The 57,671-nt window shown below is 49.3% G+C and carries 39 protein-coding genes and 1 pseudogene (1 of these 40 running past the window's edge); 17 read left to right on the forward strand and 23 right to left on the reverse strand.

Features of this window, described 5'->3' with window-relative positions:
• Window positions 1-453 (forward strand): hypothetical protein (locus tag RG807_RS15210; RefSeq protein WP_309045651.1); only part of this gene is annotated, 453 nt, incomplete at its 5' end.
• A gap of 365 nt (window positions 454-818) precedes the next feature.
• On the opposite strand, the gene mobV is transcribed toward RG807_RS15210, so the two are convergent.
• From mobV to RG807_RS15265, 11 genes are all read right to left on the reverse strand, one after another.
• Window positions 819-1,985 (reverse strand): MobV family relaxase, encoded by a 1,167-nt coding sequence (gene mobV, locus RG807_RS15215; RefSeq protein ID WP_200371528.1) that lies wholly within the window; start codon window positions 1,983-1,985, stop codon window positions 819-821.
• Between the two features lie 329 nt (window positions 1,986-2,314).
• Window positions 2,315-3,760 (reverse strand): YfjI family protein, encoded by a 1,446-nt coding sequence (locus tag RG807_RS15220; RefSeq protein WP_309045652.1) that lies wholly within the window; start codon window positions 3,758-3,760, stop codon window positions 2,315-2,317.
• 56 nt (window positions 3,761-3,816) lie between these two features.
• A complete protein-coding gene (locus tag RG807_RS15225; RefSeq protein ID WP_227714970.1) occupies window positions 3,817-4,029 on the reverse strand; it encodes a helix-turn-helix transcriptional regulator in 213 nt (70 codons plus the stop codon).
• 299 nt (window positions 4,030-4,328) lie between these two features.
• Entirely contained in the window at window positions 4,329-5,582 is a 1,254-nt protein-coding gene (locus tag RG807_RS15230) for a tyrosine-type recombinase/integrase (RefSeq protein WP_200371524.1), read from the reverse strand.
• 371 nt (window positions 5,583-5,953) lie between these two features.
• Window positions 5,954-8,977 carry a type I restriction endonuclease subunit R gene (locus tag RG807_RS15235; protein ID WP_309045653.1) on the reverse strand — a complete coding sequence of 1,008 codons (3,024 nt, stop codon included), beginning with the start codon at window positions 8,975-8,977 and terminating at the stop codon, window positions 5,954-5,956.
• Window positions 8,978-9,152: 175 nt separating this feature from the next.
• Entirely contained in the window at window positions 9,153-10,796 is a 1,644-nt protein-coding gene (locus tag RG807_RS15240; protein WP_309045654.1) for a DUF8451 domain-containing protein, read from the reverse strand.
• A complete protein-coding gene (locus RG807_RS15245; protein WP_309045655.1) occupies window positions 10,793-12,148 on the reverse strand; it encodes a restriction endonuclease subunit S in 1,356 nt (451 codons plus the stop codon). The genes RG807_RS15240 and RG807_RS15245 overlap by 4 nt, the downstream gene beginning before the upstream one ends.
• Window positions 12,141-14,540 (reverse strand): type I restriction-modification system subunit M, encoded by a 2,400-nt coding sequence (locus tag RG807_RS15250; protein WP_309045656.1) that lies wholly within the window; start codon window positions 14,538-14,540, stop codon window positions 12,141-12,143. The genes RG807_RS15245 and RG807_RS15250 overlap by 8 nt, the downstream gene beginning before the upstream one ends.
• A 63-nt stretch (window positions 14,541-14,603) precedes the next feature.
• Window positions 14,604-20,123, reverse strand: coding sequence for a DUF4011 domain-containing anti-phage protein Hhe (hhe, locus tag RG807_RS15255; RefSeq protein ID WP_309045657.1), 5,520 nt, complete (start codon window positions 20,121-20,123; stop codon window positions 14,604-14,606).
• A 425-nt stretch (window positions 20,124-20,548) separates the two neighbouring features.
• Window positions 20,549-21,466 (reverse strand): restriction endonuclease, encoded by a 918-nt coding sequence (locus RG807_RS15260; RefSeq protein ID WP_309045658.1) that lies wholly within the window; start codon window positions 21,464-21,466, stop codon window positions 20,549-20,551.
• Between the two features lie 32 nt (window positions 21,467-21,498).
• On the reverse strand, window positions 21,499-21,705 hold the full coding sequence (locus RG807_RS15265; protein WP_309045659.1) for a helix-turn-helix domain-containing protein: 207 nt from the start codon (window positions 21,703-21,705) through the stop codon (window positions 21,499-21,501).
• A 150-nt stretch (window positions 21,706-21,855) separates the two neighbouring features.
• Here RG807_RS15265 and RG807_RS15270 point away from each other — a divergent pair, with 150 nt between their 5' ends.
• The 5 genes from RG807_RS15270 to RG807_RS15290 all read left to right on the forward strand — a co-directional run bounded on the left by RG807_RS15270 (window position 21,856) and on the right by RG807_RS15290 (window position 24,536).
• On the forward strand, window positions 21,856-22,092 hold the full coding sequence (locus tag RG807_RS15270) for a hypothetical protein (protein WP_309045660.1): 237 nt from the start codon (window positions 21,856-21,858) through the stop codon (window positions 22,090-22,092).
• Window positions 22,085-23,308 (forward strand): Arm DNA-binding domain-containing protein, encoded by a 1,224-nt coding sequence (locus RG807_RS15275; protein ID WP_309045661.1) that lies wholly within the window; start codon window positions 22,085-22,087, stop codon window positions 23,306-23,308. Before RG807_RS15270 ends, RG807_RS15275 begins: the two co-directional genes overlap by 8 nt.
• A gap of 52 nt (window positions 23,309-23,360) precedes the next feature.
• Window positions 23,361-23,612, forward strand: a complete 252-nt coding sequence (locus tag RG807_RS15280; protein ID WP_309045662.1) for a hypothetical protein — start codon at window positions 23,361-23,363, stop codon at window positions 23,610-23,612.
• 65 nt (window positions 23,613-23,677) lie between these two features.
• The gene (locus RG807_RS15285) at window positions 23,678-24,049 is read left to right on the forward strand and encodes a hypothetical protein (RefSeq protein ID WP_309045663.1); all 372 of its coding nucleotides are present in this window, start codon (window positions 23,678-23,680) and stop codon (window positions 24,047-24,049) included.
• A 124-nt stretch (window positions 24,050-24,173) separates the two neighbouring features.
• Window positions 24,174-24,536 (forward strand): hypothetical protein, encoded by a 363-nt coding sequence (locus RG807_RS15290; protein ID WP_298453156.1) that lies wholly within the window; start codon window positions 24,174-24,176, stop codon window positions 24,534-24,536.
• A 45-nt stretch (window positions 24,537-24,581) separates the two neighbouring features.
• Here the strand turns inward: RG807_RS15290 and RG807_RS15295 are convergent, their stop codons facing one another.
• The 5 genes from RG807_RS15295 to RG807_RS15315 all read right to left on the reverse strand — a co-directional run bounded on the left by RG807_RS15295 (window position 24,582) and on the right by RG807_RS15315 (window position 32,411).
• The gene (locus tag RG807_RS15295) at window positions 24,582-25,199 is read right to left on the reverse strand and encodes a DUF6088 family protein (protein ID WP_309045664.1); all 618 of its coding nucleotides are present in this window, start codon (window positions 25,197-25,199) and stop codon (window positions 24,582-24,584) included.
• A gap of 88 nt (window positions 25,200-25,287) precedes the next feature.
• Window positions 25,288-28,356: a tyrosine-type recombinase/integrase gene (locus RG807_RS15300; RefSeq protein ID WP_309045665.1), complete on the reverse strand. Its 3,069-nt coding sequence runs from the start codon at window positions 28,354-28,356 to the stop codon at window positions 25,288-25,290.
• 5 nt (window positions 28,357-28,361) lie between these two features.
• Window positions 28,362-30,947, reverse strand: coding sequence for a hypothetical protein (locus RG807_RS15305; protein WP_309045666.1), 2,586 nt, complete (start codon window positions 30,945-30,947; stop codon window positions 28,362-28,364).
• A 732-nt stretch (window positions 30,948-31,679) separates the two neighbouring features.
• Complete coding sequence (locus RG807_RS15310; RefSeq protein ID WP_309045667.1) at window positions 31,680-31,907, reverse strand: hypothetical protein; 228 nt, start codon at window positions 31,905-31,907, stop codon at window positions 31,680-31,682.
• A gap of 57 nt (window positions 31,908-31,964) precedes the next feature.
• Window positions 31,965-32,411 carry a hypothetical protein gene (locus RG807_RS15315; protein WP_309045668.1) on the reverse strand — a complete coding sequence of 149 codons (447 nt, stop codon included), beginning with the start codon at window positions 32,409-32,411 and terminating at the stop codon, window positions 31,965-31,967.
• A gap of 1,539 nt (window positions 32,412-33,950) precedes the next feature.
• Here RG807_RS15315 and RG807_RS15320 point away from each other — a divergent pair.
• Window positions 33,951-34,346: a group I intron-associated PD-(D/E)XK endonuclease gene (locus RG807_RS15320; RefSeq protein WP_309045669.1), complete on the forward strand. Its 396-nt coding sequence runs from the start codon at window positions 33,951-33,953 to the stop codon at window positions 34,344-34,346.
• Between the two features lie 150 nt (window positions 34,347-34,496).
• On the opposite strand, the gene RG807_RS15325 is transcribed toward RG807_RS15320, so the two are convergent.
• The 4 genes from RG807_RS15325 to RG807_RS15340 form a co-directional block, all read right to left on the reverse strand.
• A complete protein-coding gene (locus RG807_RS15325) occupies window positions 34,497-35,708 on the reverse strand; it encodes a CaiB/BaiF CoA transferase family protein (RefSeq protein ID WP_309045670.1) in 1,212 nt (403 codons plus the stop codon).
• A 48-nt stretch (window positions 35,709-35,756) separates the two neighbouring features.
• Window positions 35,757-36,944 (reverse strand): acyl-CoA dehydrogenase, encoded by a 1,188-nt coding sequence (locus RG807_RS15330; RefSeq protein WP_309045671.1) that lies wholly within the window; start codon window positions 36,942-36,944, stop codon window positions 35,757-35,759.
• A gap of 805 nt (window positions 36,945-37,749) precedes the next feature.
• Window positions 37,750-38,070, reverse strand: a complete 321-nt coding sequence (locus RG807_RS15335; RefSeq protein ID WP_309045672.1) for a DUF4387 domain-containing protein — start codon at window positions 38,068-38,070, stop codon at window positions 37,750-37,752.
• 16 nt (window positions 38,071-38,086) lie between these two features.
• A complete protein-coding gene (locus RG807_RS15340; RefSeq protein WP_309045673.1) occupies window positions 38,087-39,448 on the reverse strand; it encodes an acyclic terpene utilization AtuA family protein in 1,362 nt (453 codons plus the stop codon).
• 1,517 nt (window positions 39,449-40,965) lie between these two features.
• On the opposite strand from RG807_RS15340, the gene RG807_RS15345 reads away from it, so the two are divergent.
• From RG807_RS15345 to RG807_RS15355, 3 genes are all read left to right on the forward strand, one after another.
• Entirely contained in the window at window positions 40,966-42,321 is a 1,356-nt protein-coding gene (locus tag RG807_RS15345; RefSeq protein ID WP_309045674.1) for a TRAP transporter large permease subunit, read from the forward strand.
• An 11-nt stretch (window positions 42,322-42,332) separates the two neighbouring features.
• Window positions 42,333-42,581, forward strand: coding sequence for a hypothetical protein (locus tag RG807_RS15350; protein ID WP_309045675.1), 249 nt, complete (start codon window positions 42,333-42,335; stop codon window positions 42,579-42,581).
• Window positions 42,582-42,659: 78 nt separating this feature from the next.
• On the forward strand, window positions 42,660-43,775 hold the full coding sequence (locus RG807_RS15355; protein WP_309045676.1) for a porin: 1,116 nt from the start codon (window positions 42,660-42,662) through the stop codon (window positions 43,773-43,775).
• Between the two features lie 795 nt (window positions 43,776-44,570).
• Here the strand turns inward: RG807_RS15355 and RG807_RS15360 are convergent.
• Entirely contained in the window at window positions 44,571-45,326 is a 756-nt protein-coding gene (locus tag RG807_RS15360; RefSeq protein ID WP_309045677.1) for a GntR family transcriptional regulator, read from the reverse strand.
• A 302-nt stretch (window positions 45,327-45,628) separates the two neighbouring features.
• On the opposite strand from RG807_RS15360, the gene RG807_RS17815 reads away from it, so the two are divergent.
• A complete protein-coding gene (locus tag RG807_RS17815; protein ID WP_435404683.1) occupies window positions 45,629-45,961 on the forward strand; it encodes a transposase in 333 nt (110 codons plus the stop codon).
• Between the two features lie 220 nt (window positions 45,962-46,181).
• Window positions 46,182-46,508 (forward strand): annotated as a pseudogene (locus RG807_RS17820) (integrase core domain-containing protein); the annotation flags it as partial.
• 115 nt (window positions 46,509-46,623) lie between these two features.
• Here RG807_RS17820 and RG807_RS15370 read toward each other — a convergent pair.
• Entirely contained in the window at window positions 46,624-48,321 is a 1,698-nt protein-coding gene (locus tag RG807_RS15370; RefSeq protein WP_309045678.1) for a hypothetical protein, read from the reverse strand.
• 333 nt (window positions 48,322-48,654) lie between these two features.
• Complete coding sequence (locus RG807_RS15375; RefSeq protein WP_309045679.1) at window positions 48,655-49,983, reverse strand: PucR family transcriptional regulator; 1,329 nt, start codon at window positions 49,981-49,983, stop codon at window positions 48,655-48,657.
• A 383-nt stretch (window positions 49,984-50,366) separates the two neighbouring features.
• Between RG807_RS15375 and RG807_RS15380 the strand changes: the two genes are divergently transcribed.
• The 5 genes from RG807_RS15380 to RG807_RS15400 form a co-directional block, all read left to right on the forward strand.
• The gene (locus tag RG807_RS15380) at window positions 50,367-52,943 is read left to right on the forward strand and encodes a hypothetical protein (RefSeq protein WP_309045680.1); all 2,577 of its coding nucleotides are present in this window, start codon (window positions 50,367-50,369) and stop codon (window positions 52,941-52,943) included.
• 936 nt (window positions 52,944-53,879) lie between these two features.
• Window positions 53,880-54,755, forward strand: a complete 876-nt coding sequence (locus RG807_RS15385) for a GlxA family transcriptional regulator (protein WP_309045681.1) — start codon at window positions 53,880-53,882, stop codon at window positions 54,753-54,755.
• A 212-nt stretch (window positions 54,756-54,967) separates the two neighbouring features.
• Window positions 54,968-55,954: a TRAP transporter substrate-binding protein gene (locus tag RG807_RS15390; protein ID WP_309045682.1), complete on the forward strand. Its 987-nt coding sequence runs from the start codon at window positions 54,968-54,970 to the stop codon at window positions 55,952-55,954.
• A 56-nt stretch (window positions 55,955-56,010) separates the two neighbouring features.
• Complete coding sequence (locus RG807_RS15395) at window positions 56,011-56,496, forward strand: TRAP transporter small permease (RefSeq protein ID WP_309045683.1); 486 nt, start codon at window positions 56,011-56,013, stop codon at window positions 56,494-56,496.
• On the forward strand, window positions 56,493-57,671 hold the 5' portion of the coding sequence (locus RG807_RS15400; protein WP_309045684.1) for a TRAP transporter large permease. It continues 102 nt past the right edge of the window; 1,179 of the gene's 1,281 nt are visible here — the first part of the coding sequence; the start codon lies at window positions 56,493-56,495; its stop codon lies beyond the right edge, outside the window. Before RG807_RS15395 ends, RG807_RS15400 begins: the two co-directional genes overlap by 4 nt.

Genomic DNA, 57,671 nt, shown 5'->3' on the forward strand with positions numbered 1-57,671 from the left:
GAATCTCTCCAAATCGCCAATGACTCAAAAAATGCTGATACCAAGATTTCACGCTTAGATTTGGCCAAAGAAAGGTTGGATGAGCTAAAGGACCTAGTCAAAGAAAACCCTTGGATCAAAATCGATCAGCTTTCGGAAGTTGAACAGAACATCAGCACGTTGGAATGGGAATTCAAACAAGCCAATTATCGGGAAGCGGCAGATGGCAATATGCGTGGCCAAGCCCTTGAAAAAGAAAGGAAAATCGAGGAAGGCCTTCTGGAATATGAAAAACTTCTGGAACAGGGAGTAGATACCCCCTTTACATACCGTAGGCTCTCTATTCTGTATTCAAAGCGGAAAGACCGGGAAAATGAGCTACGTGTTCTGAGGACGGCACTAAGAAATGTACCGGTTGAAAACTCAAAACACTATCAATGGTTCGCGGAGCGTCTTGCCAAGAAGTCAGAATGAATCCCGTACAGTCAGATTGTGCCTAATATTGGAGTCGATCATCCCACCTGAATGTCCGCTTTGCGACCGAAGCGGCCAACTTATGATGTCATTACCACCACCCCCCCGGCGACTTTGTGTTTGCTGAAGAGGCTGAGCAAGTTGCGTCTTTACTACCACATAGAAAACCAGATTTGATGCAATGATGGTTCTCACCTTGCAGTTTCGTCAATTTCGCTCTGCTAATGACGCTGTAGCAACCAACTGGCACTGAATTGCCTGCCCCGTTAAATCAATCTTCCAGGGAGCTTTGCATACATGGTTTTAGACTTGCCCCCCCTGCGCTGACAATCCTATGTTTAGCCGGACTCAACATTAGAAATACATCAAACATTTTCAGGGTAAGCTGCCTGATGTTCTGATAAATCATCGCTAAGCTCAATCCATGCTCTTTTAGCTTTCACTGCTGCGCATATCTCACTCGCGTGGCTGGCGAGCTCAGACACTGAAACACCGAGGCCGCCACATAGCTCATTGAACAAAACACTGTAATTGCCAATCAGCTCCTCAGCAGCACTCAATTCCGCCAATGCCTCAAGGTAAAGCTGCTCAAAATTCGAGCTGTCACGTGAGAGTTGGCTAAGTTGACTCCGGTGCTGGCTATAGCTTTTCACCCAATCCAGTAACTCCTCAGGAGCCATACCAATATGACGGTAGGCGTCAGTGCGACAATACTCGGTTTTGTATTTGAGTTGATATTGGCGGGCGACATAAAGGGCTTTGGCTCTAGCTTCCATGATCCTTCGCGCCGAAACTTCCAACTCAGATCGTATTCTTTTCGACTCGGCTTCCGCCCATTCTTTACGATCACCAACCGTGAACAAAAACGGCGGTTGGTTAACTCGTAGAGGGGGCAATTTTATTGTCTCGCGTTTGACCTCTCCCTCCAGCAACGAGTACCACTCTCTGACTTTTTTATGTCGGGCCCTCGACTTTTTTAACCCCCGGATAAGCACCTCATCGAAACATGACATGTGTGCCGCATAATCATCTTGCAGCAAAGATAGTTTTTGGGCGCTACCGTAAAATGCCTTTGCAGAAAGCGTCGCTGTGCTATGTGCATCACGAACCACCGGGACGTGATAGGCATGAATATGAGGGCTCGTTTCATCCAGGTGCAGAGTGGCGCTCACAATATCTTCAGCCCCATACCGGCTTAATAGAAAACCCAGAGAGTGCTGGGCCCAGCTATTAATATGAGCAGGCGATTTACCGGCCCAGTATTCATCTCGAACCGTCAGCACGAACTCAACGGCCCAAACAGCATCCTTTCGGATGCTTTTTACCCCGGCATTTTTCCGCGCCTCGATCACTTCGCCAACACGGCTTTTGACCAATTCGTCAGGAGAGCGTCCCTCGCCAATCAACGCCACGTTAAGGTGTGTTTTCCGAGGATCGGCGTTGGGTGTCTCAATAACCCGTGTAACGTGAGCGCTACTAAGGGCGACGTTTGTTTTCTTTAGCTTTTTAGTTCGGAGAATTACCGCTGTCATAACTCAGCCTCTGGCTTGGGATCCCGACCGGTGAAGTGTAGTGAGTACGCTTAACAACTCTTTAGCCTCTGCTCCCTAAACCATAATTTGATAAAGCCACCCCGCAGAAGTGGCGGAAATGGCGGATTCCAGTAATTTCAATGGGTACAGGTGGCGGACGGGGTGCGGAGCGTGGCGGAAACTGGCGGAAAATAATCTCCGCCAGTTTCCGCACGAATTCCGCCAACGGCCAGGAATCTATCCTTATGATTTATATTACGTTTACTTATTTCCGCTTTATCCGCCATTTCCGCCATTCAACATCGCTAGCTGGCGACAAAGATTTCCGATTACCTAATGACTGTCCATTCGACGGGGGCACCTTTACGGCCGTGTTCCGTAACATCTACATGTCCCAATGTTTCGAGGTGTCTGAGTGTTTTTCGAATATCGGCTGCCTTTCGGTTGAAAAGCCGACGGGAGATCCTCTTAAAATCATTTGAGTGAAGAACCCCTCCGGACTGGGTAACAATCCATTCCAATAACTCTCGAGCGAGGTGATCCCTCTCCTCGTAAAAGGCTTCTTCCTCTCTGAAAGCGGTTGAGGAGAGGTAATACTTAATAAGCACAAACGCCCTCTGAACATGACTACGTTCAATTGTTTCGGCCTGCTCGATAAAAGCCAGCACTGCCGCAATACGCGCAGCGATTTCAGCGGCCTTACTTGCACTAGCTCTCATTCGTGCAAACTCACCGCCCTCCAAATTTTCTGCTTCAATCTGGTTGTAACCTTCCACCCATTCCGCAAGGGCGTTCCTTTTAATTTGCATGACCCTAGGCTCTAGTGCGCCGGTTCGCCGACACACCGGAAGTGGAGTTTTTAGTAGATGTGATAGACGGGTCGAATACGTGTCATAAGCTGGTACTTCAAATATATTGGCGCTCAATGAGTCTGGGCCAAGAAATCGCGTTCCAGCCATAGTTTTTTCGTGGCAGATAAGAAACCGGGCGAGAAACCCTTGTCCCTGAAACAGCTCATCTGACAGGATTCGCTTAGCCACTACGGGCTGCACCATCAGATGCGCAGATAGCCTCCGGCCAATTAGCTGGCCAGAGTCTGTAGTATTCGCTCTGGAGCGCGTTATTGAATCCCCGCCCCAGAGAGCCGACATCATTGCGATGGTTCGCCCTCTACTATCGTCACTCATTCCGTGACCACCAAAGAATCCAACTCCCTCATCTGAAAAAAGACCAAGGGTTGGCAGCCCATCTCGCAAATGCCCGTATATCCCTTCCGAATTCGGCTCCTGTATCAAAACGTGGGGGATTTTGGGCTCTGAAGGACGGAGTGCCTCAAGCTCCTCAAGCTGCTTTTGCAAGCTGCTCAATGCATCCTTCCCGTGATTTTGATTTTTTTTGAACTGGTTTCGACAAGCCTCGTAAGTAGTTTGCCAGGCCTCCATGGCAGCTCTGTGCTTTGGAGCGTTCGCTTCTATTTCCGCCTGTCGCTGCGTTTGCCAATGAGTGATTGGCGCCAATGCGATTTTATCTACAGAAGACTTCCGGTCGCCTGAGTCGGCAACCGTTAAAAAATAAAGCGAAACGGGGCTTCGAAGGGTATCTCCACGGCCTACGTCAATATGAGGCTGCGCAACAAGGGTAGCAGCAGCCAGGACAGACTGTGCAGCGATTCCCTTTGGTGCCTGGATTGCACCGGAAATGGCTATCGCCGCCTCGCCCAAAATCGGCCCCAACGCCTCAATCGGGTATTCTAGGTCTGGCTGGGGATCTACCAAGAAGCGTGAATTATCCCTGCCTTCCCGCTCAAGCTTGAGTACATTAGCGTTAGGCATCACATACCCCCCTCTTGTGCTCTCGCAACCCAGGCCTCAAGTGCTTTTAACGTATACCGAACACTCCGTCCGAAGCTGACGTACGTAGGTGCAGGTAACCCGGCAAGCGTTCCTGTCCAGCGGCTTTGTCGTATCGTGATGGGGCTAAACCCAAGATAGTAAGCAGCTTGGCGCTCGGTGAGATATCGGTTTTCAAACAACTCGTCACGCATTCCAATTCTCCTGAAAAGACCGGCGAGCTGAGCAACCACCACCATTGTGTTTTTTCTATCCGCACAATAAAGTGGCGACTGGCTATGATTCAAAAAGTGTGGCAACACTTCTTAGATCCACAGCCAAGGTCGGCTAAGCCGGCTAAATCTTGGGGAGGTTGACGCGCGTCCGGCAAGACACTCCTCGTCATCCTCCCCAACCCTTTGAGTCTCTCGATATATCTCGAGATCTACTCAATGCTACCAGAGGAAAACGTCGGAATTTGCCTGTGTACACACTCGCAGAATGTGGCGAGAGCTTATGCCTGGTGGATTTTCTCGTGAACCAAAACGCCCCAGGAATTTAGAGCTTTTTTCTGCTCTTCTATGAGCTGAGCACGCTGGTATGTGTCTTCAAGCCGGTCCTCACTCAGATGATTGAGAATTCGCCTGATGATGTGAGGAGGAGTGCCGCAGTGCTCTCCGAGGCCAGTAGCAACCGTTCGTCGAAGATCATGCACAGAGAATCGTTTCATGCCAGCCAATGGCGCGCTTTCATCAAGCGTTGCTGTTTTGACACCTTGTAGGCGAGCAACCGCCGTCGTCAGGGAAGCTGGAAGGATAGGTTGATCCTCCAATCGGGCACTCTGGAAAACGAACTCCGACTCCCGCGGCAAGGACTCGAGAATGTCCAAGAGCGCATCAGAGATATGTAGCACATGAGCGCGGCGACTTTTTGTCGTATTGGCCGGCAAAGTCCAAAGGCGTCGCTGTAGGTCGACATCGTTCCAGCGCGTTTGACAAAGCTCTCCTCGGCGCATTCCGGTCAACAAGAGAGCCCTCAAAGCTGCGCCAACAGAAGCAGACAAATCGTTTTCTTCGATCGCCCACCACAACAGTTTGATCTCGTCTAATGATAGATAACGTTCACCAGCTTGGCCTTTAGAAGCACCCAGTTTCGATGGTTCAAGGCCAAAAGCTGGGTTGTGATCAACCTGCCCTCTCACCTCGGCCAAATTGAACATCCCATTGAATATGGTAAGGCACTTTCGTGCTTGCTCCCGGCTATGTCGCTCCGCAACATCAGAAACAAGAGACGTTATCATTTGTCTTGAGATGGAGTTTACTAAAAGGGATGCAACTCGGTGCTGAAGATACTTCTGCCAGCGCCAAATGGTCTGTATAACAACAGTTTCTGAGGGAACTCGTTTAGTGCGAGAAGATGGGGTAGAGCTGTATATCTTTATCCAGGCATCGAACAACTCTTGACCTGTCCAAGTCTGCTCCGCAGCGAGCTTGGCTTGGCGGAATACTCGCTTAGGATTTAACCCATCAGATAAGTGTGCCCGCGCCTCTCCATGGGCATCCCTGGCTTGCTGGAGGGTCATAGTTGGATAGCGACCCAAAGCGAAAGCATCTTGCTTGCCCTGAAATCGGTACCGATAGAACCAGGTTTTGCTGGCTTTCACAGAGACGCGTAACGCCAGTCCTCCTCCATGAGGAGATCGCACCGACTCCCAAAACACAGAATCCTTAGGCTTTAGAGAAGCAACTTGCCGATCGGTCGTAATCAATAGAGTCTTCCTCTGGATCAGAAATTATAACCACAACCGTAACCACAAAATGAGTGTATAGAGGGAGATAACCAAAGACAACACCATATCGAAAAACGATGCAACTCGCTGTTTTTATGGTATTTATATGATAGCAGAAGATATTAAAACGAGTTAGACTATCGCCCTCCGAAGGCAGGGGTCACAGGTTCAAATCCTGTCGGGCGCGCCATATTTTTCAAGGCCTTACGTGAAAACGTAGGGCCTTTTTATTTGGCTGTGTCCAAATTGTGTCCATGGTGTGTCCACGGTTTTAAATCAACTTTTCGTGGAGCGGTGTTTTTGACCCTTGCCGTATTTCGGCACAGGTCGATTTGGACACAGACTGTTTCCTACCCAATCGCATTTCTCATATTCTGCTGCATCGACGATTTAAACGCCGAATCACTGGCAATAAGGCGGTATAACTCCATATCCTGCCGACGGCGTTTGAGCATCACTTCCTCAAAAATCTTCTCGAACGCAAGAGAGCGATTATCTGCGTCTTGGTTGCTACGGTATTTGGTTTCGAAGTCTGGGTGCTCCTGAATGGTTTGCATAATGCTCAGGAACTTCACTCTCTGCTCCTCGGGAGTTGCCTCCCAGCCTTGGAACCAACGCTCGTTAAAGCTCTGGATAATCTGGTCTAGCGGATCGGTTTCCTGTTCTCCCCCATGGGCCCCACGGGGATTCGGATTGGCAGGATTCAGTTCGCTGTCAGCCTCATCATCCAGGCCAATACCGTAATTCAGCTTGACCCGTTCCAGACCATAGGAAGACAAGTCTACAGAGTTAAGAAGTGCATCAATTTTATCTGCATCCTTATCTTTCACTTTTAGCTTCGGAATCAGGAACTTCAGAAACCAGAAGAGCTTCTCCCAAGCAATTATCTCGAAGGGCATGATGGATGCCACTTGCCCATATATTTTCACAAACTGCTTGGCCTTGATTTTAAAGTCAGCCTTTTCCTCTTCTTCCAAATCCAGCTCGCTATTAAACCGTTCCGCTGCCGTATCAATAATAGGGCTGAGTTTTTGCGCGTCGGCATTACCAAAATACAGGCTGATGAATTCTTCAACTTCTGGCCAGTCGTAAACCCCTACGTCTTCCAGGTTGTCTTTCAACTCGTGGAGAACGTTGATGTCAGTGGCCTCAGATAAACTGGTAGCGGTGTAAAAGGGATCAAAGGCGGCTTTGATGTCATCCACATCGTTGAAAAAATCCAGAATGAACAAATCTTCGGTTTTCTTGCCCCATTTGGGTGCCGCCCGATTCAAGCGAGACAGCGCTTGCACCGCCAGAACACCTTGCAGCTTTTTATCCACATACATGGTGCACAGCTTGGGTTGGTCAAAACCGGTCAGATATTTGTTCGCGACCACCAGTAACCGGAATTCGTCCTTGTCGAATTGCACGCGGGTTTCAGATTCTGCAAAGCCATTCGCTTGTGCTTCAGTATACTCAATACCATCTACTTCTTTGGTACCCGAGAAAGCAACCAGCACTTTAAAGGGGTGCCCACGTTTTTCTAACAAGCCGGCAATTGCTTTGTAATAACGGATGGCAGATTCAATATTCTGAGTGACCACCATGCCCTTGGCTTTGCCCTTAAGCCGCTTGCTGTTTACGACTTGCGAAATGAAGTGTTCCAGCATGATCTCTGCTTTTACCGCAATCGTTTGCGGATGGCGCTCCACGTACGCTCTGAGCTTTTTCTGTGCCTTGGCGGTATCGAACAGCGGGTTATCTTTTATGGACTTCTGGATCTCGTAATAACTGCGGTACGTGGTGTAATTGGCAAGTACATCCAGAATAAAGCCTTCCTCTATCGCCTGCTTCATGGAGTACAGGTGAAACGGTTGGAAGCTGCCGTCTGGCTGCAGCTGACCGAATTTTTCTAGGGTGCTGTTCTTGGGTGTGGCGGTGAACGCAAAGTATGAGGCATTACCCCGCATCTTGCGGGACTGCATGGCAGTGAGAACCTTGTCCTGGGCGTCGTCCGCGCCCTCTTCGCTCGCGCTCTGCCCCATTGCCTGATTCATTTTGCCGTGGGCACTGCCATCTTGTGAACCGTGGGCTTCGTCGATGATGACGGCGAAGCGCTTATCGCTCATGTCTTCGATGCCATCGATAATGAACGGGAATTTCTGGATGGTGGTGATAATGATTTTCTTGCCCTGCTCCAACGCCTGCTTAAGATCGGCAGACTTCATAGCAGGCGCAATGATGTTCTTTATCTCTGAGAAGTCCCGAATGTTCTCTCGCAACTGTTTGTCTAACAAACGTCGGTCGGTTACCACAATCACAGAATCAAACAGCGGCACTTCAAGCCCTTTCGCGCCGGGCACCTCAAGGGATACAGGGTAAGTTTCAATCAACTGGTAGGCCGCCCAAGTGATTGAATTAGACTTACCGGAGCCTGCAGAGTGCTGTATCAGATAGGTCTGGCCCGCGCCTTGCTCACTGGCATGGGTTATCAGTTTGCGCACGACATCCAGCTGTTGGTATCTGGGGAAAAACAGCGTGCGCTTGCTCAAAGGTGTTTTGCTGGTGCCATCCAATCGGACGAAGTGCTGAACGATGTTGGCAATACTGGCTCGACTGAAGACTTCTTCCCAAAGGTAAGCGCTTTTATGGCCGTTAGGATTTGGCGGGTTGCCGGCCCCATGATTATGCCCTTTGTTAAAAGGCAGGAAAATGGTCTTTTGCTCCGCCAACTTGGTGGTCATATAGACCTCATCGGTGTCCATCGTCATATGAACCAAGCAACGACCGAACTGTAGCAATGTCTGGCTGGTGTCCCGATCCTGCCGATATTGCCTTTGGCCATGAAAACGAGCAGTTTGCCCAGTCCATGGGTTCTTCAGCTCCAGAGTGACGAAAGGCAGGCCGTTGAGAAAGAGCACCATATCGATCTCTTCCAGCGTGTTGGTCATCGAGTAACGCACCTGCCGGGTACTGCTAAAGATGTTTTGCTGAAAGTTCTGTTTAACCTTGGCGGAACTACTGGCTAAGGGCGCCGGATACATCAGATGGAAGTGCACATCGTCGATATCCAGCCCCCGCTTCAGGAGATGCAAAGTTCCGTATTTTTTCGCTAACTTATCAAAGCGATCAAGAATTCGAGTTTGCCAGTTGTCGTAGCGCTCTTTCAGGCGGGCCAACTCTTCGGTTTGAGTGGCTTCCAGAAACTGCCACAGAAAGCGGGTATCAACCGCATAGCGCGCATTGAAGTCACTCGCCTGGCCTAGCCGATAACCGTGATGCTGGCTGAATGGCACCGCCTCCTGCACACTCCGCTGTTCTTCCAGGCTGGTGCCGGTAAGGAACTTCTCGATGCTCGCTTCCAGTGCCTGTTCGTTGGTTTGGCTGGCCATACTGCTCCCCGCTCTTCTCTGGCGCTTCATTCAGTCAAATGAAGCGCCAGAGATATCCCTTTGTTTTTAATATATTTTATCAATTATCGGATCGTCAAAAAACCGCACAATCAAATGAGACGAACCGAAAAACCCACCCCGAGAACGTCTAGCAATGTCTAAAAATATCTAAAAATTATTGTTTAGACATTCTCCAGACCTTACCCTCGATTACTATATCTCCCTGATTCTTAAGGGCTTGAAGGAGATTCTTTATCTTATTGGCTTTCTGATGCTCGTCTAAAACGTCTGGCAGTTTGTCTAAAAGCAGGCGATCAATATCAGCCCGGCGCGCTTCTCCAAATCTCTCAATGAATTCACAGATAAGCCCTTTGTAGTGCTGGTCGTCAAACCCGCGATTACGGATATACTCTGCTTTATCACCACTTTGTTTGGCGACATGGGCCGAAATATGGAGATTCGGCTTGCGCCCCTCCACCAGGCCCTGCTGCTTGAGATAACGAATCTGTTCAGACGTTAGTGGTTTTTTCTTTTGAACCCGATCCAGAAGAATGATGTCATCCAGAGACAAGTTAGGCAGTTCTGCCAGCTTTCGGGCATAACTCAAATCCAGAACCCGGCCAGTTATCGTGACCTGAACCATTTCCCGATCAAACTGGTATTCCGGTAGCGGAAAGAACCGATTCTTTTGCGTAACAAACATCTTTCGAATGCCGCTACCAATGGTGTCGATCATGTTCAGGTTTACCATCGCCTCAGCGAGGAACCTGTTTCTGTATCGATTTTCGGGAGCGTCCGAGCGGATGACCTCTTCGACTGAACCCGGTATGAAACTGCCGGAGTTGCTGAAGCACAACCGACCATCCTCAAACTCAATGACCGACACCTTCCCGCCCAGCTCATAATCCTGATGGGCAATGGCGTTATTAAGCGGCTCTCGAATCACAAAAGGGTCATACTGATCCACTTCTTCCGGAAACAGGCTACCCTCGGCCATATAGCGATATTTGAGGTTTCGGATCTTCTTGTAAACCTGGTCAGCATTGACCAATAACGGACAAGTAAAGTGCTCGTAGTCTTTCTCAATGCCATCCCGATCCTTCAGTATCCAGGTAATGGTTGCCGTGGCAGGGTTTAGAAAGTGCGATGACTCTGGCTTTCCTAGCAGTAGAATAGCGGTTCGAGTAACTCTCCCCTTAATCGTGACCTTAGCCTTATTAAGGAACGTTTGGTTATCCCAGCCATCCATTTGATCCGCCAGTTTTGGATGCTTTTTTGCGTATTCCTCCCGGGCAAGCTCGATAGCCTCTTCATCCAGATCCTCCAAACTTGCACCGTGACAAATACCCACACTCCAGTCCGCCGTTCGGTTCTGATTCCGGATTCGTTCCAGCTCATCCAGTGACAGCGGCACCAAAGACTCATGATCACGGCCATAAAAGTGTCCGGCCCATGCGACAGGAATACCCTGAGGCGCGGGAGATATTTCGAAAAGCAGTACACGGCCTTCCGGGTGACTCACTGTGTGGATGTCGAGAAAGGTCTGACGGGGCATGACTTGATCGGCAATCTCTTTCTTGAGTGATTGCAACTCCCGGCCTCTGTCTCGATAGCGGGTGCCGACAACGTTCCGTTTATCATCTACCCCAAAAACCAGCCAGGCAGAAGGCTTTCCATTTAAGTTAGCCTCGTTACTCAAGGCGGAAAAGTATTTACCAAGCTTGCCCAGATCAAAACTAGTTCTGGCCTCCTTGAACTCCATCAGTTCATTCTCGCCGTCGCCTTCCAATAGCTCCTGTAGCTTCTCCGCTGGTGTCACAGACACGCCTCCCTGGCATCAAGCTGATTCGCAACATGGGTGGGTTCCACCACTCCTGGCACCTTGATCTTGCCTGTGACGGCGCTGTTGATCAGGGTGGCTTTGTATTCTTTGAGTTTGGTGATTTGCCGCTCAAGTAATGCGCATGCACCATCTATTTTCGTGGAGTTGGTTTCTATGAACTTAAGAATTTCCCTTTGCTCCTCAATAGGTGCAATTGGAATAGGCATCTCAAAAAGTTCGGTTGTGTAAAGCCTTATCAACCCTTCCACGATGCCCGTTGCTCGCACAATAAATTGCCCGATGTATGCAGGGTGACGAAATAAATGCTCAAGAAACTTGGCATCCTCAATAAAGTCTTTCAGTGTGTAGACAGCATAATCCGGACTAACAATACCTTTAAAAGTAATACTGCTTTTGAAAAAAACACCTAAATGAGCTTTTAGCTTATTAAAAACCAAATCGTTTTGATGAACTATTTTGTTATCGATTTTGCTTAATGCCACTTCCGCTTTCTCATGATATTCGGAGCGAACTACCAGCCCGTGCTTCTGGCTGACCATGAGTAGAGGCTCCTCACCTGTTTGTGAGCGCTCGTTCCGCTCATCCAACACATACTTGAGCCTTTTCAGCTGCCAATGCGCCGGAATTTCCCCAATCCACTCCACACCGGAATCTCGCATGGGTGCATTTGAATTCAGGCCCCGAGTCACAGCATTCTGGATCAGGATCTGTTTGCGCTCTTTTAGCAGAGTGATTTGTTGCTCTTTGACGCTAATAGTTTCATCGATTTGGTTGGTTTTTTTATTCAGGTAATCAACAATAGCAAGCTGCTCACTAATGGGCGGCACCGGTAGCTCTAAAACCGAAAAGTCCTTGAAACGGAAATCTGTTGAACGCTCTCGAATCCCTTTTGCCAAAGATAGCAGATAACCAGTAGAAGCTAGGTCTCGCATAAAATAAGCAAAGTAATACGAACTTACTGAATTAGCAGCTTTCGGTGTACAAGCTGAATACACAGGTGAAGATTTACCATCAGCGTCTGAGACACCAACCGCCCCCGCAAAAGCATCCATTGCATGTATTACGAGATCCCCCTTTCTTATACCTTGGTAACCGTGCTCATGAAGGGCGTTTGTGAAGCCGTCAGTCCTCCGGTTTTTTCGTAAAGTCACTTGCCCATTTCTGAAACAGGTCACGACCTCGTCCAAGTCACTTACGGGTCTATCTTCCTTTCGGAACAGCCATTTTCCTTTATTAATTTCCCAGTGAGCCGGAAGCGTATTAAGGTAATCGACCCCAGTTTGAACGTATGAGCGGTAATGGGGAGCGCTATTCTGGGGTTCAGTCATTTTTGACTCCCGAAACGACCTCAACGTGAAGGCCCAAAACCTCCGCAATCAACCCTTCAGCCTGCCGCTCCAAAGCCACAATATCCTGCGCCACTTCTTCCATGCTCCGCAATGGCTGGTGCTTGTAAAAATATTTATTAAAGCTGATTTCATAACCAATTTTCACCGAATCGAGATTAATCCAAGCCTCACTCACATGGGGCTTAACCTCATCAAGAAAAAACTGATGGATATCGCGTTCCAGAGGAATACTTTCACTGTCGCGCAGATCGCTGCTGGATTCATAGGTGATATATTCCCCCGCTTTACCTGTGGGGTAATAACCAAAATCAGGCAAGCTGTCCTGGTCGCAAGCCAAATGAGCCAGCAGGCTTTTCAGTTTCTCGCTACTGAGCTTTTCTACCTTACGGATAACCTTCTCCGCGGTTTCGTCATACCAACTAACCGCATTGAGAATTTGGTTCTTGTCACTCGTGCTGGGTTTGATGCCGGTATCTTTAGCTAGGGCTTTCAGCTCCTGATCTACCGCCACTTTAAAGCGGTTATAGTCGCTGAAAGTTTCTGTACCTATGGTGTCCATCAAATAGCTGGCCACTTTCACCAAGGTTGCGTGTTTTTTCCAGGTCTCGGGGCTCAGCAGCTTCTTGCGCTGCTTGGCGTTGAGGTTCAGGTCTTGCTCCTCACACCACTTAACAATGTCCTTTTCCTGTGCTTTCAAGGCGCCGGCTTCGTAGATGCCCTCACCCCACTGTTGATAGGCCCACTCCATGGGCTCACGCAATGTTTTATCAAAGCGCAGGGTTTCAATGCGCTCCTTACTGAACTGCGCCATGCGACGATCCGGGCGTTCAATAGTGACTTTGTGATAGCCAAAATCGCTATTATCGAACACTTGCGCAGCAATGCCATCACCGCCTGCAGGGCGCTCAATACTGGCCAAATCTAAATAGGCCTGAATAATTTCGGCAATGTGTTCTGGTGCAAATTCGCAGTTTTTGTTGCCCAGATTCTTGCGCAGCTTTCGGAACAGTAAACTGGCGTCAATCAGCTGTACCTTGCCACGGCGATGCTCAGGCTTGTTATTAGAAAGCAGCCAGATGTAAGTGGTGATGCCGGTGTTGTAGAACAAGTTGTTAGGCAGCTGGATGATGGCTTCCAGTAGATCGTTTTCGATAACGTGGCGGCGAATATTACTTTCGCCACTGCCCGCATCGCCGGTAAACAGGCTGGAACCGTTGTGCACAGATGCAATGCGGGATCCCAAAGCGCCGTTACCTGGCGCTTTCATTTTGCTGATCATTTCCATTAAGAACAGGAGCTGGCCGTCGCTGGAACGCGGTATTGCATCGGCCTCCTCGTTATTACCCCAGTAGTCTGCGAGGGTGACTTTGAAACGAGGGTCCAGAACATCGCCGCCTTCCTTGATGAACTTCTGCTCACTGCTCCAGCTTTTACCGTAGGGCGGGTTAGAGAGCATGAAATCGAAACGGGTGCCAGCAAACTCGTCTGTCGACAGGGTGGAGCCCGGGCGAATGTTGGCCGGGTTGTTCCCTTTTATCATCATGTCAGATTTGCAGATGGCGTAGGTTTCGTCGTTAATTTCCTTACCGTACAGGTGAATATCACGCTGGGTTGCGGGGTTCGGATACTTCTCTTCAACAAAGTTCTGGGACTCTGTAAGCATTCCACCGCTGCCGCACGCAGGGTCGTAGATGGTCATCACCGGCGGCAAGATGTCTTTAACCGGATCAAAAACCAGATGAGTCATTAGCTCAATCACTTCCCTTGGGGTGAAGTGTTCACCCGCTTCTTCGTTGTTGTCTTCGTTGAACTTGCGGATCAGCTCTTCGAACACATACCCCATACCCAGATTAGTCAGGCCGGGCAGGCGGTTGCCCTCCGGATCATCGATTTCATTTGGGGTTAAGTTGATGTGGGGAGAAGTGAACTTTTCTAACACGTCCAGCAGCACATCTTTGCTGGCCATATGTCGAACCTGGGACTTCAGGTTGAACTTGCTAACAATTTCTTTGACGTTGCTACTGAAGCCGTCAAGGTACTCTTCTACGTTGGCCAACAGGATCTGCTGGTTGTTGGTGGCGGTCTTGTAGAGTTTTTTCAGGGTCCACTTACTGGTGTTGTAGAACACGTACCCAGAAGCCGCTTTTAATGCACTTTCGTCCAGTTCTGTAAATTTCATTTCGTCTTGCTGGAACGCCACTTCACCCATAACGGCTTCTTTGCTGGGCTCCAGTAACGCATCGAGGCGGCGCAAAACGACCATTGGCAGAATTACATCGCGGTATTTTCCTCGCACATACACATCGCGCAAACAGTCGTCGGCAATGGACCAAATAAAGGACACTAATTTGTTGTGGACGACCTGATTCACTTATAAAACTCCGTAATTAATCATGTGGCGCGCGTAGTAAAAATTGAGAGGCGATTAAACAGTTCAGTCGAGCAAATCGCCTTGGGCCACTTCTGATCCCGTGACAATATCCAAAACCTGATTCAGAAAAGCCTTAGCCTCTTTAGGTTCGGTCGATCTCCGCAAGTACTCCGGGATCATCTCAACAAACTCAGAAGAGGATACAGGCTCGTGTTCGACTAATGCCTCCATCATTGCTGGCCGCAGCAGGCGACGGTCCTTTGGGGTATTTGGGAATTGTTTAGCAATGATGGTTGAGCCAAAGGCTTCAAGCCGGCCTCGCAAGTCCAACTCGCTGTCGAGCACTTCAGAGACCTCATCCACAGAGTCCACTTCAGCAACCTCAAACTCCTGAACGGCTTCAACATCAAGTTCGAAGGGCTTCGCGTCCACTGGCACTGCCGTTTTTAGCTCATGCAGTTCCCTTATTATCGGCTCAAGCTCACCCTTGGGATTACTGAACCAATCCGTCGACCAGATACGGCGAATACGCCAGCCAAGTCGTTCCAGTACCTCCTGACGCAAGCGATCCCGGTCCCGGGCTGACTTGGCAGAGTGATAGGTTGCACCGTCGCACTCGATCCCCATCAAGAACCGCCCCGGTTTACCGGGATCTTTTACTGCCAGATCAATAAAGAAGCCTGCGACACCTACTTGTGCCTCACACTCAAAACCAGCCTGATGAAGCGCTTCAATGACAGAGACCTCAAAATCACTATCCGGCGCTTTACCCGTGTGGATCGGAGTGCCATCCATGTTGCCCTTCTCGGCATAATCCAGGAAGTTTCGAAGGGCGATAACACCGCGTTTCGACGTCTCCGAGATCAGTATGTCGTCTGAGCGCATGGAGCTGAAGATATGCATCCGTTTCTTTGAACGGGTAAACAGCACGTTCAAACGCCGCCAGCCCACGTCTGAGTTGATTGGGCCAAACCGCTGATAAACTCGCCCACCCACTTCGCCGGGACCGTAGGTACAAGAAATAAAGATCACGTCTCGCTCATCACCCTGAACGTTCTCCAGGTTCTTGATGAACAGGCCGTCTTCCATATTACGAAGGCCATCGACAGCATCAGAAACTGCATCGTCTGCCTTGCACTCCTCCTCCACTGCACGCTCTATCTGCTCGCGCTGCTTTGAACTCATCGCAACAATGCCAAGCGACTCATTGGGGTGATTGAGCGCATGCTTTACAACAGCTTTTGCGACAACACCTGCTTCCTCGACATTATATTGGTTAACAAAACGCCCACCTCTGACATAACTGAACTTAACGCCGTATTCCACAGACTTGGCGTGTGGGGATGGGAAAATGACAAGGTCATTGTTATAAAAATTGCGGTTCGAGAAGGCAATCAGGCTCTCGTGCTGTGAGCGATAGTGCCAGCGCAGACGTCGCATTTTGAAAAGAGGCATAGCTGCATCAAGAATACTGTCTGTCTGTGCCAGCGCCGCGCTTTCATCATCATCGTCGTTCATATCCTGACGATCGAAGAAGCTGGTAGGCGGGAGCTGCTTTGGATCCCCTACTACCACAAGCTGTGCGCCACGAGCGATAACGCCGAGCGCATCTTCGGGTTTAACCTGAGAGGCCTCATCCATAACGACCAGATCAAACTGCAGGTGACCAGGTTTAAGGTAGTGAGCTGCAGACATTGGCCCCATCATGAAACAAGGTTTCAACGCCAGCAGAGCGTTACTTGCGCGGTTAACGAGCTGGCGAATTGGAATATGCCTTGTCTTTTTTCCAAGCTCGTTCTCAATCAATGCCATTTCGGTGTATTCAGACTTCCGGCCGCCAGCATTTCCACCTGGGACATGCCGCTCTGCCAAAGCACTGGCAATACGCTGGCGCTGCAATTTCTTCAGCTTTTGGTCGTACTCTCGGAAAGTACCTTGGATCGCCTCTTGGCCCTTACCAGAAACACGAGAAAGGTGTGGCCGCGCTGAGAGAATTTCTCTGGACAGCTGGTCATAAACTGCCAAATCCAAGGCTTCGCCTGCACTTTCAATATCGAGCTTACCGCTTGTCACCATGCGCCAGAGTGGCTCCAGGCCCTGCACCTGCATTTCGTTTCTAATGCGAACGAAGTTGACCCAGTCATTCAACCATTCTGGCTTTTGTATCGCGGAGAGATTCCTTTGAAGGAGTTCTTCGATATTCCACTCAGGTTTGGCTAACCACTGAGCGGGGTTGAGCTCCGTCCTGCTCTTGAACTGTTCATAGTTTTCTTCTTGGCCACGCCACGCGGCAAGATAGCCTGCCGCTTCAGCTTTAAGGCTCTCATACTCTTCATGAGTTTTAACCGAGAGGATAGCCTGCCTCAGCGGCTCAAACCGAAGCTTACGCCGAACATAGCTGGCGAAATCCAGTGTTTCCCGAATAGACTCAACGGCTTCTTTATTGTCGGCGTTTGGCCCGATCGACAATTCGACTTGCGGCGCAAAAAGATCATGAAGGAGGTTGCTGTCTTTAAACCGTGCCTGATCGTTTTGCAGCGCTCTTAACTGATCAACACGACTTTCTACTTCTTCAACAGAGAGGTTGCTCTCTTTAAACCATTGCTGAATTATTCGAACCTCAGCTTTCAGTCGTTTGTGTTCTGTGAGCAGTGATCCCTGCTCACCAGTGAGACTGTTGTTTCGATCGAGCTCTTGATCGATGTTTGGAATGACCGCCCGAACGTCATCCAATGCGTCTAGTATTTTTCGTAATCCTCCGGTGAAGCCCTTTTGCTCAAGTTGCTGAATGCCTTTGAACAGTTTCGCATCAAGGGAGAGGATGCAATCACCAACGGGGACGGTCTTACCAAAACCTATTCCATAGGCGCTACGAACCTGCTTGTACCAATTCCTGAGTTTTTTCAAACTATCAACGTCGGTCTCTAGCCCTTTAAACTCGGGGCCTATTTGTCGCTGATAGAGTGCCGAATCGAAAGCTTCCAGAGCCGTCGCATACTCAACCACCTCTCCAGTAACTGCGCTAAGCTCCGCTATTTTCAGGTATGGCTTACTTGCCAATGCCTTCAACCGTTTACGAGCTTGCCACCAGTCTCCCGAGAACCATTTACCCATCCCCTTTCGCAGTGTTTGGGCATGTATGGCCTTTAATTCTCCAGAATCAGGCAGTCTCTCAAGATCAAAAGGTTCAGCGATGGTCTCTCGCAGGGGGCGCAAATGGTTCAGTTTCTCTTCAAGCTCCACAAGAGTTGCATCGAAGTTGTCTTCGTCGAAATGCTCAGAACGCTGGCTAATCAGCGTGCTATCAAGTTCATCGATCAACGCAATCATCTTGATTGTTGCGCCAAGGCCCTCAACAGTCGGGCCAAAATGCTCACTCAATGGCGCTGGTAGCGCAGCCCCTAACTCCTGTAGCTGCCGAATAAAAGGTGCCAGTGCAGTCTCAATTTTCTCAAGCTTTACGATACCGCGAACAATTTCTGAGAAGCTCGCGTTACGCCCAGCACCCGTCAGCCGGTGTATATCCGGGAAGGCAGGTAAAGCCACACCATCAACGAGTGTCGATAATTTTTCCGAGAAGATGTCTTTTGAAAGCTCCTCGTAGTCTTCCTGAATCTCGCGGTGAAGGTGCAGCAGCGTCTCAACTCTAGACTGGGTTATCAGGTCGAGTCGGTCCAGTGCTTGGAACAGCTCTTTGCGAGAGAGCTCGGGCAAATCGCTAAGATCCAAAGCCAATGATTCGCAGCTTTCCAAACCCAACAAACTTGAATCATCGAAGGCCAGGGCTTTTGCGACTTTCTGATTTTGCTCTATCAAAAGCTCTAACGACTGCTGCCACTCTTTTAGGACGGATACTATTTGGCCTGAGTCGAAAAGCTGAATCGCTGTACTTTCAACGCCAGACCAAGGGTGGTCATGAAGGCTAGCAGCCTGCCCGACCTGCTCTATCATCGCACGATAAATTTTCTGGAACTCGCTGACCTGATCAACAAGCTTCAGCCGATTCACCTCGGTAAGCTCACCTCCAGAGAGGCCAGCAATATGGACATCGGTCGGGTTGATTTCTAACTGTTGGCGGTAGCGCGCAGCTCCACTGAAGATTTCATGGATTGTGCGATTCGTTTTCGCCCAGGGCTCGTTGATCTCCTTCGCATAGCTGTTAAGACGCTCTTTGTACTCTTCGTAACGAGTAACTTCTGCGTCAATGTTCTGCGTGGAGATTAAGTGCTTCTGTTTAACAACACGGGCGCCGATATCGTCAAGCACCTTTCGCTTTTGCGATTTGTGGCTGTGGAGTTCAAGACAGAAATCGCCTAGTCCAGCCTTATCAAGACGGGCTTTAACCACATCAAGAGCCGCCATTTTCTCCGCGACGAATAGGACTTTTTTCCCGCTCAGCATGGCCGCGGCGATCAAGTTGGTTATGGTTTGCGACTTGCCAGTCCCTGGAGGGCCTTCAATAACCAGGTTTTCGCCATTTATTGCGTCAATCAATGCGCTGTGTTGGGAGCTATCAGCGTCATCGATTAACGGATAAAGGTCATGGATCTGTTTGACGTCATCAATATAATGCTCTCCGCCGCTTCCTCGCCCCTCACCCCCAGAACTATTCTCTGAGCTTTTAAAAAAGCGCTGAACAATCGGGTGTTTGATAAGATTTCGGTCATCAAGCGGCCAACGCTCTGGATCCAAATCCAGATACATCAGCATTTTTCCAAAATTCAAAAGGGCAAGTGCGCCATAGCGCCGAACAGACCATTTAGGTTTCGTAGCCTTGATCAGCGTGGCAACGTGATCGAGATAATCTTCGGGAGACTCGCCCTCCCCGACTTCCGGCAATGCGAGGCCGAAATCAAGAGCGAGTTTTTCTTTAAGCGACAGGTTGGGGAGAATATCTTCACCGGTATAACTCACGGTGTACTGATAGGTTCCGCTGTTGTGATCAAGCTTCCCACGACTTAGATGCACCGGAACCGTAAACAGTGGCGCAAGCCTGGTTTTTGAGGAGTCATCGTTTTCTGCCCACTCCAAAAACCCAAGCGACAAGTAGAGAATACTGGCGCCCATTTCCTCTATTGCAGTTTGTGCTTTACTCCTAATCGCACGCAGTCTGGATTCCATTTCCGGCGGATAAAGCAAAACCTGAATAGCATCATCCTGGTGTTTATCATCACCTGGGGCATCCTCTTCCCGTGGCAACTCATAACCAACATCAAAACCGAGTACTTTGGCCCACTCTCGCGCGTCGGGGCTGGGCTTTAACTGCCGCTCTTCACCGCTGTCCTCGTCGACCTCAAGGTAGCCATGCTTGATCAATTGCTCCCGAGTAGGCGGAGGGACGGGTTTGAACTTGAGTTCTCGGTCAGCAAGAAGTTCGTCGCATAGCTGATTTGGCACTTCATCAATGATCCGTAGCGCTGCCCCCTTCTGCTGTATGGGAAAATTCAACAACCTGTTTCGGGCCGTAAGATCCAGAAGTTTTTTACGCATGAGCTCTAAAGACTCAAGTACGAAAGGATCTGCCGAGCCAAGGAAGCTTTCCACTGTTTCGCGGCCTTGCTCTGTAGTCTTCAGTTCACTCAATTTCGTTATCCTTTTCGAAACCTTAAGTTTTTGCTCATGTAACTCAACCAAGCCAGCTCTTGGTTGAGGCAGCTCTGTTTGAGCACCTGAAACATCATCATTAGCAACCATGAACAGCTCAACCCGACGCTTGAGCTGTTTGGCTGCACTCGTTTTTCGAAATTTCAGCTCGAAGAGGACTACTTTAAGAAGGGTTTTATCCTGCTTACTCGCATTAACGAGTTCAGTCAATTTCGAAATATCTAACGCGAGATATGGCCTCCGTTCCATAATGCCCCTGCCACAGCTTAGGTTGTAGGATTGGATTGTCACGAATGTGTGATGTTTTGCTACAGCGTAACAAAAATGCTCCAACCTCTAATTCGAGAATATTGCTTGGTCTCAACCTCGTGTACACCAGACATACATCTGGCGAATTCTCGCGGTCAATCCTCAATAAAATAATCTGTATCGACCTGTTTCACTTCAAAAACTTCTTTCACGTTCACGCCAAGATTGTTCTCGATCATCAGCTGGGCAAGTTCACGCCCATCAATCAGCACGACCTTCATATCCAGCCCTGCTGCCGCATCTCTCGCCCCTACTGAAAAGTCAGACGTAGTAAGGAATACCCCTTTTCGTGCTCGTTGGCGGGTCAAGGCGCCTATAAACTTATCTATCTCGGGGCGGTGAACGGTGTTAACCCAACGCTTGGCCTGTAGGTAAATCGTATCAAGGCCAAGCTTATCTTCCTTGATGATACCGTCGATGCCGTCGTCGTTAGTGGCTTGAGTGGCTTGTCCGGCCTCTTTTCTGGAACCGCCGTAACCCATGGAAATCATCAGGTCGACAACCAGCTTCTCAAAAAACGATGGCGAAGCACTTCTCACTGTTTCCAGGACTTCATCAGCAAGACTTTCCATCAAAGACAGATGGGCGGCTGCCAACTCCTCATCGGGTGTTCCGTTGCTTACCTCCGTGAGTTCGGGCTGTTTAATAGCACTATCGCCTACACCGCTCTTCTGAGTATGGAATTTTTTAAACTCTGGAAACTGCTTCAACCAAGCAACACTTATGTGTTCAGGACCGTTTTCCAAAACATCCAGTCCACGCTCAGTAATCTGCACCATACCCCGCTGCGGAATGGTAAGAAGCCCAGCCTTATTAAGGTAGGTTCTCGCCCAGCCGGCTCTATTGTTGATTACCGTTTGAGTGCCTGACGGCAGTCGCTCCCTTCGTTCTTCATCTGTCAAGCCAAACGTGTCTTTCACGATTTCCCGAACTTCAGCCAAAGACCTAGTCTCACCATCTCCTACAGCTTGGAGAACTGGCCGCATTACTGTTTGAAAATCAGGAATCGCCATGACCTGTATTACTCCATACCAGCAAGTTGTATCTATTCAGAATCCACTAACTCGAATAAATCGCCGACGTCGCATTCGAGATAACGGCACAGAGCTTCAATGACGTCGAGCTCTACCCTACTGGCCGTTTCATGATACAGCCGAGTAATCGTGCCGCGATTAACGCCAGTATCCCTGGCTACATCAACGATCTTCACTTTCTTCTCGCCCATCAATTTAGACAGATGACACTTAATCATTTGGCCCGCCAAAGAACTATTTAACCCACAGGAGATCAAAAAGACTTGCTAAAGGTCTTTAAGGGTGCATAATGGTCTTCAAGAGATCATTTCTATCTTATCCGAATCGAATTGCCCTCCTACACCCGACGATAGCAAAGGAGCAGTCCTATGTCACAGGTATATCTAACCACCCAAGAACTCGCCGAGCGCATCAAGTATGACGTTCGCACCATTCGTGAGCGCCTTAAAGATTCAGTGTTACTGGAAGGCATTCACTACATCCGACCGTTTGGAGGCAGAAAAATCCTCTACATCTGGAATGTAATTGAACAAGACATGATCGGGCATTCAACCAACTATGCCTTTAGCGTTCCAATGGCTGGGGGAGGTGTGTGCCGTGGGTAAGATCGTAGAGCGCCCAGAAACAGGCAAACTATTCTTTGATTTCCGTTATGCCGGAAAGCGTTGCCGGGAACAGACCGCGCTCGATAACACACCTGCAAACCGGAAAAAGCTGGAAACAATACTCAAGAGGCTTGAAGCAGAAATTACTTTGGGGTCGTTCGAGTATCACAAGTACTTTCCCAACAGCCCAGTGGCCCAGAAGTTCACCAAACAAGCTGATGTTCAGAAAGCGAGGGAAGCTCATGACACGCCGCTCTTTAAGGAGTTCTCTCAGGATTGGGCAGGGGAAATGAAAATTCAGTGGCGTCAGTCACACGCATCAACAATAGAGGGCACTTTGAAAAACTACCTCAACCCCTATTTTGGGGAAAAAGAGGTTGGCCACATCACCAAAAAAGACATTCTCGAATTCCGGGCCTCACTCGCCAAAGTAACAACCCGGAGCAAGAAGAGTCTTTCTGCCAGTCGTATCAACAAAATCATGACGCCTTTGCGCATGATCCTCAGCGAGGCAGCCAACCGATATGAGTTTAGCTCACCCTATCACGGGATTAAATCACTGAAAGTCCCCCGAACGGATGTGGAGCCTTTCAGCATTGAAGAAGTGCGGCAGATCATTGATACCGTCCGGCCCGACTTCCGGAACTACTACACCATTCGGTTCTTCACCGGTATGCGCACAGGTGAAATCGATGGACTGCAGTGGGAGCACGTGGATTTCCCGCGGCGCCAGATCCTGGTTCGCCAAGCGCTGGTTGAGGGCCGCCTGGAATACACAAAAAACGACGGCTCCTTCCGCACTATCGAGATGTCGCAAATGGTTGTCGACGCGCTGACCAACCAGAAGCGTGCCACTGGAAACATGAATTTTGTTTTCTGCACTCGAACCGGCGGCCATATCAGTCACCACAACATAACGAAACGGGTTTGGTACCCATTGCTCAGCCATTTGGGCCTGCGGAAAAGGCGGCCATATCAGACCCGCCATACCGCGGCGACACTCTGGTTGGCGTCTGGCGAAAGCCCCGAATGGATCGCTCGACAAATGGGACATACAACCACAGAGATGCTGTTCCGTGTCTACTCCCGGTTCGTTCCCAACCTTACTCGGCAGGATGGTTCGGCCTTCGAGCGCCTGCTTCGGCAAAACTTCGATACCACCAGTTCAAAAGCTTCCGAACTCAAACAGCTCAGCGAGGTGACTCATGCACAGTAATATTTTCCCGATTAGGCCTAATCACGCCCATCTCGAACAACCTGAGCCACACATGCTCAAACGCGAGGATGTAAGGAAGCTCACCGCTGCTCTGGTTATCGCACTGAACATCGCACCAGGCAAAGCCTTGATTCTGTCTCTGGGGCAAGGCCACGAGACTTCGAATTTTGAGGCCGTTGAGTCCTGGGTAAGAGCGGCACTTGCTCGTGAGCAACTGCGGCCTGGGAAGTTCGCTCTGCAGTCACTGCTTCCAGCCCTTGAGAGCCGTCTGCACACCGTTTCTGAAACACTGCCACAACTTTAAATCCAGCGCCCCTCTCTAAATATTGCGCATGCCGTAAGGGAGGGGTGGCTTAAAGGAGTTACACGATGACGTTTAATCCAACTATCGCCCTTTTGTTATTCATCACCTCCATTTCCATAGGCGCGTTACTGATCTATCTGAAAATCAAACCCGGTTCTCTGCGTGATGATAAGACAAACACGACCGATGCAATTCTGCCCCCGGCAGAGCATTTGATTCTGTCCAGTGAGGGCTTCTATGTGTACCAATCCGTGAGCCCATACCCAGGTCAGAGCCCGGTGTATTACCTCGATATCGACGACCGAATCATCACAGCCATACGCGATGCTTCTTCGAGGCAATACGCTGGCATTCGGTGCGTACTGTCTCAAGAGGTTTTGAAACAACTTGTCAGTGCTTTGCACTTTGCGCCCGAAGCCGGAGAGGCTTCGTCCTGAATATACCAATTCCGTTGCACCACGATTAGGCCTAATCGTGGTGCAACGCGGCGGCCTGCTCACTCAAAAACCCTGAGGCTGAGTGAGCAGCCCCTTCTACTATTATTAAAAAGAGGAAAAACCCATGATTCACCCGATGGTTCTGGTATTCGTAATTATTGTGATCTTGAGCATTTGCTTTGCAGTGATTTATCTATTCGCTGAGTTGTATTCCCGTTCTGAAGTCAGGCGCCATGGGCTTGAGCGGGATAGATATGACACTGCTGTCGAAGTGGCTGTGGGGGAAACCTACGCAATCCGCGATCTGCAGAATGATGAAGGTCTGAACAACAGCGCATTCTTAACCATCATCAGCCCAAAATCCCACAACCTAGTACCGGAAACCATGGGCTCACCTGCCTGCATCCATATAGAAACCGATGCTAAGGTCATGGATGAGATCGCCGTATCCTGGATCCAGCATCGAGGTTTGACCTACACCAGGTGAAAAACGTAAGCACTTAAAAAAAAGAATAAAATAATAAAAAGAGAATCAAACCAGAATCGATCGCGCCCAAACGAGCTTACCTGTAAGCACTTCCAGCAACATTGCCTGCTCTTTCGAAGTCAGTGCCTGGAAGGCCTTGGTGAAAGCTTCCCTTTCCTGTGCCGCGTAATTCTCACCGGCATAGCAAAATGCCACCCATAACCCGGCAACTCGCTTTTTCTCAGATCTCGACAATCCCGTTAATAGCCCCACAGTGGATTCGAAAGCTCGATTGTAATCAAACTCAATGACTGCTTTGCCCAGTGCGACAGGTTTGATCCGTCTCGTTGCTATGTACCTGGGCTTCAGTGGAAGCTGTGTCGAGGCTCCAATGTCGTTCAAGATTCTTGCACCGGCAGGGACAATTAATACATCCCGGTTCCTCTCCAAGGCAGACACAACGTCCTCTGGAGACGGCAAAACCTCACCAAACCGAGTATGTTTCGCGCGCCACCATAGACCGCGATCAATGTGCAGTAATTCTCCAGACGCGGCTAATCGCTCAAGCACTCTGGAAGTCACGCTCTCATGCCCGCGAAAGTGGTTTACGATCTCTCGGCGCATGAACACGCTGCCGCCAGGGCGCTGCCGGATGTGCTCTGTAATGCTCTTAGTTACACTCATAAAACACCGGCTAACATTGAGAGCTACTCCCATTTTTGTTTGCGTAAACTGCTTGCGTCGCCCTAATAGCATTCTAGCGTTTTGAACACTATTGATCAGTCCAATTCCTAGATCGCAGTACGGGCTCTGCAGTGGCAAGCATCACCATGAAATAGCGGTATCCAAATGAGCGTCCATCGTAACCATCTGCCTCACCTCCAAAATTTGGCGCTATAAAAAGCCATTTGGCCTCAACCTTCTTTTCTTCGTTCACGGGCGCCCTGAGCTGAATCATATCTCTGTAGGTCAGCCCCAAGGCTTCTTTCCACTGCGCCCGATAGGGTGACCGCTTTCTCAAGTCACTGTTGGCAAATTCGATCTCCCGACGCTGGAAACCCAGCATTTCGAGAAATCGAAGATATTTCTTCGCCATATCGGGCGTTTCAGGTTCTCGAAATATCAGTGGCGTTGTTGTCTTCCACTGGTTATGGACGTAGTAGTCAACGATCTCCCAAACCAAGTCCGGATCTTCGTGCAAAACGCTTGAGACGCGGCCGATGAGTTCTTCATAGAGTTCTCGGCTGCGTCGAGTCACAGGTTCGGTATGAAGGTTGATTGACTCCGCATCGGGCTCCTCATTACCGGGGCCGGAAAACCGATGCCTAGCGCTCTGCGGCCGTTGTGGGTTGCTCCTGAGCCCAACCAAGTACTCTATCTTGGCTTCGAGCAGCTGCCCTTCCTCAAGGCTTAGCCCAAATCGCTTGACCAAAATTTCTCTATTGGTAAAAGTCCTCTGTCGATACTTCAGATACCGCTGAATGGACGCGAGTATTGCCTGGATCGTTCCCTCTTCAAACTCGGCGTCCGAACTTGGCTGATCCGTTGGGTTGATAGTCGTTATTCGGTTTGGATGCTCCTCCCTGACTCGGCCCAAAAGACCTTCGACACCGCGTTGTTTCAATAGCCGGTACGCAGAGGAGGTGGGTATACCCGACGCTCCAATCAACGTCTTTTCTTCAAATAGCTCCCTGCGCTCATCAATAGCTACCGCAGCTAGATCCATCGTGTGGATGTAATGCTCAAGGCTCATATCGGGGCTTGCGTGCCCGAGCAACCGAGCGACGGCATACAAATCTGGTCGATGTCGCCCTTTTAGCAGTCGCTCGTAGAAATGAGGTGATTGGTTTAGCCACTCTTGTGTCAGTGGCTGTTCAGGCAAAAGCACTCGCCCTTTACCATGGTGCGCCAAAGACAACCTCAAAAAAGTCCAGCTAGCAAAGCTATGACGAAGGTGGTGGTAACGTAAAGAGTTGTCTCCCGTCACCGCTCGCATGTGCCGGTGGAGAATAGGAATTACTTTCTCCTGATCAATCGGCATCCACCCTTTCTTTGGAACGGAAAACAACGCATCCGTACAAGCAGTTGCCCGCTCATCTTCTTTTCGACGCTTCACCCAATCAGTTAAAAGGGTGAGCTCGTCTTGCTCCAGTAACGCATAGAGCGGAAGCCTCCGCACCGCATTCGCCGTCTTCAATTCGCGCCCCATGTAACGCCGAACAATAATTTCCTGTCGACCCAAAAGGTGGACATCTTGAATTCTAAGCATCAGAGTCTCCATCCGCCGCAAGCCACACCGAAACCCCAAGATGAAAATCAGTTCGGCAATTACCGGAAGGTCCTCGGCAATCAGCTCCAGGTCGGCTTCTCTGATGCGGCAACGAATCTTCTGGTAATCATCCAGGCTGATGAGGTTTGCATCCACCGGCTGGAGAACCGAGCCACCCCCAAGATTCGTAATCTCTGAAATCTTTGGTACTCCGCAGGTGCTGTGCAAAAAGAAGTGGAACTCCCGGAGTCCCGCACAAAGCTTATTGCGGAGTCCACTGCTCGAGGCGTCTGAAATCACTTCCGTATACAGTTCATCAAACTCTGAATTGTCATAGTTCCGGATATCCCCCTCTCCTGCTAAAGACACAATACGAATGCCTGTATCGCGCACGTACCGAGCAATAGTCGAGAGGGAAAGCCGCTTACCGGAAGAGGCTGGTTTCGTGCATAGATGAAGTGCCCATTCTGCCAACAACTTCTCTGTTGCACCGAAGGGACCTTGGTCATTTTCAAGCAGAGCTCTAAGCTTCTTTCCGGCACTTTCCCGATCAGTCGATTTCAGGGCGCTCCAAATGCTCACACCCCACTCAAAGGTCTCCAAATCAGTTTCTGAATCATCATCAAATTTGGAATACTTATCGCCATCGATTGAATATTGCGGGGAATCTCCAGGAGCGCCTGAAGCAGGAAAGACACCATTCAGGCGCTGCCATACTTCTGCTCTTAGCGAATGGCTAATGTGGGCCCGTGCCATGAATGCCCCCAAACATACTGGCAACTCATGGTAAGTCAGTGCTTTGCTGGCCCCAATGAACTCCGAAAAATTCTTTGGTGGTTTATCGATCTCACCGCACTGTTTGAACAACAAACGAATGAACGGCCATAAAGCCTTCGCTGGTGTTTTGGGCTGCCCAACATCGTCCGCAACTTCGAGCTTAAGTTGAAGAAAAATAAATTCCGTTACAGCGTCAGGAAACCACCGACGACGTTCGAGATCTTCAATCCCACGCCAGGGCAACTGAAGGTCCAAGTGTGCCCGCTCTTGGATGACTGTCAGCCTCTGGCTTGCCACCTTGAGAAGCTGATGCAGAACAGTCCCTTCCACAAGGCCGCCGTTAAGTGCAGCGCTAACAAGAAAGGCCCCAAGGCTCAGGCGTGAATCCATATCGCGAATTGAGACCGTCTCGATCCACCTGTTAAACGACAAGCGCCATTCCTCTGCCCGCTCGGCCTGCACGGGCGCAAAATCTTTAAAGACGCTTGGTTGTGGATCAAGCCGAATGGGTACAGAGGGCAGAGGAAGCTCGTGACCACCCGTGCGATTGGCATATTCAACAAACACACGAAGAAATTTTCCGTATCGAGTAGACGAGCTCTTACCAAGGCTTTGGTGGACGCTCTTTTCCAGAGCCCGCATCTCCTCGGGACCGCATGATTGCTCTGATCGCCCGGAGAGAATAGCAGCGCCAGCTAACTCACTACCGAGCAGAAAGTCCTTCACGCATTCAGCAGTCTTCCGTGTATCCTCCTCCAATTCCAGCGCAAAAAAACTGTCCCAGACACGATCCATCAGTTCTACCCTCCAGCAAGACGGCTAGCAACCGGCTCGAACGTCAGCTCATTTATGATCGGCTCCAGATAGTGCACCATCATGTCGCGGTACTGTTTTGTAGACAGCGAGGAATACCGACACCAGGGTTCTTCGCCATAGCTTGCATGCCCCATGAATGCATTCACATAATCGGCGGGGCAGCCGGCCTCCTTTAACTCCATTCGCATAAAGCGCCGGTGGGCATTTGCGGGCAACCCCAGAAAGTCATCCAGCTGTTTTTGCATGGTTCGGGGGCGAACCTCCTGAGTTCCCGACCGATCGTTGCTTTCCGAAATAAAAAAACAGGGGGCTACCTCTACCTCTCCACCACGCTTCAGCCTGGGCTGGTAACCTGCTGACAGTACCTGCAAGTGCCGTTCGTAATGTTCCAATTGTCGGCAAACGGCGCCTGGTAAATAGCTCAGACGGGTCTTTCGCTTATGCTCATCATCTTTGTCGGCGATCACCGTGACGCACAAATGCTCATTCACTTCGTCAAGCACAAGGAATGGCGTTTTTACCGCGCGGTATCCTGTAGCAAAGGCGAGCATCTGGACCGTATAGAACGTATAGATGTTGTGGTAGAGGGCAAAATCAGCCCATCCAGAATAGGTTCGAGCGGAGCGGAGCCGGCATTTCAAGTCAGCCACAGCTTTAACAACCGCCTCCTTCGAGGCACACGCTCGACTCCCCACATAAGAGGCCAAATGCTTTGCCCCTTTGAGATGCCTTTCGAAATTGCTATCTAACTCCAGTTCCGCATGCTCCGCCAGATTTAGCGCAGTTTGAACGTAGGTATCAAACAGATCCCCTTCCCTTGGGGTGTAGTAGTAGCATTTAGTTTGGGCAAGAACGTGTGGCTGGCCAGTTATCGCTACCGCATCCACGACATCTCCGGTTTCAGCCGTAATCGCATCAAACATAACCTTTTCCCAGCGACCCCACGTCACGCGCTCCGACTCCCCAGCCTGCTGTACAAAATTTCTGAAAGCTCTTTTGTATTGCTTAATGGGGTACGTGAAAAGCTTTGTTTTCGGGGATGGTCTCAGGCCTCGGTCTTTAAGTAATTGCATCACAGAGTCACCGATTCCGCTCAGATCTGGCAGAAGAACATGCTCTACTTGGGGCCTGACAACCTCATCTGGCACTCTAAGCAGCGATTTATATTCAGGAAATGTTGCCTTGACTCGCCAACGGCTTTCGCCGGTGGAGGTCACTAAGCACAGAGGAGCATGACTACGCCTGTTAGAGCTGACTGGTTGAACACGAAGATCCCATGCTTTCTCCCACGAGGCGCCTGTCCACAAAACAATGAGAACTAATAACGCGAGTTCACAGCGCGCTCTATCCGCAGTCGATCCCCTGGTGAACGATTCTGCTTTTAGATAACAGTTCGCTTGGGTTACTACGTTATGAATCTCTTGGTCAGTCAAAGACTGGTATCGCCAAGGAAGGTGCTGATTGGCCATTGCGATATGACGAGATTGATTTCTTGCTCTCAGAAAGAGCAAAGCAGGGTTCGTGGGTGGGTTTGTGTCTCCTTTTTCATTGGCGCCTAGAGGCTCTGAGAAAAAGTAGATACCCTGCCCGTCATCAAAGGGCGGCTCATCATGCTTCAAACGATTCGCCACCAAGCCTTGAGGGGGAAATGCTGGCACGTACCAATCGGAAGTACCGCCTCCGGTATCTACGGATGAACCATCAACAATTGCCTGAAAGTCAACATAGCCTGGTTCACCTTCGCCACCTCCGCCACCCTCGCGATCATAGCTTTCCCTGGACACCCAAGACTTTGTCCCGTAAGCACGCTCAATGAAGTAAACAAAAGATCGCAGCCCGGTTTGCCGCCTTTCTTTAGCTCTATCAATCTGACGTATATCTCCAGAATGTGAGACTGGATTGATGTTCCGTAGGCACGCCCGAACCTCTCGTCCGAACTTCGAGGGAAGCATAAAGGGCTCAGTGGCCATGAGCTCTTCCTCTGCAACACCGTGACTCAAATCCCGTAGCGCAAGTCCCATTGCGTGGGCACTTTTCGGTGAATCAAGCAGCGGACTATCGCCATCGTACTTTTCGTATTCCTCTCGCAAATGGGTTTCTCGTACCACACGAGCGTGCGCACAAAGAGCTTGAGCCTGCAGTGCTGAGTATCGAGGCTGTAATTCGGGGTTTTCCTGACGATTCCACAAGGCGCAATACAGAGGGTGCCTCGTAACGCCTTTTCTCAACAGCGGGTTGTGTCTAGGCCGTCTAGGCCGTTCATCAAAGGATGGCCCGATGGCCTTAACTAAACCTTCGACATTTTCAGCGACCCACAGACACAGAGATTGCCACAGCCCAAAATTGGTGCCCTCTTCATTAGATAGCCACTCTTCACTGGGAAACCTAAGTATCTCGACCAGATTTCTGCTGATTTGGACGAAGGCCAATAGCTGTGGATGGGCATTAATCTGATAGAAGAAATTCCTGACAAGCGCTGCCGAATAGCCTGCCTCTTCTGCTTTTGCGATGAATATCTGTTGAGGTCTACTGTCTTTGGGCGCAAGCCACACGAGTGCCGTTTTAGCCATGGGTCGCCCTCCCTTTTCCAAATCGCATGGTTCGACGATAGGCTGCTTTTGAAGGGAAAGGAGGCGGCAACTCCAAATCGCTGCTCCACTCGCGCAAAATACTGTGGAGACTTATGCTGTCTTCTGCAGGAAGACCGTAAACTACATTCGGATAGTAAGTTTCGAGTAGATAATTCCGGCTCCAATACTCCGACTTAAATCGCCCGTGTATGAGGCTGACCGGCACCTTTTGATCGGGTGACAACCACGCACGACAAAGCTCCCACGCGCGCACATTTCCAACGCATCGATAGTTTTTACGATACCTATGCACGTAGATTGGAAAAACTCTCAGCATGTCGATGAAGTGCGGCAGGTGAATGTCCGACGGGCTCGGTTGTGCCAATGGGTGGAGGCGGTATTTTTTTCTGATGCTTTGGAGATTATCGTGGAGCTCGGGAATGTCGCCTATCGGGAGTATGGTATTTTCGAAACGGAACGGGAGTATATTTGAGGCCATTTGCCCTCCTTCTGTGAGACGTCTAAAGGTCGTATGCACAGAACTTACGGTGAGGGCTTTTTTTGCACGAAATTCTATCTTATTGTTTTTCCTTTATTATTTTATTAATTAACAATTAATATCCAGTTCACTCTTGTCACGTGGCTCTCCGTTTGACCCTTGCCCGTGATGCTGTAGAAGCAGCTTTGCCACTACCTCTCAGCCGTCAGAATGTCTAAAACACACTCCCAAACCTACTCCTCCTCGGAATGGTTCAGGCCTTTCGGGACATCGCCTGTGGCTCTTTCTTCCGGGTCATCCCAGACCGACTCAAACGGCTGATCATAGCGCTTCACTGAGCCTTTCAAGCGCTCCAGTGGCTCAAGCTCTTTGGGCAGTGGAATGGCTAGTTCGTCAGCGTGAGCTTTATCAGCATCTAGGCCTTCGAGCAGTTCTTTTTCTTGCATTCGCTTGATATTCACTTGGGCCTCCAATAAATCGGTGCATCGTTTGACGATGCATAAGTCTCTAGGGTGAGGCTAGCTGTGCATTGCATCCAGGTTCCGTCGAATATAGTAAAGGGCGTCCATCGAGCCTTGTTTAATCAAATAGTCGCGGATTGAGCTCCCCTGCAACCCCATCAGATCAATGGGCTTCTGAAACCACTCATAGGCCATGCTTTCATGCCCTGACGGAGTGATTCGAGTTAGCCCCTTGTGGATACCCAAGAGCAAACTGATCCGGTCATTCACATCCCGGGACACTTCAACAGTCGCTCCGCTGTTTACTCGGTGTTTCCAGTCGCCAAGAGTCCGCAGGCTGATGCCGCCTAACAAACGCCCGAGATCGCTCATGGTCAATCCCCAGAGTCCTTTGCGTTCAAATAGCCAACGAAGGCCTGCGGTGCTGTGCGTAGCCGTAAGCGTCGGGCCGGACTGCATAGGAACTACTGTGTCAACGGGGCTCTGTTCTCTCAAACTTGCCATATGCTTCACCCTTAAAGCTCTGTTCTTTTTCCGTTTTCCTTTTCACTTATAGAGTATAGGCAACCCGGCACAAGCAAGGAAGTTAGAGGGGAGCATGTCAAATGATTCACTACACTACGCCCTTTGTGCAGCAACGATTTAACGCGATGCTAGCAGTGGCAACCGTTAAATGGGCAACCCTCCGAAGGACGGGGATCGTCTTCCCAGGCACTGCTATTAACGACCATGATCAGCAAAAAAATCTTGCGATATCAGCTGTGCCGTAATTGCTTTTTATGAGACAAATTATAAAAGGTTCGTCAAAACAAGAAGGTGCCGCTTCATCTCCCCGATAGACCTGCCTACCAAAGAGACGGTCGGGCTGGCACTAAAGATTTCAATTGGTCACCGTGTGGTAGGTCTAGCGGGTGAATCACTAGTAAGTCGATAAAAAACAATAAATTATAGATTCCTTCCCGCATAACCTACCAACCGAAGGGACTATAGACCGGCACCAGCGACATTTGCGGTCCCCTAGTGGTAGGTCTAGCGGGGAGAGTTTGCTCTTCATTGGCAGTCGCAGGGGGATGATCTCGAGGCCACGCCCCTTCAAACCTACCGAAAAACCCAATAAGTCGATGAAAAACAATTAACTACAGATTCCTCCTCGCATAACCTACCACGCTGAAGTGGTAGGTTATGCGGGGAGAGTTTGCTCTCCATTGGCAGTCGCAGGGGGGTGATTTCTAGACAACGCCTCTTTAAAACCTAGCGAAAATCGAACAAATCGATTAAAAACAATGAACTACAGAGTCTTTCCCGCAGAACCTACCAACTGGGGGACTGTCAGACTGGCTCCTGCGACGTTTACTGAACACCCCGTGGCTGGCGTAGCGGGCGAACCATAAATAATTAATTTAAAACAACAGCTTACACAATACACCTGCAGAACTTACCGATCTAAGGGAGTGTCAGGCTGGCACCAGCGACCTTTGCCGGTCACCTAGTGGTAGGTCTAGCGGGGAGAGTTTGCTCTTATCGGTCTTAGCTGTGAGATGACTTCGAAGTAAAGCCTCTTATAACCTACCATTCAAAACGGATAATGTAGTGCTCAACTAATCCCGGATAGTATTTTAATACTTTTCCTCAGCTGCAACTGGCAAGATACCAACAGGCGGAAAACTCTGTTCAGCAGTACAGCGAAAGCAGGGACGTTTTCACTTCGGCCTGGCGACAGTCAATTTGTTGGATAGACTCCCAAGTTCAGTTACAGCAATGCAATGATTGCCTTGACCACCAGCATTCTGTGCGATGCATGGATTGACGCTACCCCCTATCGCTGATAAATTCCAAATTCAAATTGATCACGGCCTTTAGGGTCTGATAGTGGCATTCACGAAAGATATCCCGTTCGGGGTTCTTCGAGGCTGGCAGCCTTTGTCGCTAGATGTCAGTGATAGCTGCATGGTGATTGTAAATTGGGGATCAACCTTTAGGGTGGTCCGGTTCGTATTCGGGGAGCCATAGCCCGACATACGGCATCAATTTATAGGTGCCACCATGCCCATCAAAAACGCACAGCGTACTGCTCCCGCTTACCGACACTACAAGCAAATTTCATACGAAAACCTAGCCGCTAGCTGGTTTACGGCTGATGGCTGGGAAGTGTTTATGCCAGTTACAGACCATGACCGGAAAACCGATCTTGTTGTGGCTGACGACAACCACTACTACCGCATACAAGTGAAGTCTCTTGAAAGTGGCGATGATAACGTGTTCGTCGAGAATAAGTGGCGAGAGGCCAACATTGACTATGTTATCTACTTCTCGCGAACCTCCAACTGGGGCTATATCACTCCCGCCTTTTCACAAGCTAGGCGCAGACTCAACTCTGCGGGTCATGTGCGCTTCCATCAACATCAGAAACCCTTTTCGAAGGCGTTCAATAGGGCATGAGCTTTACCCGTTTGTTGCGGACCGTAAGGCTTTTTTTGGTATGGCTCAACAAACGATTGACCTGATCGTGGCCCTGTTTTAGGGCCACCCAGAGTTGCGGAAGAATAACTTAAAATACTGCCCGGGATTAGTTGACCACTACAAACAGCCTTACAGAATAACGCCTTTGTTTCGTAGGCTATCTAGAAAGCCCTTACGATCAGGAAAAAGCTCCGACAACACGCTCTCGGTGTGTTCGCCCAATCTTGGGGGAGGCGTGTCAGCATTCATAGGATTATTATTGAAACGGACTGGATTACTCACTAAATTCACTTCGCCAGCTTCCTCATGCGGCATGGCCACCTTCAACCCTCGGTGCTGCACTTGCGGATCAGCAAACACTTGCTCAATCGAATTGATCGGCCCACAAGGCACTCCTTCGCGCTCTAAAGCCTCAAGCCAAAAGAGTGTTGGCTTAGCTCGAATTAGGCTCTCAATGTTAGATACGAGTAGCTTACGGTTTTGTACTCGACTTCGGTTGCTAGCAAACCTCTTATCTAAGGCTAAGTCGGGCACACCCGCCACCTTACAAAAGCGCCGGAACTGGCCATCATTACCAACCGCCAAAATAATGTGACCATCAGCGGTACTAAAGGCTTGGTAAGGAACGATGTTGGGATGTGAATTACCCATACGCTGTGGCGACTGTCCCGAGGTCAGGTAATTCATAGCCTGATTCGCGAGCATACTAACTTGAACATCCATTAACGCGACATCAATCCACGCTCCTTCACCAGTCCTGCTGCGACCTATTAATGCAGAAAGTATTGATGTAGTTGCGTACATGCCTGTGAATAGATCCACCACCGCCACACCTACCTTCACTGGCTCTCCTCCAGGCTCCTCATCCGGTCGGCCGGTGATATCCATCAACCCCCCCATACCCTGAAGAAGGAAGTCATAACCTGCCCGCTTAGAGTATGGCCCGCTCTGCCCGAACCCCGTGATTGAGCAATAAACGAGGTCTGGCTTAACTGTTTTAAGGCTGTCGTAATCCAAGCCGTAGCGTTTAAGCCCCCCGACCTTAAAATTCTCAAGGACCACATCACAATGTGTAACTATCTCTCGAATTAGAGCCTGGCCTTCCGGTTGCGCTATATCCACAGTGATGGAGCGCTTACCCCTATTCGCGGACAGGTAATAGGCGGCTTCCTGTGTGCCCTCCAGATAAGGTGGCCCCCAACCACGGGTGTCATCCCCCCCTTCTGGATGCTCAACTTTAATCACCTCGGCGCCCATATCTGCTAGGTGCTGGCTGCACCAAGGTCCTGCCAATATTCTGGACAGATCCAGCACACGGATACCTGCTAGAGGTTTCTCCATCGTAATTCTCCTGAGCGGGCCACGGCCCGCTCTATCGCATATCAATGATTAACAAAACGCCTGAATGTCAGTCTGGGCACGACCCAAAATCAGCGCATGCACATCATGAGTACCTTCATAGGTGTTTACTGTCTCAAGGTTGAGCATGTGTCGCATGACGCCAAATTCGTCGGCAATTCCATTACCGCCATGCATGTCGCGAGCAACTCGAGCCACATCCAAAGCTTTGCCACAGTTATTGCGCTTTATCATAGAAATCATTTCTGGAGCCCAACTGTCATTGTCCATCAAACGACCTACCTGTAAGGCAGCCTGAAGCCCCAGCGTGATATCCGTTTGCATATTGGCAAGTTTTAGTTGAACCAACTGATTAGCTGCTAGCGGGCGGCCAAATTGCTTACGATCCAACGTATATTGACGGGCAGCATGCCAGCAAAATTCAGCCGCACCCATAGAGCCCCAAGCAATACCAAACCGGGCCTTGTTCAAACACCCAAAAGGGCCTTTAAGACCGCTCACATTGGGAAGCAAGTTCTCTTCAGGAACAAACGCTTCGTCCAGCACTATTTCGCCAGTAATTGAAGCTCGCAGACTCAACTTGCCCTCAATCTTAGGAGTGGAGAAACCTTTGGTGCCACGCTCTACAATAAAACCCCGGATCTTACCTTCATGGGCTTCAGACTTAGCCCATACAACTGCAATGTCGGCAATTGGGCTATTGGTAATCCACATTTTCTGGCCACTCAGTAGATAGCCACCATCCACCATCTTCGCACGTGTAATCATGGAGCCAGGGTCAGATCCATGATCCGGCTCAGTCAACCCAAAACACCCCACCATTTCGCCACTAGCCAGCTTGGGCAGGAACTTGTGCTTTTGCTCTTCAGAACCGTAGGCTTCGATTGGATACATCACCAACGACGACTGGACGCTCATAGCGGACCGGTAGCCAGAATCGACCCGCTCAACTTCACGGGCAATCAAGCCATAAGCTACGTGCCCCAATCCAGCCCCACCGTACTCTTCAGAGACTGTCGCACCCAACAAGCCCATTTCACCCATCTCGGACAGAATTTCGCGGTCAAAGCGCTCTTCGCGGTAAGCACTCAACACTCGCGGCTGAAGCTTTTGCTGAGAGTATGCTCGGGCAGCATCACTAATCTGACGCTCTTCTGTGCTCAGCTGCTGACTCAGCAGCAGCGGATCTTCCCAGTTAAAACTTGACGAATATGACATATCGAATCTCCAACGGTTTTTAGTGTTCTAATCCCGGACAATATTTTAAGGCTTTCCTCAGCTGCAATAGGCGAAATGCGGCCGTTGAATGCATGAGGCCGTTGCTGACTGCAGCAGTCTATTAAATAGCCACCAACATCTTTTCTAGAATCTGGCAAATTGCGATATCCCAGAGAGGGTATCCATTCGGATTTCAGGCTTCGGGACAGTCTCTCCTTCGGTGCGTTGTCCAGGCAACTTCCACGGCGGCTTGTGTTCTGTATTCTTCGATGACGCCAGAGTCACTTACGGAACGTACGGCTGGAATACTGACTTCCCTGACCTGAATTAAACGTTACCTTTTCCGGTCGATAACGCTGCTACCAGGTATGTTCCAGAGCTTTTACAACCAAACCGGGATCGGAACTGGAAGGAATCACCCAGGCGGCCCCATCGATGACCGCTCCAGATTTAGGTGATATCACCGAACCAGACCTGGCCGAGCTGCTTCCTGCTCGAGTGCAAGAGTAAAGGCAAGTCGTTTTCTCGGCATCGACACCTCGTTTATAGTGGTATTCTTGCTACCTACGTGAATGTACCGAATCATCGGATCACTACACCGACCCACTCGATCCGATTGGCAGTGTCCGTGAAGTGCCCACCAAGACCACATAGCCTCTACCTGATTACTCTAAAGCGCTGCAATTATTATCTGGATTCGAGATTTAGGGGTTAGTTAACTTCATGGACTGTAAGCAAGTCCATGAAGTCTATTAACAACTTCAAAATGTTCTCGAAATTACTTCACACGGTCATACTTCTACTTTCATACGGGGACGTCGATATCGAGAAATGGTGCATATTGTTGTGCTCCGAAAATATCTCCATCTCCCGCACTTCCGCTCGGCTTTAGCCTCTTGATTGTGAACTTTATTGCAAATGCAGGATCATATTTCACAAAATCCGAGATGCGATCTTGGCTAATGTTTAATATTTTACCCACAGTCTCTCTTGAAATAACTTTAGAGGATTTTACTTTTTCGTACTCCTCCTTTTCTCTAAATATAATATCAAACGTAATCTTATCAGTTCCTGCATTCTTACTTCTAACAGTCTTTGCCAGTTCTGAAAGTTTTTTAGTTTTCATTTGACGCTCCTTATTTTTAACCTACTGTCTTTGTATGGGTAGGGAAAAGTTCCAATGGGTCATCCACGGCCATTGTATGATTTAGAGTCCAGGTGTAAGCCGCGCTTGCCGGTAAAACCTCATCAAAAATGAATGATACCCCTCCGGCGGTGCCTTTAACTTCTGGAAGCCTTGCATAAAAAAGTTGGCGAGTACCCGTGACTGCGACCTCTTCAGCCATCTCCTTTGTTGGAGCGATACCCTGAACAATTACCATCAACTCATGTGCTGGAGAATTTCTTAAGGGCTCCATATCGCCCATAATCCCATCTCTTCCAAAAACATTATAATGAAGTTCCCAACCACTATCTCCAAACTTTTCCTTTACTTGATCCCGCGCCCAATCAATGACCTTGTCAATATTTTTTATAGTATAAGGATCCCTTACACCTGCCATTCCAACAAACCTTTCTCCTATTTTACCGGACCCCTCCAACTTCACTCTAAACTCTGTAGCGTCCTGGAATTCCATTCCAGTTACTTTTGTTGTTTTGTCACTCACTTGAACATAATGACAGTTGGTCATGTCCAGTAGACCACCCGCAACATATTCATGAAAAGGATTGCTGCGCTCATACATAGCATGTCCTGATACAGAAGCAACTGTGCAACTTTGTTCAGGGAGCATTGCTGTAACTGAAACATCTTCTTGCGTTATTTCACCGAGAACGGTTTCTTTAGCACCATATGGCTCAGCACAAAATGATGCACACTCAAGAACTTTTCCTAGATAATATGATTGAGCTTTTGGGAAACCGTTAAACAGTGCCGGGGCTGCAAAAATAGCACTGTCGGAACTACGACCACCAATTATCACATCGCAATTTTGCTTTAATAGTTCTAGGAATGGGTGCACCCCTGCCATTGCAACAATTCGTTCCGTTTTTTCAAGTGTTTCTATATCCAGTGCTTGACGATCGTCAAGCCCCTCAATCACTGACCCAGATTGAATTTTTTCTTTCACATACTGATGACTTACTTCAGAGTAAAACCAGCCAATTTTAAAGGGAGGCAAGTCGTGCTCCCTGGCAATCTCATGGATCATTTCCACGTACATGTCGACACGACTATTACTACCTGTGTCACCAGCAGAGCCAATGATCATAGGCACATTCTTCTTACGGGAAGCTAATAGCATTTCCTCAAGATCATGCCTCTGCCAAGCTTTCGGGCTTGCACATGTATCACTACCTAAGGGGCCCGGACCAATATCATCACTGCCAGAGTCTGCAGCAATCACATCAGGACCAGCCTCAATACCTATATGAAAGCTTCCCGTTTTTAGTGGAGCAAAGCCAAGATGGCCATTAGGGCAGATAATTTTCAAAGATTTATTCATTTTTCAGTCACCTGTACTGTAGTTGTTATAACAGGCTTAAAGTATATGCATGTATTCTGGCTCGCGTCAACGAATTTTCCGCTTTTCTTAAGCGTGAATTATTTTGCCGACTTTTAACCACCCGACAAGGCCGGAAAAGCTAATCATCTAAGAAAGGGCAACCCCACATGTTCAGGAAAAAACAATTCTGCGAGAAAAACTTGGTTTGAGAACCGCCGACTCTGAAAGAGGCACAGGGTACAGCACGAGCGGATCGGCGCTGGTAGCCTACCAGCGGGCGGTGATCTTGGGGCGGCAGCCGAGGGGCATAGGCCATTGCGCTTAGAGGAGGGGAAGGCAAAGCCGGCAATAACCATTTACACTGCGCGTTCTGGGACAGGCCTGTGCACCGACCACCTGATGTCGTGGAGGCGCAAAGTCAACGCCAGCCGAAAACGGTGCAGCCGCACTCTAATCTGTACCCGAGAGAACGGCATGCATTTGGCGTCAGATTGCTAGTGCACTAGCATCCCGCCGAATTCTGGCACTAGCCCCCTCCTCCTGAACTTTACCTCTAGGGGCTATGGGCAAACAGACAGACATGAAGTCCAGACACTTTGCCTCATAGCGCCAGCACTCGGCTCGAAGCCTATACGTGACGCTGAACGTATAAAGCACAACTGGGGCGCAGTCTGAATCGATGGACAGAGCCCGAGCGCCCTGAGGTCAACTTAAAGGCGGGACGATCGCCCTTACAACAGTGCTTAATGATAAGCATTACCGGACACATTCGAAGCGCCGTGCTACCACGCCCTTGCTAAAAGCCAATCCTTAGGTGGTCGCTATCACCGACAGTGAATAGTGGATATGAACCTACTCCAATATGCTAGTGCACTTGATCATGACCACAGCCTACGGCAACTCCGGCGCAAGGCAACCCACGGATCGCAAAACCTCTCTGACCCCTCGTCGAGCAAATGAATCACCGAGGACAACATCCTGATTCTATGCCAACCAGATCCAGCAGTGGCGAGCGCGCATAAGGATTGAAAAATCTTACCTGGAAGAATGAGCCAAGCTGACGACCAACCACCGCAAAACACACCTTGCGCAAGGTGCTTTGTTCCCCAGCGCTACAGGGAACAGTGTACATGGTACCTGCAATACGCAGCCCTAATGCTCGGCTTTGGACGAGCCCTCATGTCAGCTCAGAACTTGCACCCTCCCCTAATAATTACGCCAATATTCCATTTTGGAATATCGTTAGTCCTAAGTTTAATATGAATTATATTGACTAGCTGCATTTTTATTTGCGAAGATTCAAGGCTGTTATGACATGTTATATTAAGCTGTCGTGCAAACGCATCAAGCGCGCTATGAGAAATACTGGCAGCCATCGCACTAGGGAGCTTGATGCCTTTAGTCAAAATGGAAATATCGTTGTGAGGATAACTTAAGAATTCGGCTCAACCACCCAAACCACCAACAACGGAATGCAACACGAAAAATCAGCCATCTAAAACAATAAAGGTACCACTATGCCATTTGCGTTAATGTTAATGCTTTCCTTAATTGCCTTCGTGGCAGTTTTTTTTATATTCTTTAAAAGGCCAATGTATGAAATAATGGCTTTATCCTTATTAGGCATAGTCGCTGTTACTGGACAGTGGTCTAGCTTTTTTGATTATTTGATTTTTCCTGCAAATAGTTCTCTTTTCTTTACGATTTTTGCTTTCTTAGCCTTGGCCGCAATATTTGATGCTACCCACGCAGTATCAAAAATTGTAAATATTTTACTAGCTTTAGTAGGAAAATTCAGTGGAGGGGCTGGTTATGTAGCTCTTGCTGCAAGTGCATTTATGGCTTCGTTGTCGGGAACCGGACCTGGGAACGTAGCAGCTTCAGGTGTATTCACAATACCGTTAATGAAGAAGTCTGGCTTTACCCCCCACCTGGCAGCCACTACAGAAATGTCAGCAAGCATGCTTGGCAACGTAATACCACCCGCTGGAATAATATTTCTTACTTTTGGAATTTATGATGCATTTGCCCCAGGAAATTTGACATTGGGAAGCTGGCTTATCGCCTCATATTTAATTGGGCTATGGTTCATACTTCAACGTATTTTAACACTAATGATCCTATGCAAGATTGAAAATGTTAAACCCATACCAAAAGAAGATATTCCTTCATTTAGAGAGTCCTTTAGAGATGGATGGCACGCGCTTCTGTTACCAGTTTTCATATTCATACCTTTATTGCTGTCCGCCCTTCCAGATCACATATTAATTGGTCGACTTGGGGTAGACGGTGCTGGATACTTCTCAAAATCAGTAATGATGTTCACGCCTGGTATTGCTGCTGCATATGCCATTTTAATCTCAAAGAAGGGAGATACTACCTTTGGGATTACTGAAATAATGACCATACTACGAAGCGCCCTACCTAATATAGTGCCGGTTGCAGCAACAATTTATTTGGCCTATTCGCTTTCTCAAGCTTTTTTGGGCATGGGGGCTAATGATGAGATACAAAGTTGGTTTGTTTCTTTAGATCTCAGTGTCGGTGCACTGGTTATAATCCTTCCACTATTCTTTTGCATACTCGGCATGGTTCTTCCAGGGTCCGCACAAGTCGCTATTCTCGGTGGATCAATGATTAGTGTTTTTGGTGCGCTTGGAGGAGATCCTTTGCAATTAGCAATTATGCTGCCAGCTATGACAGGTGCAATGGAAGGTATGACTCCTCCACTTGCCCTTGGACTTTTTGTCGCTATGGGCATAGCTAAATCGGATTTCATAATGACATGTAAGTTGGCTCTAGTGTGGATAGCATCACACCTCCTAATGACTATGATTCTTGTTGCCGGAATCCTGCCAATTATATTTTTATAAAGGAAAGAACAATGAAAAAACTCCTATTTTTATTCTCAGTCTTGTGTGCACTTACGCTCTTTCTCGCCTTTTTGATTGGAGTTATGTTTATTATCGCTTTAACAATAGGCGGGGAGACTGCAGCTGCTCTTTCAAGCTACACACTGTACTTGAAGAGTATTAGCATGTACGTTGCCACATTCGCTGTATTTGTTGGACTACTTCATATTTATATTTCAAAAGAACATGGGTTGAAATTTGATATTAAAAACAACAATTAATTATTTACCACAAGTACGTAGATAACAACTATTATCTTAACGAAAATAAAAAATTACCATTAAAAGAGAAATATTAAAATGAAAAACGAGAACACAAAAAGCCTAGTATCTTGTATTGCATTGATTGTCTGCGGCTTCTCCGCTCCCGTTGCGGTTGCGCAGTCAAAAGTGCCGAATATTTTAAGTGAAGCACCTGTTTCGGACATCGTTGTTGATGTCTTTGGCCAATTAAACTATGGCCTTATGTATGGAGACAGCGGTGATGGCAGTGAGCACTTCATTGTCGATAACGACAACAGTGGGAGCCGGATCGGAGCCAAACTGAAAGGCAATTTGGATGGCACAGATCTAACAATCGGCGCCCATGTGGAACTGGGGTACCAGCAGAACCCCTCTAGTAAAGTGTCTCTCGAAGAACGATCAATAAGTGGCGAATTTAAAGAGCGTCACCTGAACATATTTGTTTCAGGCGACTTTGGTAAAGTATCGCTCGGTCAAGGTGATGGGGCAGCGAACGGAAATATCGAACGGGATCTGTCTGGCACAGGTGTTATTTCCTGGACCAATCCCGCGCTGGTGGGTGGCAGTCTGGATTTTCTTGACGCGGCCACCAATACGCGGGTCGGGCTCGGGGCCGCAATGAGTGACCAGGACTTCGAGAGCCGCTATAGCCGTGTAAGGTATGATCCACCCGCTTTGGGCGCCTTTAAACCAGTGATAAGCCAGGGCATTAGGGGTGAGGACAATGTGACCGAAGTTGGCGTCAGGTTTTCGGGTCAGCTCGGCGGGAAATTTGAAGGCGCTCTGGGTTATTCAGTCAGGAATGTAGGCGGCGTAGCTGACGATTTTGAAACCCTTGGGGGCTCACTGTCGTGGTTGCATGACACGGGTATCAACCTCACGGGAGCCTATTCAACCACCAGTGACGATGACCCGGCTAATCCGGATGCTGATTTTTACCTCGCCAAGGTAGGCTATAAAGTCGGCAAGCATGCGTTTGATATCCACTTTATGAAAACAGAAGACCGCGTTGAGAAGGGCGACTCTGCGGAAACCGTGGGGGTTGGCTATGTCTTTACCCCGATCAAGTGGTTTGAAGCCTATGCTGGCTACAACAACCACTCGCTGGATCGTGCTGGTGCGGACTTTAAGGATATTGACACTGTACTAATCGGGGGGCGACTCAAGTTCTGACCGGTCTGTAAATATTGTCCTGCACGGGTGAGTAACCCAATTCTTGCCGCACCAGATTATCGGTGCGGTTTTTTTTGCATACCAGACATGATAGCGCGTTGCGCCTTGGTGGGCGCAGCTCTCAGAGTCTGTCAACGTAGATGTCGTTTGTTAGCTATAAGCTCTTTAACATATGACCGTCTTTTCCGGACTCCGGGTGACCGACTCCGAGACCGGCTCTCGCGGAGCCTCAGCCTTTGCTGCTTCTATAACCTGCTTTCGCTACTATGCAAGATACTGGCTCACCCCATAAAATAGGTTTCCGACGAACTATTCCCAGAGCTAGTTGTGGTTCCCGGTTTTGATAACGCCTGTCAATTCCGGCACCCTAACGATAGTTCGCTTGTACCCGCCCTCTCCGCTCTTACCTTACGAGCCTTTTCCTCCGCTGCTTACGACAACGGTTAAGCTAAAGGAGAGCAGGTCAGCTTGGTTCCTCCATCACGTCAACGATTTCTCATGCAGCTTGGTCAACTTCTATATGTCAGGACGGCATTGCTGTGACACACAACTACGCAGACACATAGGGTTTCGGCACTGATAGTGCCGACCGGTCAATTTAAGGGTGTTTACAGAACTTACAGTTCAAAGATCTGAGCGCAGGCGATCGATAACTTTCCTGCTGCGACCAAGGAATCAGCGTGGCTCGACCGTACGCGCAAAAAAGGTACGAATTTATTGGCTTACGGAAGTGGGGCCAGCCCGAACCGCTTGAAGATCAATTCCAATCACGAAGAACCAGAGCTGGCCAAGCTTTCAACTGTAAGCATCCTGGAGAGTTCTTTCAGTAGAAAATTTATATTCCGCACCTAAGTAGCATGCCACACGATATTCTAAAGGGGTCTCATTAAAGTAAATTACAGAAGTGACCATTAAAATTGGGGTGCCTTCTTTTACTTTAAGAGAGCGTGACAAATTTTCATCTGAAACAGTGGCCTCTAATGTTTGCTTAATCCGGTTCGGCCTATTTCCTTCTATTTCTTTATATAAATCAATAGTAGAGAACGCTTGTTTTCTTTTCTCGAACTCTTTAGCTTTTTCAGAAACTTTAAATCCAAGTGATAAAGGAAAATAACTTTCGTATTGCACTATTGGATTGCCATCACCCTCTCCTATTAGAGTCAATTTCAAAACCGACTCTTCAGCTGATAGGTTTAATAGCCCACCAATTAAAAAACCTGCAAAAATAGAATCTACTCTCCCTACTTTTGTAGATCCTTTAACTCCTTTTTCAGTAAGGGTTTTATTGAAACTTACCATTTTAGATAGAGTCTGATCGTACTTTATTTTTTGAGCAAAGCTTCCAGCCCCTTTCACTGTCTTAATTAAGCCATCGGACTCCAGCATACTAATAGAGCGTCTAACCGTGATCCTACTAACATTATATTTTTCACAAAGCTCTTTTTCCGATGGGATTTTCTCACCTTCTTCCCAAGTCCTACTTTCTATATTTTTTTTAATCTCTTTGTATAGCTTTTTGTATAGTGGCAGCGCTGATTTATCAAGAGTCATAATTAAGTATCAACTCAATGTTTAATATTGATTTTAATTTTTCACCAACACAAATAACAGAAAACAAACTTTTAAAAAACAACTGGTCACCATCTCCACAAATGACATAAAACTCATTAAAACCACTTAGAGTCGCATTTATTTCGATCTTAAAACCTACACTATCATATTATTATATCAGCTTTCTATAAGCTGTTAATTAGTTTAATGGGTGGCGCGTTCCTTACCACCATCAGACATCGACTACCGTTCCCTTGGTAGGCAAGTCGCTGCGCTCGCACACAGCCATTATGTAGTGGTCGATGACTCCGGTCACCAACGTAGGCGGAAATATCGCCACCATAAATGAGGTGTCTGATGACCAGAAAGCGACGTTCTTTTCTCCTGAATTCAAACAGAAAACAGCTAGCTTGCTGCTGGATCGAGGTTACACAATTCCGCGGGCGAGTGTGCCCTTGGAGATTGGTGAAAGCGCTATTCGACGCTGGGTTAACCAACTGTCAGAGAAGCGTGACGGTGTCACACTGAATGGCAAAGAATTCACCCCGGAGAGGTACCGCATTCATGAACTGGAAGCCCGCTACAAACCCCTTGAGCAGGAGAAAGACATACAAAATAGGCTACCGCTCTCTTGATGTCAGACGAGATGGATCGTACGGGCTGACAGATCAGTTAACTGAGCAAATGCCAACTAAAATGATCTGTAATGCGTTTTATGTCAATCGCTCCAGTTACTACGAATACCGCCAACGACGGAACCGCGTGGATGCTGAGAGTCTGGACCTGAAGAGTCAGGTGAGCCATCTGTCCACTAATAAGCCGGCAGCCGGACAATCAAAGGCTTGCTCAGTGAGGCAGGGGGGTTGTCGTCGGCCGGAGAGAGTTATATTCCACTCGGAATAAGAAAGCCAGCATGCCAGCCGCAAAGGACGTCAGCGACTTTGGCGCTATCGAATGACTCAAAGCATGAGTCACTGCGGCAACTGTTGGGATAACGCGCCAATGGAGAGGCTGTTCCGAAGCCTGAAAACTGAGGAGATACCAGCCCTGGGATATCAAAAATTACCCGAGGCCAAGAAAGATGTTGGTGGCTATCTGACGGGCTACTGCAATTGGCAACGACCTCATACATTCAACAACGGCATTTCGAGGAAGTGCCTTAAAATACCGCCGGGGGATTAGTTGACCACTACACTAAACCACCCGACAACGAATTGCTGGGCGGCTTAGTATCGTTATATCCCGAGGCCCCAAGTTTTAGGTCGCGCCTCGTATAAAAGTCTATTCGCTAAGCTTCCTAAAGCGGCGCATCTTCTGACTTGTAATCTGGCTGCCAACAGGTGCGGCCCCCTTGCTCCCTCAAATCACGCCATTCTTTGTAAGGCCCTGCAATTTCCTCACTTGTATGGCTATTGAGAGTCATGACAGAATCTCCTATTGCAAGCACCAAGTCACGCATCAGCGAAAAATCGACCGCATCCGCTCCGTAATTAGGGGCCCATAGAGACCATGGCCCCGCAATCAGCCCCATAGTGGGAACTAGGTATGCGTGAGTGATGGAGCCCATGCCGCCGAAGTTGCAGCGCATTGGAGTATGATTCCCAGGCCCACCAAAGCCGCTGAGAATTGACATCCCAGCCACTTCTCGGTCCAGAAGCGCACCGATTGCCGTATCGGTCATTAGTGGATGGTCCTCAGGTGCGAACCAAACGGTTGGTTCCGCTTTGCCAGTGAAATATAGCTCGCGTCCAGGTTTACCATTAGCTCTCGGTTTCGCAAGAATTTCCTTGGTGCCAAGGTGCTCAATCGCAAACGTAAAAGCGACCGACCCTTCGTCAAATTCCCGATTAAGCTCTCTCCCGTACCGTATAGTCCCATCCTGTGAATCGTGCAAGTGCGCTGAGTTGAAAGCAAACTCAAGCGTACGAGGGCGACATTTGGCTGGCTGACGAGCAAAATAGTCGGCAAGCGCTAACATTGCTGCGATGCCATTATCCTGAACCCAAGTATTTCCGTCAGTGTTGGTGAAAAGCACTATCCGCTCATCACTCTGCCCTGGCAACGTAGCAATAAGGTTGCGAGTCATTGCCGCATCGCGCTCTGCCAACACTGCCACTGTAGCGTCATGCCCCGCGGCTATAGCATCCATAAGCTCCGCTCGCTCATCAATTCCAACAAAAATTGCCGGCAGGCGGAAATGAATACCTAAATGAGGATCAAAGTAGCCAGACACTTGTTCCCGTGGAACGTCAAAAGCGAAAATGACTGCCCCTGCACCTACTTTCCCAGCAGCAATCAGGTCCGAATGAATCTGTAACGCCCCCAAAAAAGGCCGCTCATACAATAACGGGAGCCGGGCATACATGTCTGGGGCCATATAACTTGCACTAGCCATTAGGTGGGAAAATGGGGGCGCTGATGCTGGATCATTAGCCGCGGTTGGAAAGTCTCGCAAGATAACCTTGCCTGCATGTGCTGCAGTAATCGCTTGATTTCGAGGTAAATAAATCAATTCACCTGTACTGCCTTGCTCACCTGTTCCAAGAGCGTAGGGCACAGCCCCGACTACCGGTATTAATTGGCCTTCTATTTCCAGCTTACCAGCCAACTCAAGGCTACGGCCAAGACCGCTTGGGTCAGCGGGAGTTGGTTGCCAGCGCTGTATCTCAAACTCATCCGACCGGATTTCAAAACCACCAATTCTACCTATCTCAGACTCAATCCAATCAATCGCACTCTCATGCGCTTCGCTTGCAGTTGAACGGAGATCCCCATACTGAACCACTTGCGCCATTAGGGCTTTAAGCTGCCCTTCGTCAGCGAATTTTGACTCGTCAATGATTACATCACATGCCACTTCTTCAGGGGCCTCTTCAATGTTTTCCTTAGAATTATTGTTCGAACTACTTCCATTGCAACCAACCAAAAAAAATAGGCTTAAAAAGCCAATCCCTAAAAATCTCACTCGGTCCTTTTTGTTATTTCTAAATCTCATTATCCATCCCTCTTTATTTATATTTGTTATCTACATCTCGCTCAAGGCATGCATTTTTCAATAAAATAACCCTAGCCTATCAGCGCAATAAGTCGTAACAGCACCAATACCCTTTAGAGCAACATTCAACTTCGAGAGTAGCAGCCGGGAACAAAGGGGCAATTGATAAAACAACAGGAGATGTTGTGCACAATCACAACGAGCTACGGAAAAATTTTATTAGGTAGCGCCATTAAGAAAATGACTATGGCTCGCGAAAAAACTAAAGATACGCATGCACCCATTCGAGCTAGAGGCCAGAGCGCGGTCAGGCGACCAACATAGCTATAGGCCTCAGCCTCGGTCGCGCAGCCGAAATGCAACAAAAAGTCGGGCAAGCCATGACAAGTCAGATAGGTTTGCACCCAGTTTCTGTTCGATTTTTTGGAGGCGATAGTTGAGAGTATTTGGGTGGATATTCAGTGTTGCTGCAGCTTTTTTTCGTGTCAAACCGGGCGTTGAAAGCCATGTTTTTAACGTCACCACCAGAATAGGCTCGTCCGCTAGAACGCCAAGTAGTTCATCAAAGTATCCAACGCAGGCACGGTGGCAAACTACTGCATCCTGAAGAATTACGTCCGTAAACTTAAAGACCCGAACGTCGTCGCTTCCAGTTTTGCGACACCCCCACTCTAATGCACTTAAGGCCTGCTCAGCACTAGCGTGCCACCCTAAAGCTTCACTCCGGAATAGTCCTAGACCGATAGAGCGAATCTTTGTCGACAGAACTCGAGTTAGGCGGCAACACTCTATCGCCAGAGCCTGCTCTTCCAGTACCGGTTTTGTGCCCACCGATATAGGAACCCACAATATAAGGCGGCCCTCGCGATAAGTGTGCGGCGCCTCTTGTCCGAGGTGAAGGTGTTCCGAAACTTTCTGCTGCAGCTCTTCTATCTGCCGCTCAAAAGCACCCCTGTCAGCTACGCTACTTGGCTCTATCACAAGTGCTGCACGGCGGCCGTTGGGGTCAATCTGCAATTCATTTGTTAATGTTTGAAAACGCTTGGTGTCATCCGGGCTATCGAGAATAAGAGCGCAAAGTTCTTGGTGCCTGCGATCACGCCACTGAAGGTTTCGATGGGCTTCACTTATATAGCTAGAGCTAAGTGCCTGGCCTAGATGGTCAGTATGCTGGAGCAGGTAAGGGGAGACCTTCATCAACATCTCGGCGAGTATTCTTTCATCATCAGCGAGGAGAAGCAGAATCTGCTGCCAAGCAACAGTCGCGCCCACACGAAACGAGTGCAGCAGGTCCGTGAGTGGCACTCCTTGGTGGTACCGGCGGCACGCGAAAGCTGACACCGGGGCGAGATCCTCTTCCGTTGGTGCACGCTCGTCGAGCAGGGTACGGTGCCAAACCTCCAAATTGATTCGCGTCATGGAGCGCACCTCATCTATGAGGCCTGGATCTGTAATCGCACCATATGCAGGCACTTCCTCGCGGATCGCACAAATCATGGCATCGATATGAATATCAATGTCAATCGCCATCTTTTCGAATAACAGACGTAGTGGCTTAGATATACGAGGTGGGGTCTTTGCTGATGTAATATTAGCCCCAACAGTGACACCGATATTTTTTTGTTTTTGCACTGGAATCCCCGATGCGGTCACTTCACGCATGATAGACACAGAAGCTGTGGGAGAGCAAGCAGGGGCAGAGTATGGGGGTTATGGAGCAAATTGAGGCCGCGTAGCTAAATAACTTCAACAGGTGAAAATCTACTCAGGGGGAGATTGTGAGCATCCACAACATTCACTGTCATTTTATCAGTTGCCCCAGCGCGCCCCCCTGCTAGGCTCAGTTTGGACACGCTCTAGATGTAAGTAGCCTTAAATAGTGGTTCTTGGCTCTTTTCGTGTCCAACGTTAAACATTGATCGCATTCCTTCAGTGCTCTCAGCGCATTCGCAATTACAGCACACACTGAACTAGTGGCTGTCCCGAATAAATCTCGCAGGAAGCACGATAACAACAACGACAAGTTCTAAAAGGAGTTTTCGGTGATGATCAATAATATCTTCCAGAAAACAAAGGGCATTGTACGGATCCTCATTTTATTTATAGCATCGATTGTCTTAGTCGCTTGCAGGGGCAGCGATTCAGATCTCAACTCGGAGGGCGCTCCTCAGAATGCCTGGCCTACGACGGCCCTTCCCTCAACTGCGGCAACAACCGTGGACCAATCTGAGTTCCTACCCAGCAGTTTAATGCGCGAGTGGCACAGGTCTCTAGACAAAGTGGGGCTACGTGCAGAAGCCTCACTTGGACAGGCCGCTTACATCGACGTACTGCATGAGCGGCTACGCCAAGCCGGAGTGAAAGACATTCAGTTCGAAGAGGTGGAGATGTTGCGTTGGACGGCTAAAACTTGGAGTCTGTCGACTCAAACAGCGCAAGGCGATTTTGGGTTGATTGACACCGCTGCTTTTATACCGCAATCAGGCAGTACGCCTGAGGCTGGGATCACCGCAGAGCTCGCCTATCTCACACCACAACAATTCCAAAGTATCGTGACTGCCTCAAACCCTGTAGCGGTCCTCATGTCGCTTGCTCCGAACCTAGCTGGGAAAATTGTACTGGTCGACTTCCCAAGCATTCAAATGACAGCTGACTCCTTTCTTAACAAAGCAGTCAGTGTCTACGATCCATCGGGCACAGTTAAACCTGATGACCCCTACGAGCGAACATATCTAGGGATAGGACCTTTTTTAGAACTAATGGATGGACTGGAGCTAATAGGAGTTCGCGGGATTGTAGCTACTTACGATCAAGCACATAGTTCGCAGTTCGCAAAGCTCTTCATTCCGAATGATGACCATGTCCGTGGGATGCCTGGCGTGTATGTTGATGCTATAGCGGGACAACAATTACGAGATCTCGCTGAAAGTGATGGCTCGGTGACCCTGACTCTTGACGCAATAGTCGAGACCATAAACACAAGAAATCTCATCGGTACCATTCCTGGAGCTAGTGATGAGCTTGTCGTTATCAGTAGCCATACAGGGGGCACCAATGGTGCTGAGGGCAATGGCCCCAATGCCATCGTCGATATCGCACAATACCTGACACGACTACCTCAGGAAGAGCTAGAGCGCAGCATTACGATCGTGTTGTCTAGTGGACATTTCGCTGGCAGCAAGGGCATACAGGGATATCTTCGCCAACATAAAAGAGATGGCCTTCTTGATCGTATTGCAGCCGTTATAACTCTGGAGCATCTTGGGCTTAAAGAGTGGCTACCAGACGGCCAAGGGCAGTTTTTTGCAACAGGAAAGCATGAGCCAGGCACAATGTTTATGCCTCAAAATGCAGTGCTACAAGACCTTTCACAAAACTGGGCACAAAATGCGGATGCCTCACCCACGTATTTCATGCCTCCCGCCAACCCCCGCGATGCGACTTGGCCGTATATGGGGCAGTATTTATGGGGAACCAGTAACATTCCGGTAATTAACTACATTACACGGCCTGCATATTTACTGAACTGGGGCATCGATACTATCGAGTTTGTCGACTTCGATTTAATGCATAGACAGACAGTCGCTTTTACTCAATTAGCTCTCGATCTCACTCGCGTTCCATTAGCACATCTCCCGCAACGAAAGAGCAGCCTAGCGCAATCTACGCAGCCGGCTCACGGCCCAGGAGGTAGCGATTACAAGAGCATTGACGTTCGAGTGAGCGAGGGAGGCAGTGGCTCTGACGCATGGTATGTATTTGAGCCAGTCGAGCCCATGCCTGTCAGCGCACCTTTAGTGATAATGCTGCATGGCTATTTCGAGTTCGCGGGTTATCAGTCACTACGAGAGTTTATTTGGCACACTGTTCGCCAAGGGAACGTCGTCATCTATCCTCGCTGGCAAACTGCATCTGCAGTCCCATGCCAAGGGCCACTCTATATTGAGCCTTGCATGGCATCTGCTGTAACTGGCATTAAGGACGCAATTGCATTCCTTCAGGCCGACTCAAGCCGTGTTTGGCCAGATTTAGATAGAACGAGCTATTTCGGTTTTTCTTTTGGCGGGATTCTCACTTCTAATATCGCCAACAGATGGGATTCGTTAGGTCTTCCCAAGCCACTGTCGATTTTTCTAGACGATCCACACGATGGGGGGTTTGCTGGGCCCGGAGAGCCAGCCCTCGATAACAGCCTAGCAGGCATCCCTACTACAACTTTGTTCCAGTGCCATTCCAGCCAGACTGGCGTGATCGCAGCAAACCCAGCAAATAGTTGTAATGCCATATTTCCCTTGCTTAATCACATTCCTATAGAGAACAAGGACCTTGTACTGATCTATACCGATACTCACGGCAACCCTGAACTCGGATCTGGCCACGGCGTGTGCAAGGCTGAACCCGGCGCGGCTGATGCATATGACTATAATTTTTGCTGGAAAGTATTCGACGCTCTGCGTAGCTGTGCGTATGGGAATGTCGATTGTGAATACGCATTAGGAGACACAAAGGAGCATCGCTTCAATGGCTCCTGGGAGGATGGCAAAGAGATTATGCCTTTGAAGATCCAGGACGCTGCACCAATTGATGCTTCTCCTATAAGCAAGGAAGCTGGTGGTAGCTAGAAGCATGCTCCATTGGGCTTGATTAGCCATAGAATTGAAGTCAGAGATGCCCCCTTGCTCAGCGGAGGGGTGTTGATTCATGCCAGGGACGGCCTGGACGCGCAGCATCGTATAGAGCTCCAAAGTCCTAAACGATTGGTTTTCCGCCGCCTTATCACAGCTGCAGGGCTGTTTTACGATATGCCAGACTGGACTTAGCAGGCGCTGAAATGCCATTTAGCTTGAAGACGATAGTACCGCTAGTTGTGCCGGCCGACTCCGTATAGCCCTCCATGGCCTCAGTAACCAAAGGTCATATTCGGGCACCCCGAAATTCTCACTCTGTGCCCAAAATCCAAGTTGTTATGTGGGCTTAACCGTTTTCAGTAGGGCGAGCACATTTCGACCAAACCCTTTCCCAGCAACGACTTACACCGATTTAAGTCGGTGCCGGCCAGTTGAAACCGTCTAATGGGGTGCCCTCCGAAGGGGGTCACAGGTTCAAATCCTGTCGGGCGCGCCATATTTTTCAAGGCCTTACGTGAAAGCGTAGGGCCTTTTTATTTGGCTGTGTCCAAATGGTGCCTTAATTACACCCGCAACTTATTCCGCTTTCTCTCGCCACTAAGTACCTAGCCTTTGATTCTACCTATGGACCTCATGTTTAACAGAAGTGAATGTCCGGCGTAATTCAAGCAGCCGATTCGACCTCAATGAGGGCAGGCGCTATTCTCGACAAGATCTACGACGCTAGAAGCTCAACTGAACATGTGCAAGCGCAGGTGCAAACAAAGCCGTACCATGCGGTAACGCTATTTTCGCTAAAGAGACTTTATGGTGTCTAACACCCCACCGCTAAGAGTTGGCTTCATTCTGCTGCCTCGCTTCACACTCAACGCCTTCGCTGGCTTCGTAGACTCCCTACGTCTTGCAGCGGATCAGGGCGGACGGAGCCGAATGATTCATTGCAGCTGGGAAATCATGGGAGCAAAGGCTGTAACCTCAAGCTGTGGGATTGAGGTTCTTCCGAAAGTTCCGTACCAAGATCCTGCCAGCTTCACCCATATCGCTATTTGTGGTGGCAATAGCTACCTAGACCCAGAGGAAGACAGGGATTTAAGCCTGTATTTAAAAAGCGCCAGTCGCATGGGGGTCAAATTAGTTGGAGTTTGCACTGGCACCTTCGCCATCGCCCGCGCCGAACTGCTGAAAGGGGAGCGCGTCTGTGTTCACTGGAATGTGATCAACGAATTTCGTCAGCAGTTTCCCCATATCGAAGCTACACCTGACCGTATCTTCCTGCAGTCCGCGCGCGTCATTACCTGCGCAGGCTCCTCCGGCGCAACGGATATGGCCCTACATTTAATTCGCCAATTCTGTGGTTCAGAAAAAGCACAGCAAGCTATTCGGCATATGATTCTCACCGGTGTCCGAATGTCCAATTCACCTCAAACTCATTTTTTTGAGGCCCTCCATGAAATCCGCGACGAACGCGTGCGCGTAGCGGTACTAACCATGGAGCAGTCCCTTAACAGCAAACTCAGTATTGAAAGCCTGGCGGCGCATCTCAACATAGGGCCCCGCCAATTGAACCGTCTCTTTCTTCGAGAGATGAATATGACGGCCATGCGCTATTTCCGGATAATGCGGCTGCGCTATGCTGACTGGCTGCTGCGCCATACTAATAGCTCTATCGCCGAAATTGCTGCAGATTGCGGTTTCTCCGACGCAGCTCACTTGTCACGCGATTTCACCGCCCACTACGCAAAAAATCCCAGCCATGCAAGGCATACGGATGCGATCAAACTGCCCTCTAGTGCGCTGGCTGATTGACTCGCGTATCCACTACCAACTTCTCCTCTTAATTAACTGCACCGCATCGCTAACAAGCAGTGCTTAAAGGCAGCCAAACACCCGAAAATGTCCTGAATATTCAAAATGGTGTCCTAAATATTCTATCCCCGCCATGCACGGACACCCTATATTGGCGTCCTAGCACAATAGAACCGACACCAATCCTCTAAAAACAAACCGGAGTGTCTCTAATGAAGCGTCACACGTCATTAAAAGTTCTTGTCACTGCAGTTATTGGATTCTCATTGCCTGTCGCATCATCAGCGGCAGATATAGAGTTGCGCGCAGCCACAGTAGGCACCCCTGGTGGCATTCAGGTAACGGGGCTAAACGCGCTATCTGACCACGTAACCGAGGCTACCGATGGCAGCGTTAATATCAAACTGTTTCCTTCCGGCGCGCTGGGGGGCCAGGTTGCCAATATTGAGTCGCTTGATTCGCACACCTTGGACATTGTTGCCATTGAAACGGCCATCACGACAATTAACAGTGATCTAGGAATCCTCTCCCTGCCCTATCTATTTCGTGATCGCGATCACGTGAATGGTGCGCTCAAGGGCGAAGCTGGTGAAGAAATCCGTCAATTGCTTCTCAATGATGGTTACCGAGTTCTGGGCTTCTACGAGGGCGGTTTTCGGCACATCACCAACAATCGTAAACCGATCGTCGTCCCCAAAGACCTGGACGGGTTGCGCATTCGAACCCCAGCCAGCCGCCAGCGCGTGAAGATGCTCAATGCATGGGGGGGCAACGCCTCACCACTTCCCTACCCCGAGCTCTATTCCGCACTTCAAACTGGCGTGTTCGACGGCCAGGAAAACCCTCTCGTCGAAGTGAGAGCCAGTCGTTTCTACGAAGTTCAGGAGTACCTCTCTCTTACCGGCCACGTCTACACCACCGGCTTTCTGCTTATGAACGAGACCCGCTTTCAGGCACTGCCTGAGCAGCTACAACAGGCGCTGCTGGAGGGTGGCAAAAAAGCATTCGAATCAACTGTGGCTTTTGGCACAGAGGCTGATGAACAGATCGTTTCGCTGGTCGAAGAGAGTGGCGTAAAAGTAAACCAGGTCGACACAGCTGCATTCGTAGAAGCATCACAGCCATTGTGGAGCGTTTTCACCGAGAAAATGTCCAGCAAAGCTCGAGATCTTGTTAAGCGGATCGCCGAAATTCCGTGACCTAAGCCATTAATGGCAGGTTGTCCAAATTAGGTTCCCCCCCAGGAAGGTTCACTATGCTCGATCGTTTTTTCGAAGCAGTCGCTGCGCTATTGCTATCAGCCATCACTCTGATAGCCCTGGCCTCGGTTCTGGCGCGCTACGTCCTCAATACGTCACTGGCTTGGAGCAGCGAGGTTCTTATCGGATTGCTGGTCTACGCCACTTTTTTCTGCGGCTACCTGGCACTGAGGCAAGGCGCCCACCTTCGGATCGACGTCCTTGTTGCTCGCCTGTCACGACGGGCGCAATGGGGCATTTTCTTTATCAACCAGTCTTTGATTGGCGTGGTCGCGCTAATCATGGTGATTTGGGGAATAGAACAGGCGATCACCTTTGCCCATCGCACCACATTAATGTTGGAAGCACCGCGGTGGCTCTTTTACGTAGCCATACCCATCGCAGGAGTCGGCATGTTGACTGAAATAATCCGCCAGTGCCTGCTCGCGATTCGAGTCGGCAAGCCACCTTATGAGCTCTTGAACGAGGAAATGTCATCATGATTTTGATAGCTATCCTCCTGGCGCTACTGACGCTAATCGGCCTAGCGATGCCGATCGCGTTTGCGCTGGCACTTGTATCAATTGTCGTACTTGCTTTCTCAGGCGTCGACATGCTGGTTCTTGTTCAGCAACTCTATCGAGGTACTGAGTCCTTTCCGTTGCTAGCCGTGCCAATGTTCATACTGGCAGGTCAGATTATGAATCACAGCGGAATTTCGGCTCGGCTGATCGATCTGGCGAGAGCGTTAGTTGGAGCTTTTCGCGGAGGTCTCGCAGCGGTCAACATTCTGACATCGATGCTGTTTGCTGGCATGAGCGGCACATCGATGTCTGACACTGCAGCTGTTGGCGGCGTAATGATCCCGCAAATGATTAAGCGCGGCTACGCTGCTCCTTTCACCGCGGCCGTCACGGCATCGTCTTCTACTATCGGCATTATTATTCCGCCCAGTGTACCCATGGTTCTGTTAAGCGCTTACATGGGGCTATCCACAGGGGCTCTGTTCGCAGCAGGGCTGGTCGCAGGCGTACTCATGGCGCTGGGCTTGATCGCGACAGCGTGGTGGATTTCGGTCAAACGTAATTACCCAGTCGAAGCCGCCTTTTCAGTCGGTCATTTGGGAAAGACGTTTGTCAGCGCGTTCCCCGCACTGTTGATGCCAATAATAATTTTGGGCGGCATTCTCAGTGGTGTCTTTACTCCAACCGAGGCATCAGCTGTAGCTGTGGCTTACGGCGTGATAGCTGGAATGCTGCTCTATCGATCGCTTTCTGTTCGCTCGCTTTACCGGGCTCTTGTGGAAAGCGCTGTACTGACCGGAGCCGTAATGTTTGTCACTGCTGCTGCCCACACTCTCGGTTATACCTTCACCTACGAAAGCTTAGGGCAGCTGGTTCTGGGACCCATGACTGAGCTCGATATCGGCCCGATTGCGTTTCTCCTGGTGCTAAGCCTGATTCTTATTATCACTGGAACGTTTCTCGACGGTATTGCAATGATGTTCATCGTTGTGCCGCTCTTTCTTCCCAGTGTTCAACTGCTTGGCATCGAGCCGCTGCAGTTCGCGATGGTCGTCATTATCTGCTGGGGTATTGGCCAGCAAACCCCACCCGTTGGCGCTGCGCTATTTATCACTAGCGTGATATCCCGTGTCGACGTCATTCGTATCACCCGG

The sequence above is a fragment of the Marinobacter sediminicola genome (genome assembly GCF_031157525.1).
Classification (GTDB): Bacteria; Pseudomonadota; Gammaproteobacteria; order Pseudomonadales; family Oleiphilaceae; genus Marinobacter; species Marinobacter sediminicola.

Coding starts and splice junctions, on each gene's coding strand:
- mobV (WP_200371528.1), bottom strand. CDS start 1,985: ATGACAGCGGTAATTCTCCGAACTAAAAAGCTAAAGAAAACAAACGTC.
- RG807_RS15225 (WP_227714970.1), bottom strand. CDS start 4,029: ATGCGTGACGAGTTGTTTGAAAACCGATATCTCACCGAGCGCCAAGCT.
- RG807_RS15235 (WP_309045653.1), bottom strand. CDS start 8,977: ATGGCCAGCCAAACCAACGAACAGGCACTGGAAGCGAGCATCGAGAAG.
- RG807_RS15245 (WP_309045655.1), bottom strand. CDS start 12,148: ATGACTGAACCCCAGAATAGCGCTCCCCATTACCGCTCATACGTTCAA.
- RG807_RS15260 (WP_309045658.1), bottom strand. CDS start 21,466: ATGGCGATTCCTGATTTTCAAACAGTAATGCGGCCAGTTCTCCAAGCT.
- RG807_RS15265 (WP_309045659.1), bottom strand. CDS start 21,705: ATGATTAAGTGTCATCTGTCTAAATTGATGGGCGAGAAGAAAGTGAAG.
- RG807_RS15270 (WP_309045660.1), top strand. CDS start 21,856: ATGTCACAGGTATATCTAACCACCCAAGAACTCGCCGAGCGCATCAAG.
- RG807_RS15280 (WP_309045662.1), top strand. CDS start 23,361: ATGCTCAAACGCGAGGATGTAAGGAAGCTCACCGCTGCTCTGGTTATC.
- RG807_RS15285 (WP_309045663.1), top strand. CDS start 23,678: ATGACGTTTAATCCAACTATCGCCCTTTTGTTATTCATCACCTCCATT.
- RG807_RS15290 (WP_298453156.1), top strand. CDS start 24,174: ATGATTCACCCGATGGTTCTGGTATTCGTAATTATTGTGATCTTGAGC.
- RG807_RS15295 (WP_309045664.1), bottom strand. CDS start 25,199: ATGAGTGTAACTAAGAGCATTACAGAGCACATCCGGCAGCGCCCTGGC.
- RG807_RS15300 (WP_309045665.1), bottom strand. CDS start 28,356: ATGGATCGTGTCTGGGACAGTTTTTTTGCGCTGGAATTGGAGGAGGAT.
- RG807_RS15305 (WP_309045666.1), bottom strand. CDS start 30,947: ATGGCTAAAACGGCACTCGTGTGGCTTGCGCCCAAAGACAGTAGACCT.
- RG807_RS15315 (WP_309045668.1), bottom strand. CDS start 32,411: ATGGCAAGTTTGAGAGAACAGAGCCCCGTTGACACAGTAGTTCCTATG.
- RG807_RS15320 (WP_309045669.1), top strand. CDS start 33,951: ATGCCCATCAAAAACGCACAGCGTACTGCTCCCGCTTACCGACACTAC.
- RG807_RS15325 (WP_309045670.1), bottom strand. CDS start 35,708: ATGGAGAAACCTCTAGCAGGTATCCGTGTGCTGGATCTGTCCAGAATA.
- RG807_RS15330 (WP_309045671.1), bottom strand. CDS start 36,944: ATGTCATATTCGTCAAGTTTTAACTGGGAAGATCCGCTGCTGCTGAGT.
- RG807_RS15335 (WP_309045672.1), bottom strand. CDS start 38,070: ATGAAAACTAAAAAACTTTCAGAACTGGCAAAGACTGTTAGAAGTAAG.
- RG807_RS15340 (WP_309045673.1), bottom strand. CDS start 39,448: ATGAATAAATCTTTGAAAATTATCTGCCCTAATGGCCATCTTGGCTTT.
- RG807_RS15345 (WP_309045674.1), top strand. CDS start 40,966: ATGCCATTTGCGTTAATGTTAATGCTTTCCTTAATTGCCTTCGTGGCA.
- RG807_RS15350 (WP_309045675.1), top strand. CDS start 42,333: ATGAAAAAACTCCTATTTTTATTCTCAGTCTTGTGTGCACTTACGCTC.
- RG807_RS15355 (WP_309045676.1), top strand. CDS start 42,660: ATGAAAAACGAGAACACAAAAAGCCTAGTATCTTGTATTGCATTGATT.
- RG807_RS15360 (WP_309045677.1), bottom strand. CDS start 45,326: ATGACTCTTGATAAATCAGCGCTGCCACTATACAAAAAGCTATACAAA.
- RG807_RS17815 (WP_435404683.1), top strand. CDS start 45,629: ATGACTCCGGTCACCAACGTAGGCGGAAATATCGCCACCATAAATGAG.
- RG807_RS15370 (WP_309045678.1), bottom strand. CDS start 48,321: ATGAGATTTAGAAATAACAAAAAGGACCGAGTGAGATTTTTAGGGATT.
- RG807_RS15375 (WP_309045679.1), bottom strand. CDS start 49,983: ATGCGTGAAGTGACCGCATCGGGGATTCCAGTGCAAAAACAAAAAAAT.
- RG807_RS15380 (WP_309045680.1), top strand. CDS start 50,367: ATGATCAATAATATCTTCCAGAAAACAAAGGGCATTGTACGGATCCTC.
- RG807_RS15385 (WP_309045681.1), top strand. CDS start 53,880: ATGATTCATTGCAGCTGGGAAATCATGGGAGCAAAGGCTGTAACCTCA.
- RG807_RS15390 (WP_309045682.1), top strand. CDS start 54,968: ATGAAGCGTCACACGTCATTAAAAGTTCTTGTCACTGCAGTTATTGGA.
- RG807_RS15395 (WP_309045683.1), top strand. CDS start 56,011: ATGCTCGATCGTTTTTTCGAAGCAGTCGCTGCGCTATTGCTATCAGCC.